At 63.8% G+C, this 56308-nt stretch carries 54 protein-coding genes (2 of these 54 cut by a window edge); 25 read left to right on the top strand and 29 right to left on the bottom strand.

The features are described 5' to 3' along the window. Positions 1-382, top strand: partial view of a hypothetical protein gene (locus GEV01_RS25870; protein WP_152808531.1) — the 3' portion only. It extends 263 nt beyond the left edge of the window; only the last 382 of its 645 coding nucleotides appear in the window; its start codon lies beyond the left edge, outside the window; the stop codon is at positions 380-382. A gap of 253 nt (positions 383-635) precedes the next feature. Here GEV01_RS25870 and rsmA read toward each other — a convergent pair whose 3' ends face one another. The 4 genes from rsmA to GEV01_RS25850 form a co-directional block, all read right to left on the bottom strand. Continuing rightward, entirely contained in the window at positions 636-1412 is a 777-nt protein-coding gene (rsmA, locus tag GEV01_RS25865; RefSeq protein WP_152808529.1) for a 16S rRNA (adenine(1518)-N(6)/adenine(1519)-N(6))-dimethyltransferase RsmA, read from the bottom strand. 11 nt (positions 1413-1423) lie between these two features. Further along, positions 1424-2542 carry a 4-hydroxythreonine-4-phosphate dehydrogenase PdxA gene (gene pdxA / locus GEV01_RS25860; RefSeq protein ID WP_328595623.1) on the bottom strand — a complete coding sequence of 373 codons (1119 nt, stop codon included), beginning with the start codon at positions 2540-2542 and terminating at the stop codon, positions 1424-1426. 18 nt (positions 2543-2560) lie between these two features. Continuing rightward, positions 2561-4030 (bottom strand): peptidylprolyl isomerase, encoded by a 1470-nt coding sequence (locus GEV01_RS25855; protein ID WP_152808527.1) that lies wholly within the window; start codon positions 4028-4030, stop codon positions 2561-2563. 87 nt (positions 4031-4117) lie between these two features. Beyond that, positions 4118-6379: an LPS-assembly protein LptD gene (locus tag GEV01_RS25850; RefSeq protein WP_175023224.1), complete on the bottom strand. Its 2262-nt coding sequence runs from the start codon at positions 6377-6379 to the stop codon at positions 4118-4120. A 107-nt stretch (positions 6380-6486) separates the two neighbouring features. On the opposite strand from GEV01_RS25850, the gene GEV01_RS25845 reads away from it, so the two are divergent. From GEV01_RS25845 to GEV01_RS25825, 5 genes are all read left to right on the top strand, one after another. After that, complete coding sequence (locus tag GEV01_RS25845; protein ID WP_152808523.1) at positions 6487-7554, top strand: aminoglycoside phosphotransferase family protein; 1068 nt, start codon at positions 6487-6489, stop codon at positions 7552-7554. Positions 7555-7564: 10 nt separating this feature from the next. Beyond that, entirely contained in the window at positions 7565-8299 is a 735-nt protein-coding gene (gene murU, locus GEV01_RS25840) for an N-acetylmuramate alpha-1-phosphate uridylyltransferase MurU (protein ID WP_152808521.1), read from the top strand. Then, positions 8299-9636 (top strand): aminopeptidase P N-terminal domain-containing protein, encoded by a 1338-nt coding sequence (locus tag GEV01_RS25835; RefSeq protein WP_152808519.1) that lies wholly within the window; start codon positions 8299-8301, stop codon positions 9634-9636. Before murU ends, GEV01_RS25835 begins: the two co-directional genes overlap by 1 nt. Next, complete coding sequence (locus GEV01_RS25830) at positions 9633-10763, top strand: UbiH/UbiF/VisC/COQ6 family ubiquinone biosynthesis hydroxylase (protein ID WP_152808517.1); 1131 nt, start codon at positions 9633-9635, stop codon at positions 10761-10763. Before GEV01_RS25835 ends, GEV01_RS25830 begins: the two co-directional genes overlap by 4 nt. A 179-nt stretch (positions 10764-10942) precedes the next feature. Beyond that, complete coding sequence (locus tag GEV01_RS25825; protein ID WP_235914585.1) at positions 10943-11533, top strand: hypothetical protein; 591 nt, start codon at positions 10943-10945, stop codon at positions 11531-11533. On the opposite strand, the gene GEV01_RS25820 is transcribed toward GEV01_RS25825, so the two are convergent. The 4 genes from GEV01_RS25820 to GEV01_RS25805 all read right to left on the bottom strand — a co-directional run bounded on the left by GEV01_RS25820 (position 11530) and on the right by GEV01_RS25805 (position 15315). Continuing rightward, positions 11530-12294, bottom strand: coding sequence for an SDR family oxidoreductase (locus tag GEV01_RS25820; RefSeq protein ID WP_152808515.1), 765 nt, complete (start codon positions 12292-12294; stop codon positions 11530-11532). The two genes, GEV01_RS25825 and GEV01_RS25820, sit on opposite strands and share 4 nt — an antisense overlap. 104 nt (positions 12295-12398) lie before the next feature. Further along, positions 12399-13877, bottom strand: a complete 1479-nt coding sequence (locus GEV01_RS25815; RefSeq protein WP_152808513.1) for an NAD(P)(+) transhydrogenase (Re/Si-specific) subunit beta — start codon at positions 13875-13877, stop codon at positions 12399-12401. Then, positions 13874-14188 (bottom strand): proton-translocating transhydrogenase family protein, encoded by a 315-nt coding sequence (locus tag GEV01_RS25810; protein ID WP_152808511.1) that lies wholly within the window; start codon positions 14186-14188, stop codon positions 13874-13876. The genes GEV01_RS25815 and GEV01_RS25810 overlap by 4 nt, the downstream gene beginning before the upstream one ends. A 14-nt stretch (positions 14189-14202) precedes the next feature. Next, complete coding sequence (locus GEV01_RS25805) at positions 14203-15315, bottom strand: Re/Si-specific NAD(P)(+) transhydrogenase subunit alpha (RefSeq protein WP_070272322.1); 1113 nt, start codon at positions 15313-15315, stop codon at positions 14203-14205. A gap of 305 nt (positions 15316-15620) precedes the next feature. Here GEV01_RS25805 and GEV01_RS25800 point away from each other — a divergent pair, with 305 nt between their 5' ends. Both GEV01_RS25800 and mnmA read left to right on the top strand, forming a co-directional pair. Beyond that, positions 15621-16118, top strand: a complete 498-nt coding sequence (locus GEV01_RS25800) for an NUDIX hydrolase (protein ID WP_008452862.1) — start codon at positions 15621-15623, stop codon at positions 16116-16118. Between the two features lie 14 nt (positions 16119-16132). Next, positions 16133-17239, top strand: coding sequence for a tRNA 2-thiouridine(34) synthase MnmA (mnmA, locus tag GEV01_RS25795; RefSeq protein WP_152808509.1), 1107 nt, complete (start codon positions 16133-16135; stop codon positions 17237-17239). A gap of 23 nt (positions 17240-17262) precedes the next feature. Here mnmA and GEV01_RS25790 read toward each other — a convergent pair whose 3' ends face one another. Continuing rightward, on the bottom strand, positions 17263-17706 hold the full coding sequence (locus tag GEV01_RS25790; RefSeq protein ID WP_152808507.1) for a response regulator: 444 nt from the start codon (positions 17704-17706) through the stop codon (positions 17263-17265). 30 nt (positions 17707-17736) lie between these two features. After that, positions 17737-18513, bottom strand: coding sequence for a 5'-3' exonuclease (locus tag GEV01_RS25785; RefSeq protein WP_152808505.1), 777 nt, complete (start codon positions 18511-18513; stop codon positions 17737-17739). Positions 18514-18663: 150 nt separating this feature from the next. Between GEV01_RS25785 and GEV01_RS25780 the strand changes: the two genes are divergently transcribed. Next, on the top strand, positions 18664-18888 hold the full coding sequence (locus GEV01_RS25780; RefSeq protein WP_152808503.1) for a hypothetical protein: 225 nt from the start codon (positions 18664-18666) through the stop codon (positions 18886-18888). Then, on the top strand, positions 18885-19280 hold the full coding sequence (locus tag GEV01_RS25775) for a type II toxin-antitoxin system VapC family toxin (protein ID WP_152808501.1): 396 nt from the start codon (positions 18885-18887) through the stop codon (positions 19278-19280). Before GEV01_RS25780 ends, GEV01_RS25775 begins: the two co-directional genes overlap by 4 nt. Positions 19281-19284: 4 nt before the next feature. On the opposite strand, the gene GEV01_RS25770 is transcribed toward GEV01_RS25775, so the two are convergent. Continuing rightward, a complete protein-coding gene (locus tag GEV01_RS25770; RefSeq protein WP_152808499.1) occupies positions 19285-19956 on the bottom strand; it encodes a glutathione S-transferase in 672 nt (223 codons plus the stop codon). A 116-nt stretch (positions 19957-20072) separates the two neighbouring features. On the opposite strand from GEV01_RS25770, the gene GEV01_RS25765 reads away from it, so the two are divergent. Both GEV01_RS25765 and GEV01_RS25760 read left to right on the top strand, forming a co-directional pair. Then, positions 20073-21683 (top strand): FMN-binding glutamate synthase family protein, encoded by a 1611-nt coding sequence (locus tag GEV01_RS25765; protein WP_152808497.1) that lies wholly within the window; start codon positions 20073-20075, stop codon positions 21681-21683. 6 nt (positions 21684-21689) lie between these two features. Next, entirely contained in the window at positions 21690-22097 is a 408-nt protein-coding gene (locus tag GEV01_RS25760) for a GNAT family N-acetyltransferase (RefSeq protein ID WP_152808495.1), read from the top strand. On the opposite strand, the gene GEV01_RS25755 is transcribed toward GEV01_RS25760, so the two are convergent. The 3 genes from GEV01_RS25755 to GEV01_RS25745 are packed head-to-tail and all read right to left on the bottom strand — an operon-like array spanning position 22098 to position 24547. Further along, positions 22098-22373 (bottom strand): DUF6587 family protein, encoded by a 276-nt coding sequence (locus GEV01_RS25755; protein ID WP_152808493.1) that lies wholly within the window; start codon positions 22371-22373, stop codon positions 22098-22100. 2 nt (positions 22374-22375) lie between these two features. Next, the gene (gene feoB, locus GEV01_RS25750; protein WP_152808492.1) at positions 22376-24277 is read right to left on the bottom strand and encodes a ferrous iron transporter B; all 1902 of its coding nucleotides are present in this window, start codon (positions 24275-24277) and stop codon (positions 22376-22378) included. Positions 24278-24280: 3 nt separating this feature from the next. Then, complete coding sequence (locus tag GEV01_RS25745) at positions 24281-24547, bottom strand: FeoA family protein (RefSeq protein ID WP_008452886.1); 267 nt, start codon at positions 24545-24547, stop codon at positions 24281-24283. 248 nt (positions 24548-24795) lie between these two features. On the opposite strand from GEV01_RS25745, the gene GEV01_RS25740 reads away from it, so the two are divergent. Both GEV01_RS25740 and GEV01_RS25735 read left to right on the top strand, forming a co-directional pair. Beyond that, a complete protein-coding gene (locus tag GEV01_RS25740; RefSeq protein ID WP_008452887.1) occupies positions 24796-25017 on the top strand; it encodes a (2Fe-2S)-binding protein in 222 nt (73 codons plus the stop codon). Positions 25018-25027: 10 nt separating this feature from the next. Then, the gene (locus GEV01_RS25735) at positions 25028-25744 is read left to right on the top strand and encodes an energy transducer TonB (protein WP_152808490.1); all 717 of its coding nucleotides are present in this window, start codon (positions 25028-25030) and stop codon (positions 25742-25744) included. Here the strand turns inward: GEV01_RS25735 and GEV01_RS25730 are convergent, their stop codons facing one another. Beyond that, complete coding sequence (locus GEV01_RS25730) at positions 25745-26281, bottom strand: pyridoxamine 5'-phosphate oxidase family protein (RefSeq protein WP_152808488.1); 537 nt, start codon at positions 26279-26281, stop codon at positions 25745-25747. A 69-nt stretch (positions 26282-26350) separates the two neighbouring features. Further along, on the bottom strand, positions 26351-27031 hold the full coding sequence (locus GEV01_RS25725) for a Fe2+-dependent dioxygenase (protein WP_152808487.1): 681 nt from the start codon (positions 27029-27031) through the stop codon (positions 26351-26353). Positions 27032-27193: 162 nt separating this feature from the next. Here GEV01_RS25725 and bfr point away from each other — a divergent pair, with 162 nt between their 5' ends. Beyond that, on the top strand, positions 27194-27667 hold the full coding sequence (gene bfr, locus GEV01_RS25720; protein WP_008452894.1) for a bacterioferritin: 474 nt from the start codon (positions 27194-27196) through the stop codon (positions 27665-27667). Position 27668: 1 nt separating this feature from the next. On the opposite strand, the gene GEV01_RS25715 is transcribed toward bfr, so the two are convergent. From GEV01_RS25715 to GEV01_RS25690, 6 genes are all read right to left on the bottom strand, one after another. Next, positions 27669-29003, bottom strand: coding sequence for an MFS transporter (locus GEV01_RS25715; protein WP_152808485.1), 1335 nt, complete (start codon positions 29001-29003; stop codon positions 27669-27671). Further along, positions 29000-29956, bottom strand: a complete 957-nt coding sequence (locus GEV01_RS25710; RefSeq protein WP_152808483.1) for a PfkB family carbohydrate kinase — start codon at positions 29954-29956, stop codon at positions 29000-29002. Before GEV01_RS25710 ends, GEV01_RS25715 begins: the two co-directional genes overlap by 4 nt. A gap of 34 nt (positions 29957-29990) precedes the next feature. After that, entirely contained in the window at positions 29991-31850 is a 1860-nt protein-coding gene (locus tag GEV01_RS25705; RefSeq protein ID WP_152808481.1) for an alpha-amylase family protein, read from the bottom strand. Then, a complete protein-coding gene (locus GEV01_RS25700) occupies positions 31840-34131 on the bottom strand; it encodes a TonB-dependent receptor (RefSeq protein ID WP_152808479.1) in 2292 nt (763 codons plus the stop codon). Before GEV01_RS25700 ends, GEV01_RS25705 begins: the two co-directional genes overlap by 11 nt. A gap of 153 nt (positions 34132-34284) precedes the next feature. Continuing rightward, positions 34285-35331: a LacI family DNA-binding transcriptional regulator gene (locus GEV01_RS25695; protein ID WP_152808477.1), complete on the bottom strand. Its 1047-nt coding sequence runs from the start codon at positions 35329-35331 to the stop codon at positions 34285-34287. A gap of 3 nt (positions 35332-35334) precedes the next feature. Then, positions 35335-35943, bottom strand: a complete 609-nt coding sequence (locus GEV01_RS25690; protein WP_152808475.1) for a glutathione S-transferase N-terminal domain-containing protein — start codon at positions 35941-35943, stop codon at positions 35335-35337. Positions 35944-36051: 108 nt separating this feature from the next. Between GEV01_RS25690 and purB the strand changes: the two genes are divergently transcribed. The 6 genes from purB (at position 36052) to GEV01_RS25660 (ending at position 42239) form a co-directional block, all read left to right on the top strand. Beyond that, positions 36052-37428, top strand: a complete 1377-nt coding sequence (gene purB, locus GEV01_RS25685) for an adenylosuccinate lyase (RefSeq protein ID WP_008452901.1) — start codon at positions 36052-36054, stop codon at positions 37426-37428. A 134-nt stretch (positions 37429-37562) separates the two neighbouring features. Continuing rightward, entirely contained in the window at positions 37563-38087 is a 525-nt protein-coding gene (locus GEV01_RS25680) for a cytochrome b (RefSeq protein WP_152808473.1), read from the top strand. Between the two features lie 24 nt (positions 38088-38111). Beyond that, entirely contained in the window at positions 38112-38666 is a 555-nt protein-coding gene (locus GEV01_RS25675) for a YceI family protein (RefSeq protein WP_152808471.1), read from the top strand. Between the two features lie 23 nt (positions 38667-38689). Further along, positions 38690-39256: a YceI family protein gene (locus tag GEV01_RS25670; RefSeq protein ID WP_152808469.1), complete on the top strand. Its 567-nt coding sequence runs from the start codon at positions 38690-38692 to the stop codon at positions 39254-39256. A 160-nt stretch (positions 39257-39416) separates the two neighbouring features. Continuing rightward, on the top strand, positions 39417-41570 hold the full coding sequence (locus GEV01_RS25665; RefSeq protein ID WP_152808467.1) for a S46 family peptidase: 2154 nt from the start codon (positions 39417-39419) through the stop codon (positions 41568-41570). Between the two features lie 102 nt (positions 41571-41672). Then, positions 41673-42239, top strand: coding sequence for an NADPH-dependent FMN reductase (locus GEV01_RS25660; protein ID WP_152808465.1), 567 nt, complete (start codon positions 41673-41675; stop codon positions 42237-42239). Here GEV01_RS25660 and GEV01_RS25655 read toward each other — a convergent pair whose 3' ends face one another. Beyond that, on the bottom strand, positions 42240-42998 hold the full coding sequence (locus tag GEV01_RS25655) for a hypothetical protein (RefSeq protein ID WP_152808463.1): 759 nt from the start codon (positions 42996-42998) through the stop codon (positions 42240-42242). It lies immediately after the preceding gene. Positions 42999-43206: 208 nt separating this feature from the next. Here GEV01_RS25655 and GEV01_RS25650 point away from each other — a divergent pair, with 208 nt between their 5' ends. The 3 genes from GEV01_RS25650 (at position 43207) to GEV01_RS25640 (ending at position 48120) form a co-directional block, all read left to right on the top strand. Continuing rightward, complete coding sequence (locus GEV01_RS25650) at positions 43207-44895, top strand: M14 family zinc carboxypeptidase (protein ID WP_152808461.1); 1689 nt, start codon at positions 43207-43209, stop codon at positions 44893-44895. An 86-nt stretch (positions 44896-44981) separates the two neighbouring features. Further along, entirely contained in the window at positions 44982-47138 is a 2157-nt protein-coding gene (locus GEV01_RS25645) for an FUSC family protein (protein WP_152808459.1), read from the top strand. A gap of 61 nt (positions 47139-47199) precedes the next feature. Further along, positions 47200-48120, top strand: coding sequence for an EamA family transporter (locus tag GEV01_RS25640; protein ID WP_152808457.1), 921 nt, complete (start codon positions 47200-47202; stop codon positions 48118-48120). Here GEV01_RS25640 and GEV01_RS25635 read toward each other — a convergent pair. After that, entirely contained in the window at positions 48117-49445 is a 1329-nt protein-coding gene (locus GEV01_RS25635; protein ID WP_152808456.1) for a diguanylate cyclase, read from the bottom strand. The two genes, GEV01_RS25640 and GEV01_RS25635, sit on opposite strands and share 4 nt — an antisense overlap. Before the next feature lie 225 nt (positions 49446-49670). Here GEV01_RS25635 and GEV01_RS25630 point away from each other — a divergent pair, with 225 nt between their 5' ends. After that, positions 49671-49925 (top strand): hypothetical protein, encoded by a 255-nt coding sequence (locus tag GEV01_RS25630; RefSeq protein ID WP_152808453.1) that lies wholly within the window; start codon positions 49671-49673, stop codon positions 49923-49925. Positions 49926-50125: 200 nt separating this feature from the next. On the opposite strand, the gene GEV01_RS25625 is transcribed toward GEV01_RS25630, so the two are convergent. The 5 genes from GEV01_RS25625 to GEV01_RS25605 form a co-directional block, all read right to left on the bottom strand. Further along, on the bottom strand, positions 50126-51592 hold the full coding sequence (locus GEV01_RS25625; protein WP_328595622.1) for an APC family permease: 1467 nt from the start codon (positions 51590-51592) through the stop codon (positions 50126-50128). 356 nt (positions 51593-51948) lie between these two features. Further along, entirely contained in the window at positions 51949-52455 is a 507-nt protein-coding gene (locus GEV01_RS25620) for a DUF1993 domain-containing protein (RefSeq protein WP_152808449.1), read from the bottom strand. Positions 52456-52517: 62 nt separating this feature from the next. Next, positions 52518-53060, bottom strand: coding sequence for an EF-hand domain-containing protein (locus tag GEV01_RS25615; RefSeq protein ID WP_152808447.1), 543 nt, complete (start codon positions 53058-53060; stop codon positions 52518-52520). 92 nt (positions 53061-53152) lie between these two features. Then, the gene (locus GEV01_RS25610) at positions 53153-54142 is read right to left on the bottom strand and encodes a succinylglutamate desuccinylase (protein ID WP_152808445.1); all 990 of its coding nucleotides are present in this window, start codon (positions 54140-54142) and stop codon (positions 53153-53155) included. A 4-nt stretch (positions 54143-54146) separates the two neighbouring features. Beyond that, a protein-coding gene (locus GEV01_RS25605) for an NAD-glutamate dehydrogenase domain-containing protein (RefSeq protein ID WP_152808443.1) crosses the window boundary here: on the bottom strand, positions 54147-56308 show its end. It continues 2551 nt past the right edge of the window; only the last 2162 of its 4713 coding nucleotides appear in the window; the start codon falls outside the window, past its right edge — the gene reads right to left on this strand; it ends in the stop codon at positions 54147-54149.

Below are 56308 nucleotides of genomic sequence, written 5' to 3'. Positions count from 1 at the left end.
GGGCGCCTCCGGCTCGGCCGGCCATACGATTTCGATCGCCGCGCAAGTGCTCTGCCAGCAGAAGACTTACAACGTCAGCGGCCAGTTCGTCGGCCTGTTCGCCAACAATGACGCCACCGCCACCACCGCCGCCACGCCGCGCATCGTGGTGCTGACCAATGGTTCGACCGGCGGCACGGTATCGGTGTCGAGCGCCAGCGCCCTCGACTTCACGCTGGGCAAGGGTAACTTCCAGTTCGCCAACCCGGTGCCGGACGGCATCGCCTACGGCGTGACCATCCTGTCGCAGCCGGCCGACCTGAATTGCAGCCTGACCGGCGGCACCGGCGTGATCAACGGCGCCGACGCCAGCAACCTGTTGCTGAGCTGCAAACCGAAGTAATCAGGAGCAAGGCGCCGCGCACCGTGCGCGGCGCGGCGGAAGTGGGGAGAGTTATGCGATATCGTGATGTTCGATATTCGAAAAATAAACTTGCGTTATATGCCGCGACGCAGCATACTTGACTTGTCTCCTCCACTTCTTGCAAAGGAATTGGATTCAGCCCGCTTTCACCAGCGGGCTTTTTTTTGCCCGCGAAAAAGCGCACCGCCGGGTTCGTGTCGGGGTCTGACCCCGACACGGGCTCGGCAGGCGCTTACTGCGGCTTGAGCAGGTTGGCCAGCGCGACGTACTCGGCCAGGCCCACCGCTTCCGGACGGTCGGTCGGCTTGATGCCGGCGGCGACGATCTGCTCTTCGGTGAACATGCCGGCCAGGCAGTTGCGGATCACCTTGCGGCGCTGCGAGAACGCCTTCAACACCACCGCCTCCAGCGTGGCGCCGTCGCACGGCAGCGGGTTGGCGACCGGGATCATGCGCACGATGGCCGACTCCACCTTCGGCGGCGGATCGAACGCTTCCGGCGGCACCACGAACAGCAGCTGCATGTCATAGCGCCACTGCAGCATCACCGACAGGCGGCCGTAGGTCTTGCTGCCCGGCTCGGCCACCATGCGCTCCACCACTTCCTTTTGCAGCATGAAATGCTGGTCCTGCACCTGCGGCGCAAAGTCCGCCAGGTGGAATAGCAGCGGGCTGGAGATGTTGTACGGCAGGTTGCCGACGATGCGCAGCTTCTGCCCGGCCGGCACCGGGATGCTGCCGAAGTCGAACTTCAGCGCGTCGCCGGCGTGGATGGTCAGCTTGGCCGGGTTGTAGGTCTTTTCCAGGCGCGCCACCAGGTCGCGGTCCAGCTCGACCACATGCATCATCTTCAGCGTGCGCATCAGCTGCTCGGTCATGGCGCCCAGGCCGGGGCCGATTTCGACCATGGCGTCGTCCGGCGCCGGGGAGATGGCTTCGGTGATGCTGGAGAGGACGTATTTATCGTGTAAAAAGTTTTGGCCGAAGCGTTTGCGGGCGACGTGTTTCATAGTGGTTCTTCTTATTGGGAGGATGAGGAGGAGGCGGCCACGGCGTCGGCCATGGCCACGGCGGTGGCGATCGCGGCTTCCATGCTGCCGCAGTCGGCCAGGCCCAGGCCTGGGCCTTGCGCCGCCAGGTCCAGCGCGGTGCCGTGGTCGACCGAGGTGCGTATCAGCGGCAGGCCCAGCGTGATGTTGACGCCCTCGCCGAAGGTGGCGTACTTCAGCACCGGCAAGCCCTGGTCGTGGTACATGGCCAGCACGCAGTCGGCGTCGCGCAGGTATTTGGGCTGGAACAGGGTGTCGGCCGGATACGGGCCGGAGGCGGCGATGCCGCGCGCCTGCGCCGCCGCGATGGCCGGCGCGATGACGTCGATATCCTCGCGCCCCAGGTAGCCGCCCTCGCCCGCGTGCGGGTTCAGGCCGCACAGCAGGATGCGCGGGGCGGCGATGCCGAACTTGGTTTTCAAGTCATGGTCGATGATGTCGAGCGTGCGCCCCAGGCCGTCACGGGTCAGCGCGGCGGCGACATCCTTCAGCGCCAGGTGGGTGGTGGCCAGCGCCACCCGCAGCGGCGGCGGCACCGGCTTGCCGGCCGGCGCCAGCGGCTGGCCGGCCAGCAGCATCACCACTTGCGCGGTGCCGGTGCGGTCGGCGAAATATTCGGTGTGGCCGGAGAACGGCACGCCGGCGTCGTTGATGGTGCTCTTCTGCAGCGGCGCCGTCACCACCGCCTCGAACCAGCCGGCCTGCACGCCCTCGATGGCGGCGTCCAGCGTGGCCAGCACGCTGCGGCCGTTTTCCTTGTCCAGCTGGCCCGGCACGACGTGGGCCGCCAGCGGGATGTCGATCACGCACAGGCGCTCCGGCCCGAACCGCGGCAGGCCGCCGTTGCGCAGCGCCTGCAGCGACAGCGCCGCCACCTTGATGTCCGGATCGATGGTGCTGGCCGTCATGGCCAGGAAGGCGGCGTCGCCCAGCAGCACGCAATTGACCTCGTGGCGGCGGGCCCAGGCGGCGCGCAGCGAAATCTCCGGGCCGATGCCGGCCGGCTCGCCGACGGTGACGGCGATGGCCGGGCGGCCGGCGCGGTGGACGGGACGCAGCGCGCTGCGCCCGGTGTGTAAAGTGGCGCTCACGCGTGGTCCCCTTGATGATTACTTGGCGGCGGCGGCGCCGTCTTCGGTGCGGAACTCGACGTAGGCGCGGTCGCGCACTTCGCGCTGCCAGCTTTCCGCCGCTTCCTCGACCTTGCGCTCGCGGATGGCCTGGCGCGCATTGGTGCGCTCACGCTCTTTCGAGACGTCGTCGCTCTTGCGCTCCAGCACTTCGATCAGGTGCAGGCCGAAGCTGGTTTCCACCGGCTGGCTCACTTCGCCGATCTTCAGGTTGTTCATCGCCGCCTCGAATTCCGGCGTGACGTCGCCCGGCGCCAGCCAGCCCAGGTCGCCGCCCTTGGCGGCCGAACCGTCATTGGAGACCAGCCGCGCCAGGTCTTCGAACTTGGCGGCGTTGTTGTCCAGGCGTTCCTTCAGTTCGGCCAGCTTGCGCTTGGCGTCGGCCGCGCTCATGGTCGGCGTCACCTTGATCAGGATGTGGCGGGCGTGGGTCTGCTGCACGGCGGCCACGGCTTGCGCCTCGGCCAGGCTGCGGCGGTCGACCGCCTTCAGGATGTGGAACGCGCCCACGCTCTTGATGATCGGCGTCACCTGGCCAGGCTTGAGCTTGGTCAGCGCTTCGGCGAACACCGGCGGCAGGCGCTCGGGCTGGCGCCAGCCGACCACGCCGCCCTGCAGGGCGTCGCTGGCGTCCGAATAGGTGGCGGCCATCTTGGCGAAGTCGGCGCCGGTGCGCAGCTGGCGCATCACTTCCTCGGCGCGCGCGCGGCGCTGGGCGATCACTTCGGCGGTGGCGTTGTCGGGGATGCGCACCATGATCTGCGAAATGTTGATCTCGAACTGCTCGGCGGCGGCGGCCTTCTCGGCGGCCAGGAAGCTGTCCACCTCGGCTTCGGAGATCTGGATCTTGGCGTCGACTTCATGCTCGCGCAGGCGCTGCATGATGATCTCTTCGCGGATATCTTCGCGGAAGGCGGCGTACGGCGTGCCATCCTTTTCCATCTGGTTGCGCAAGTCCTGCACCGACAGCTTCTGCGCTTCGGCGATGCGGCCGATGGCGCGGTCGAGCTGCTGGTCGTCGACCCGCACGCCCATTTCCTTGGCCATCTGCAGCTGGGCGCGTTCGACGATCATGCGCTCGAGCAGCTGGCGGCGCAGGTCGGCCGGGTCCGGCATCTGCACGTTCTGCGCCTTCATGCGGGCGGTCACGCTCTTGATGCGGTTGCTCAGCTCGCGCTGGGTGATGACGTCGTCGTTGACCACCACCACGATGGAATCGATCGCCACATTGCCCGATTCGCCAGGCGGCAGGAAACCCTTGCCGTCGGACTTGGCGCTGGCGGCGGTAGCCGGCGTGGTGTTCAGTGCGGCGCCGGCGGCCGGCGCCGGGGCGGCGGCAACGGCGGGCGCGGCGGCCGGGGCCGGAGCAGGCTTCTTCGAAAACAGGCTGCAGCCGCCGAGGGCGGTGGTGCACAGCAGGACGGCCAGAATTTTCATTTCGAACTTCATCTTAAGAACGCTCATGAGTCAGGTGTAAAAAATCAAAAAACGCCCGCTGCCCTGGTACGGCGGCGGCGGACGCCGGTGTGGCTGGCTTTAGCGGCCGTAGCCCTCGTTCAAACGCTGATAACCGGGGATGCTGTTCTTCATCGCCTCCAGCGGGCTGCCCACGCCCAGGTGCGACAGGCCGTTCAACTCCAGCTGGAAGAAGATCGGCGTCGACGCCTTGGTCGAGGTGGTCACGAAGCGCTGCGCGCCCATGCGGAACACCCAGCAGTCGGCGTTGTATTCCAGCCCGACCAGGCTTTCCAGGATCTTCTTGTCCTGCATCGAGTAGCTGACCCGGCCGACGCCGTACCAGCGCTGGAAGATCGGCCACTGGCTCGACACTTCCAAGTTCTTGAAGCTGCCGCGCAGGTAGCGGTAGCCCAGGTTGAGCACCTTCTTCTGGCCCGGCATCCATTGCGCGGTATAGCTTTCCGACACCACGCGGCGCTGGCTGGGGCTGTACTGCACGGCGCTGTCGAAGCCCCAGGTTTCGGAGATGCGGCCGGTCGCGGCCAGCAGCATGTCCGAGCGCGAGTCGACCACCGGCGTCGTCGAGGCCAGCTGCACGCGCTGGTCGCGGAAATAAAAGCGCTGGCCGAACGCCAGGCGCAGCGTCTCGGCGCCGGCCGCGTCCAGGAAGCGCGACACCAGCGCCGCCGTCAGCTGGTTGGCGTCGCCGATGCGGTCCGAGCCGACGAAGCGGTTTTCGCTGAAGATCTGGCTGAAGTTGAAGGTGGCGGCGTCGGTGTCGAAGGTCGGGAACTGGCTCTGGTCGCGGTACGGCGTGTTGACGTAGAACAGGCGCGGCTCCAGCGTCTGCGTCACGTCCTTGCCGCCGATCTTGGTGTCGCGCTCGAACACCAGGCCCGAGTCCAGCGAGAAGGTCGGCACCGCGCGCGACAGGTTGTCCGACTTTTGCGTGCCGAAGCTGTCGAGCTGGTAGCTGCCCAGGTTGACCATCACCTTGGGCGTGATGAAGTAGCTGGGGCCGACGATCGGGTAGCTCACCTGCGGGATCGCCACCAGGCGCGTGCCGTTGATCAGGGTCGGGTGGTAGAAGCGGGTCAGCTCGCTGTCGACGGCCCAGTCGAAGCCGCCGGCCACGTCGTACTGGGCGGCGTGGAAGTTGATCGCCGGCAGGCGGTCGTAGGGGCGCGACACGAACAGCGACTTGTCGACCACCGATTCCGGATCTTGCAGCACCTGGTATTTCTGCACGCGCGCGGTCAGCGTCCAGAAGTCGCCGTGGTAGTCGGTGCGCAGCTCGCGCAGCAGCTGGCGCTCGGTCGAGCTCGATACGGTCTTGGAGAAATCGTTAGGATAGTTGTTGTCCGAGGCGGCGCGGATGCTCCAGCCGTAGGACCAGTCCTTGGACAATTCCTGCGCGTGGGTGGACTTGATGGTCCAGCGGTCGGTCGAGCCGCCCGGCGTGGTCGGCACGTACTGCTTGTCGTGCGGCAGGTACTCGACATAGGTTTCGCCCTGGTACAGGCCGCCGTCGGTCTGGCCCAGGTAGCGGCCGTTGGCGCCCAGCTGGAAGCCGCGCCGCGGGATGATCTTCGGGTACACCGTCAAGTCGCGGTTGGGCGCGATGTTGAAGTAGTAGGGCACGGTCAGCTCGGCCGCGCCCTTGGAGCCGAAGCCCGGCATCGGCGACAGCCAGCCGGAGCGGCGCGCGCCCGACAGCGAGAACGACAGCGCCGGCGTGCCGAGAATGGGCACGTCCTTGAAATAAATGATGGTCTTGCCGGCCGTGCCGACGTCGCGGCCGGAATCGAGGTTCAAGGTGTTCGAGCGCAGGTACCAGTCCGGCGTCGGCCCTTGGCAGGTGCTGTAGGTGCCGTTGACCACGACAGCCTCGTCTTCGTTGATGAAGTTGATGCGCTCGGCCTTGCCCTGGGCGTGGTTGGCTTCCAGGCGGTAGGTCGGGTTCAGCATATAACCCTGGCCGCTGTCCATGTTCAGCTTGAGCTCGTCGCCGGTGAAATAGTCGCCGAAGCGCCAGATCTTGACGTTGCCCTTGGCCTCGACCTCGTCCTCGACCTGGCGGTAGCAGGCGGTATCGGCCTTGACGCGGGTCTTATCCTTGAGCAGCTCGGCATCCCGCTCCAGCGTGATTTCACGCTCGGGGCGGCCGCTGATGTCCTCGGCCTGGATGGTGGTGACGGCGTTCTTGTCCTCCACCCGCGGCGCGCGCGCCTTCGGCGGCAAGCTCTGGGCGTGGGTCGGCGCTGCCGTCACGGCGGCGATGGCAGTCAGGGCAAACGCCCAGCGTTGCGTGGTGGTGGGGGGGGCCGGAAGCCAGCGCATGCGACTCATGAAAAGAAGGGATGAAACACCATGACAGGCGATTTTTTGATTTGAATCCCTTATTATATGGGAATCTTCACCCAACACCGGTTTCCCGGGCCCGCTTAATGTCTTTATTACAGAATTTAACTTCCGATACATCTTCCGCGGCGCAGCCCGACCTGCGCCTGGAGCAGCTGACCGCCTGGCTGGCCACGCTGAACGTGGTCGACGTCGCCAGCGCGCGCCCGGCCTCGGCCGACGCCAGCTTCCGCCGCTATTTCCGCGTCGATGTATTGCCCGATCAACAAGCCGCGCTGGGCGCGACGCTGGTCGTCATGGACGCGCCGCCCGAGCGCGAGAACGTGCTGGCCTATGTCAAGCTAGACGAAATGCTCACACATGCCGGCGTCAGCGTGCCGCGCATCGTCGCCACCGACTACGAACGCGGCTTCCTGCTGATGTCCGACCTGGGCGTGACCACCTACCTGCAAGTGCTGGACCACGACAACGCCTCGACCATGTACGCCGAAGCGCTGGAAGCGCTGGTCAAGTTCCAGCTGACCAGCCAGCCCGATGTGCTGCCCGAGTACGACCGCGCCTTCATGCTGCGCGAAATGAACTTGTTCCCCGAGTGGTATATCGGCCAGCACCTGAAAGCCACGCTGACCGACAAGCAGAGCGCCGAGCTGCAAGCCGTGTTCGAGGCCATCCTGGCCAACGTCACGGCCCAGCAGCAAGTGTATGTGCACCGCGATTTCCATTCGCGCAACCTGATGTGGATGGACGCCGGCAACCCCGGCGTGCTGGACTTCCAGGATGCGCTGTACGGCCCGATGACCTACGACCTGGCCTCGCTGCTGCGCGACGCCTACGTGCAGTGGGACGAGGAACTGGTGCTGGACTGGGCGATCCGCTACTGGCAGCACGCCAAGTCGGTCGGCCTGCCGGTCAACCAGGACATCGACGGCTTCTACCAGGACTTCGAATACGCCGGCCTGCAGCGCCACCTGAAGATCCTCGGCCTGTTCTGCCGCCTGAACTACCGCGACGGCAAGGCCCAGTACCTGAACGACCTGCCGACCGTGATGGACTACGTGCGCAAGACCGCCGGCCGCTACAAGGACTTGCGTCCGCTGGTGCGCCTGCTCGACCAGCTGGAAGACAAGCAGCCGCAAGTCGGCTACACCTTCTGAGGCGGCGCGCATGAAAGCCATGATCTTCGCCGCCGGACGCGGCGAACGGATGCGCCCGCTGACCGACACCATCCCCAAGCCGCTGCTCAAAGTACGCGGCCGGCCGCTGATCGTCTGGCACATCCTCAACCTGGTCCGTGCCGGCATCACCGAGATCGTCATCAACCACGCCCATCTGGGCGAGCAGATCGAGGCGGCGCTGGGCGACGGCAGCCAGTTCGGCGCCAGGCTGATGTACTCGCGCGAGGAAAAAGCGCTGGAGACGGCCGGCGGCATCGCCACCGCCCGCCACCTGCTGGGCGAGGAACCGTTCGTGGCCGTGTCGGGCGACATCTACATGCCCTACTTCGACTTCGAGCAGGTCAAGGACGTGTTGCACGACAAGGATATGTGGGGCAATCCCTACCCGGCCGACAAGCGCGACATCTGCTGGCTCTACCTGGTGCCGAACCCGGACTTCCATCCCGAGGGCGACTTCGGCCTGACGATGTACTCGCTGACCAACGAAGGCTCGCCCAAATGGACCTTCGGCAACGTCGGCGTCTACCGTCCTGAAATGTTCGACGGCATCGCGCCCGGCGAATACGCCAAGCTCGGCCCGCTGATCCGCGCCTACGCCGACAAGCAGCAAGTCGGCGGCGAGGTCTACCAGGGCGAGTGGCACAACCTGGGCACCGTGCAACAGCTCGACCTGCTCAACGCGCCGCCGGCCTCGCGCCTGGCGGCCGCCAAGGGCGTGCAGTGATGCCGGCCGGGCCACAGTCCTACGCCGCCCGCCGCGCGCGCCTGCTGGCGCAGATGCCGCCCGGCGCCGTGGCCGTGCTGCCGACCGCGCCCGAAGTCACGCGCAACAGCGACAGCGAATACCTGTACCGCCACGACAGCTACTTCTACTACCTGACCGGCTTCGCCGAACCGGAAAGCACGCTGGTGCTGGTGGCGGCGCGCGGCGATGCGCCGGCGCGCGCCATCCTGTTCTGCCGGCAGAAGAACGTCGAGCGCGAAATCTGGGAAGGCTTCCGCCACGGCCCGGATGGCGCGCGCGCCGCCTTCGGCTTCGACGCCGCCTACGCCATCGAGGATCTCGACACCGAGATCGTCAAGCTGCTGGCCGACGCGCCGGCCCTGTACTACGCCCTGGGCAGCGCGCTGGACACGCAGGTCAAGCTGTGGCTGGCCAGCGTGCGGCGCATGGCGCGCACCGGCGTCAGCGCGCCGGCCAGCGCGGTCGACCTGCTGCCGCTGCTCGACGAAATGCGTCTGTTCAAGGACGACGCCGAACAGGCCACCATGCTGCGCGCCGCCACCATTTCATCGCAAGCGCATGCGCGGGCCATGCGGGCATCGAAGCCCGGCATGTACGAATACGAAATCGAAGCGGAGCTGCTGTACGAGTTCCGCCGCAACGGCGCGCAGGCGCCGGCCTACAACTCCATCGTCGCTGCGGGCGCCAATACCTGCGTGCTGCACTACAGCGCCAACAACGCGCAAAGCCGCGACGGCGAACTGATACTGATCGACGCCGGCTGCGAACTCGATGGCTACGCCTCCGACATCACGCGCACCTATCCGGTCAACGGCCGCTTCAGCGCGCCGCAAAAGCGCCTGTATGAACTGGTGCTGGCCGCGCAATCGGCGGCATTGAAGGCGATCGCGCCCGGCCTGCCGTATTCCGGCGCGCACGAGGCGGCGGTGCAGGTGCTGGCGCAAGGCATGCTGGACCTGGGCCTGCTGAACCAGAACGCGCATGGCAGCCTCGCCGACATCATCGCCGACAAGCGCTACCTGCAGTTCTACATGCACGGCACCGGCCACTGGATCGGCATGGACGTGCACGACGTCGGCCAGTACCGCGACACGGCGGCCGAAGGCAAACCTTCGCGCACGCTGCAGCCGGGCATGGCGCTGACGGTGGAGCCGGGCATCTACGTGCGCCCGGCCGACGGCGTGCCCGAGGAATACTGGAACACCGGCATCCGCATCGAGGACGATGTGCTGGTGACGCCGGACGGCCACACCATACTGAGCGCCGCCGCGCCGAAGACGGTCGCCGACATAGAACAACTGATGCAACAGCAATGACAGATTCCACTTTTGATGTCGCCATCTGCGGCGCAGGCCCCGCCGGCATGGCGCTGGCCGCGCTGCTGGCCAAACGCGGCATGCCCGCACCACGCATCGCCCTGATCGACGCCAAGACCTTGGAGCAGGCCAGCAAGGATCCGCGCTCGATCGCGCTGTCCTGGGGCAGCCGCCAGATACTGGAAGAAATCGGCGCATGGCCGGTGGCCGCCACCGCGATCCACCAGATACACGTATCGCGGCGCGGGCAGTTCGGCCGCAGCCTGATCGACCGCGATGAACACAAGCTGCCGGCGCTGGGCTACGTGCTGCGCTACGGCGACCTGGTGACGGCGCTGGGCGCGGTGTGCGCGCGCTCCCGCATCACCACGCTGCGCCCCGCCCGCGTGGAAGCAATCGACGAAGGCGCGGATGCGGCCGCGCTGACCATCGCCGGCGCGGATTCCGCCACGGCTGCCATCGTCGTGCAGGCCGAAGGCGGTTTGTTCAGCGATCAGGAAAGCAAGGCCCAGCACCGCGACTACCAGCAAACCGCGATCATCGCGCAGGTACGCAGCAGCCGCCCGCTGGCGCATCGCGCCTACGAACGCTTTACCGAACAAGGCCCGCTGGCCCTGCTGCCGCAAGGCGAAGAATACTCGCTGGTCTGGTGCGTGCGGCCCGATACCGCAGCGCGCCTGCAAGCGCTGGACGACGATGCCTTCCTCGCCGAACTGGGCGCCGCGTTTGGAGAGCGCGTCGGCAGCTTCACGCACGCCTCGCCGCGACTGGCCTTCCCATTGGGATTGAACGCCGATCCGCGCAGCACCGCGCGCACGGTCGCCATCGGCAACGCGGCGCAAACGCTGCATCCGGTGGCGGGGCAAGGCCTGAACCTCGGCCTGCGTGACGTCGCCGTACTGGCACGCCTGCTGGCGCAAGGCGCGACGCCGGCCATGCTGGCGCAATTCACCGAACTGCGCCGCCAGGACCGCAACACTACCGTGCGCCTGACCGACACCATGGCCCGCATCTTCGCCAACGACTCGCCGGCGCAAGCACTGCTGGGCCTGTCGCTGGCCGCCATCGACATGGTCGCCCCGGCCCGCAGCGTGCTGGCCGAGCTGATGATGTACGGCCGCCGTTGACTTGAGAACATTGACTTGAGAATACACACAGGGGGTACCCCACCTGCCTCCTTGTGGTAAACCTTCGCTTTCGACCTCTCTTTTCCTCTCATTTTTTCGCGGATCTTCGCTTTTTGAACTTCTCCCGAATTTCGCGCTCTAACGAGAGTAAAAGCGAAGAAATGAGAGGAGAAAATCGAATGTTTACCACAATGTCCGTGCAGCTCCCACCCCATACCCTGCTCCGGCTGGTCGAGCAACTACGCCGCGCCGGCGGTGTACAAGACATCTCGGAAGCGATCGCCACGGCGATTGAATTCTGGCTCGACGCCAAGACCGCGCTGCCACCCGGCGCCGATCCGGCAAACATCCGCGGGTATCAATGGAAATCGCTGTTTCTGCCTGAAGGCACAATCCTGCGATCATGGAGCTATGGAGAGCACAACTACGCACGCGTAGAAGGCGACAAGATCATGCACGAAGGGCACTCCGTCACGCCCAATGAGTTTGCCCGCTCTTTCGCGCGCACAGCTCGCAACGCATGGTTTGACTTGTCCGTCCGCCGTCCTGGCGACAAGCATTTCAAGATGGCAGACCTGCTGCGCAAAGAACAGGCAAAGCAACGTGCCGAGACGCCGCCGGTGTCGCCCCTCCCTACGTTGCCGACACCGGCGGCCGAACCGGCGCCAGTGCCAGCGCCGGCCCGGGCGCGAAACATCGACCCGGCGCCGGGCTGGGAGCTTCCAGAGCGGCGCAAGTTCCGCTACCGCCTGGAAGACGTGGCTTACTAGGTACGCGTGATCGAAGCGCCGCCATCGACCAGTGATGCGGTGCCGGTGACGAAGGACGAATCGTCCGAAGCCAGGTACAGCACCGAGCGCGCCAATTCCTCCGGCTGCGCCACGCGTTTCAGCGCATGCAGATTGGTGACGAAGGAAGCCGATTCCGGCGTGTTGTTCATATCGCGATACATCGCCGTATCGACCGCGCCCGGCAGCACCGAATTCACGCGCACGCCTTGCGGACCGTACTCCGAAGCCAGCGCCTGGGTCAGGCCGATCAGGCCCGCCTTGCTGGCCGCATAAGCCGCCACACCCGGGAAGGCAAAGCTGTAGCCGACGAAGGTCGAAGTGAAGATCACCGAGCCGCCGCCATGCTTGATCATTTCAGGGATTTGATGCTTGGCGCCGAGGAAGGCGCTGGTCAGGTTGGCGGCGATGGTCTCGTTCCAGCCCTGCTCCGACACCCCGGTAGTGTCGCCCATTTCGCCCAGCGTGCCGGCATTGTTGTAGGCGATATCCAAACGGCCAAACGCCTCGACAGCAGCGGCGACCAGTTGCGCATTGAACGACTCGGAAGTGACATCGCCAGCCAGGGCGATAGCCTTGCCGCCATCGGCAGCGATTTCCGCCACCAGCGTATCGAGCTCTGCCTGGCGGCGCGCCGCAACGACAACGCGCGCGCCTTCAGCGGCAAACAGTTTAGCGGTAGCACGGCCGATGCCGGAACTTGCGCCAGTAACGATAGCGACTTTGTTTTGTAAGCGGTTCATGGTGAGACTCCTTGAGGTGGGTTGATGTAGCCATCGTAGGCTTCATCAACCCCACCATCAATCGGCCAAAAGACCATGAACAATTCACAAATTGTGAATCAACTTTACTCTACAGCCTTGACCATATCCTCAATGACCTTCTTCGCATCGCCGAACACCATCATCGTGTTGGCCTGGTAGAACAGCTCATTGTCCAGGCCAGCATAGCCGGAAGCCATCGAACGCTTGTTGACGATGATGCTCTTGGCCTTGTACGCCTCCAGGATAGGCATGCCGGCGATCGGCGATTTCGGATCCTTGGCGGCCGGATTGACCACGTCGTTGGCGCCCAGGATCAGCACCACGTCGGTCTGGCCGAATTCGCCGTTGATATCCTCCATCTCGAACACCTGGTCGTACGGCACCTCGGCCTCCGCCAGCAGCACGTTCATGTGGCCCGGCATGCGGCCAGCCACCGGGTGGATCGCATACTTCACGGTCACGCCCTTGTGCGTCAGCTTCTCGACCAGCTCCTTCAGCGAGTGCTGCGCGCGCGCCACGGCCAGGCCGTAGCCCGGCACGATGATCACGCTCTCCGCATTGGCCATGATGAACGAAGCATCGTCGGCCGAACCGGATTTGACCGGACGCTGTTCCTTCGATCCGCCGGCACCCGCCTCCGCCGGTGCGCCGCCGAAGCCGCCCAGGATCACGTTGAAGAACGAGCGGTTCATCGCCTTGCACATGATGTAGGACAGGATCGCACCGGACGAACCGACCAGCGAACCGGCGATGATCAGCATCGAGTTATTCAGCGAGAAGCCGATGCCCGCCGCCGCCCAACCCGAATACGAGTTCAGCATCGATACCACCACCGGCATATCCGCGCCGCCGATAGGGATGATGATCAGCACGCCCAGCACGAAGGCAATCGCGGTCATGATGAGGAACGGCGTCCACGCCGGCTCGGTGCCGCCGGCGAAGCAGAACACCAGGCCCAGGCCCACCATGACGATGGCCAGGATCAGGTTCAGCATGTGCTGGCCGGCGAAGCTCACCGGTGCGCCCTGGAACAGGCGGAACTTGTACTTGCCCGACAGCTTGCCGAACGCGATCACCGAACCGGAGAACGTGATCGCGCCGACGAAGGTACCGATGAACAGCTCGATGCGATTACCGAACGGCAGCGCCTCGCCCGCAGCCGCGATGCCGAACGCATGCGGCTCCGACACCGCCGCCACCGCGATACACACGGCGGCCAGGCCGATCAGCGAGTGCATCGCCGCGACCAGCTCAGGCATCTTGGTCATCTCGACCTTCTTGGCCAGCACCGCGCCGATGCCGCCGCCGACGATCACGCCCAGCGCCACCAGGCCCAGGCCCATGCCGCCGGAAGTCCCCGCCACTGCCGCAGCCGTGGCTTCCGCCTTCAGCTTCAGGATCAGCGCGATGGTGGTCACGGCGGCAATCGCCATACCCGACATGCCGAACGCATTGCCCGTGCGTGCCGTGGACGGCGACGACAGGCCTTTCAACGCCTGGATAAAGCACACCGATGCGATCAGGTACATCATCGTCACCAGGTTCATGGAGATGAAATTCATGCGTGATCTCCCTTTTTCGCTTTAGGCTCTTTTTTCTTGAACATTTCCAGCATGCGCTGCGTCACCAGGAATCCGCCGAACACATTGACGGCGGCCAGCGCCACCGCGACGGTGCCGGCGATCTGGCCGATCAAACCCTCGGTCAGCGAGGCCGCCAGCATGGCGCCGACGATGATGATGGCCGAGACGGCGTTGGTGACGGCCATCAGCGGCGTATGCAGCGCAGGCGTCACGGTCCAGACCACGTGGTAGCCGACGTAGATGGCGAGCACAAAAATGATCAGATTGATGATGGTGTGGCTGACTTCCATTATTCGTTCCCCTGTTATTTTCTAAGCAGCTCGCCGCCGCTGCACAGCAGCGTGGCCTTGATGATTTCATCTTCGCGGTCGATCGCCAGCTGGTCTTCCTTGTCGATGATCAGCTTGAGGAAGTCCAGCACGTTGCGCGCATACAGCGCCGACGCATCGGCCGCCACCAGCGTCGCCAGATCGGGCTCGCCGACGATGTGCACGCCATGCCGCACCACGGTCTTGTTGAGCTCCGACAGCGGGCAGTTGCCGCCCTGCGACACGGCCAGGTCGACGATCACCGAACCCGGTTTCATCGCCTTCACCGTCTCTTCGGAAATCAGCACCGGCGCCGGACGGCCCGGGATCAGCGCGGTGGTGATGATGATGTCGGCCAGCTTGGCGCGTTCGTGCACCAGCTCCGCCTGGCGGCGCATCCAGTCCGCCGGCATCGGCCGCGCATAGCCGCCCACGCCCTTGGCGATTTCCTTCTCCTCGTCGGTCAGGAAAGGCACGTCGATGAACTTGGCGCCCAGCGACTCCACCTGCTCCTTGACGGGAGGGCGCACGTCGGACGCCTCGATCACCGCGCCCAGCCGCTTGGCGGTCGCAATCGCCTGCAGACCCGCCACGCCCACGCCCATGATCAGCACCCGCGCCGCCTTGACGGTGCCGGCCGCCGTCATCAGCATCGGCATGAAGCGCTGATAGGTATTGGCCGCCACCATCACCGCCTTGTAGCCGGCGATGTTGGCCTGCGACGACAGCACGTCCATCGACTGCGCGCGCGTGATGCGCGGCACCGCCTCCAGCGCGAAGGCTTGCAGCCCCGCCGCCGCCATCGCCGCGTTGTTGTCGGCATCGAAGGGGTTGAGCATGCCGATCACCACCGTGCCGGCCGGGATAAGCGCCCGCTCTTCCGCATTCGGCGCCCGCACCTTCAGCACCACCTGCGCCGCAAAGGCTTCCGCCGCGCCGACGATCTGCGCGCCGGCCGCGGCGTAAGCCTCGTCCGTCACCGATGCCGCCACTCCCGCGCCGGCCTGCACGATCACTTGATGCTTGGCTGCGAGCTTCTTGACTGTCTCGGGCGTTGCCGCTACCCGGGTTTCCCCCGGCCGCGTTTCGGCCGGTATGCCTATCCTCATGGTGCCTCCAAATGATTAATAAACTGACTAGAATCTAACACGGAATGCATGGGCAGCAACGCCCGTCGATCGCTTCATGATACTTAATATCTATTTATCAATAAATAGCGCTTTCATCACATCATTTATTACTATTTGTAATGAATTGCCGTTAAAACAGCTAATTTCGCACACGGCAGCCACTGCAACATGGATTAAGGAGACAAACCTTGCGATATTTCAATACGAACCCATATTTCCGTGCAGGCGGGTTCAAACCAAACGCCCGGAACAGGCTAAAATGTCGGCTCTTTCAAGGATGACTCATGCCGCGTATCTGGAAACCCTCTGTTACTGTTGCCGCCATTGTCGAAAAAGATGGCAAATTTTTGCTGATCGAAGAAGAAACCAGCGATGGCATCCGCATCAACCAGCCTGCCGGTCATCTCGACCCGCACGAATCGCTGGAGCAGGCCGTCATCCGCGAAACGCTGGAGGAAACCGCGTACGACTTCACGCCGACCGCGCTGGTGGGCATGTATATGTCGCGCTACACCTCCAACCGCACCGGCGAGGAAGTGACGTATCTGCGCTTCACCTTCTGCGGCGTGCCGGGCGCCCAGCATGACCGTCCGCTGGACGAAGGCATCCTGCGCACCATGTGGTTGACGCGCGACGAACTGGCCGCCTGCGCCGACCGTCACCGCAGCCCGACGGTGCTGCAATGCGTGGACGAATACCTGGCCGGGCGCCGCGCCCCGCTGGAACTGATACAAACCCACACCTCGGTGTACAAGGAAGCGGTGAGCACCGCGAATGGATAAGGCAGGAAAGTAAGATGAGCAAGAAAAAAGTCGTGATCGGTATGTCAGGCGGGGTCGATTCCTCGGTCGCGGCGTGGATGCTCAAGGAACAGGGCTACGACGTGGTCGGCCTGTTCATGAAGAACTGGGAAGACGACGACGATTCCGAATACTGCTCGACGCGCCAGGACTGGATCGACGCCGCCAGCGTGGCCGACGTCATCGGCGTCGACATCGAAGCCGTCAACTTCGCCAGCGAATACAAGGACCGCGTGTTCGCCGACTTCCTGCGCGAATACCAGGCCGGCCGCACGCCCAACCCGGACGTGCTGTGCAACGCCGAGATCAAGTTCAAGGCCTTCCTCGACCACGCCATGCACCTGGGCGCGGACCTGATCGCCACCGGCCACTACGCGCGCGTGCGCCAGAACGGCGACCGCCACGAGCTGCTCAAGGCCGTCGACCACACCAAGGACCAGAGCTACTTCCTGCACCGCCTGAACCAGGCGCAGTTGTCCAAGACCCTGTTCCCGCTGGGCGAGATCCCGAAAACCGAAGTGCGCAAGATCGCCGAGAAACTGGCGCTGCCCAACGCCGCCAAGAAGGATTCGACCGGCATCTGCTTCATCGGCGAGCGGCCGTTCCGCGAATTCCTCAACCGCTACCTGTCGTACAAGCCGGGCCCGATGAAGACGCCGGACGGCAAGGTGGTCGGCGAGCACGTCGGCCTGAGCTTCTACACGCTGGGCCAGCGCAAGGGCATAGGCGTGGGCGGCATGAAGGCGTACAAGAACCCGGACGGCAGCAGCGACGCCTGGTATGTGGCGCGCAAGGACGTGGCCGAGAACACGCTGTACATCGTGCAGGGCCACGACCATCCATGGCTGCTGTCGTCGACGCTGCGCGCCGACCAGGCCAGCTGGATCGCCGGCGAGGCGCCGTCGCCGCGCGCGATGTCGGCCAAGACCCGCTACCGCCAGGCCGACGTGGCGTGCGAGATCGCCCCGGAAGGCGATTCCGATTTCGCGTTGAAGTTCATGGATGCCCAGTGGGCGGTCACGCCGGGCCAGTCGGCCGTGCTGTACGACGGCGACGTCTGCCTGGGCGGCGGCATCATCGGCAGCTCGACCTTCGCCGTCTGATGTTCCCGGCCAGGCCGGCCTGACTACTCGGCGGCGGGTTCGCCGCCGTCGCCTTCCGGCGCATCCGCGCCGGCATCCTTGGCCAGCGCCGCGCGCTGGCGCTTGACCATGGCGATCACCGTATTGCGTATCGTATTGAGCACGGTGTCGGCCTTGAACGGCTTGACGATGAAGCCGTTCACGCCCATCGCATGCGCGGCCTGGATGGTGGCCGCATCGAATTCGCTGGAGACCATGAAGATCAGCGCCTTCGGCCAGTTGGTCTTAATCTCCCGCACCACATCCTCGCCGTTCTCGATCTGCTCGCGGGCGATGCAAACGATATGGGGATTGTGCTTGAGCAGCAGCGCCAGGCCGCTGGCGCAGGTGTGGGTCTGGCCCACCACGTCATAGCCGCCATCGAGCAGGACCGTGTTGAGCAGGCCGCGCGCGATCGCGCTGCCGTCGATAATGACCGCTTTTAACATCTTGCAAACCTTGTCTTAGTGGGCGTGCGCTTAGTTCTTATCCCAAGCCAGCATATTCCAGCTTACGCCGACCCGCACGTCCGTTTTTAATTGCACCAATTGTTTCGAAAGATACAGCATTTCGCGTTCTTTTCGTAGAGTTTCGCCCAGCGTATCCTTCAGAATGCCGGCCCCGGCCATGATCGCATCCAGAGTGCCGTAAGTACGCAACAGTTTGGCCGCCTTCTTGACGCCGACCTTGGACACGCCCGGGATGGAATCGGTGGCGTCGCCCATCAGCGCCAGCAGGTCCGGCAGCTGCTCCGGCGGCACGCCCCATTTCTGCTCGACCCAGGCGTGGTCGTGCCATTCGCCCTTGAAGTGGTCCCACACGCGGGCACCCTGCGCGATCAGGCCGTGCAAGTCCTTGTCGGTGGTGGCGATGGTGGCCTCGCCGCGGCCGTCGGCCAGCCAGCGCAGCACCACGGTGCCGATCACATCGTCCGCCTCCACCTGCGGCAGCGACACCACATGCAGGCCGACGCCGCGCAGCTTGTCGTAGAAGGCCGGCAGCGCATCGCGCAGCGGCGACGGCATCGGCGCGCGGGCCTCGCGGTAGCCGGCGTACAAATCGTGGCGCCAGGTGGGGCCGCCGAAGTCGAAGGCCGGCAGCACGTGGGTCGGCTCGTGTTCGTTGAGCAGTTTGCGGAACGAAGACAGCGCGTGGCGCAGCGCGATCTCGGCCTTTTCAGGACTATCGGGTTCGGGGCTGGCTTCGTAGACGCGGCGCACGATATTGAGGCCGTCGATGGCAAGGAGTCTACCCATGTTCAACATCTTCCGGGCTTGTTCAATCCATCATTTTACCCGAGCGGGCTGCCCTGTCAGCATGACACGACTCAAGGCCGTCGCGAACGCCGCTTGTAGCTGCCGGTGAGCGGCGTAAGCTTAGAACACGAATAGACCAAGGAGATAGCAATGTGGCCGACCATTCCTCTGGAAAAATTCCTGGAAAATCCGCTTGCCGCCATCCGTGAAATCACCTCGTCGGACAAGATATTCCTTATCACCGAAAACGGCAAACCGATCCTGGACCTGCGTCCATACCGATCCGTGCCGATTGAAAAGCTGCGCGGCAGCGTCATCTGCTCTGGCGACATCGTCTCGCCGTTAGACCCAGACGGCTACGCTCCGCTTCCATGATATTGCTGGATACACACGCATTCATTTGGTGGCACGAAGGCAACCCCAGGCTGTCAGCACGCGCCAAGCTCGTCATCGAGCACGAACAACAAGCCGGCCAGGTCATGGTCTCCTCGCTAACCTGCTGGGAAATCGCGCTGCTCGTCGAGCGGCGCAAGCTGTTCCTGTCGGAAGAAGTCCAGATATGGATCGGAACGATAGAAACCCAGCGCCACGTTCGCTTTATCCCCGTCGATAACCAGATCGCCATCACCTCGGTTCAACTGCCCGCCGGCCTGAGCAAAGACCCTGCAGACCGCATCATCGTCGCCACTGCAATGCTGCTCAACATTCCTGTAGTGACGGTCGACCGAACTATCCGCGCCTATCCGCACGTGCAAACCATCTGGTAGCGGCTTACTTCAGCAGCTCGTACGGGCCGCCGCGCTCCAGCGCGCGCTGGAAGGCCGGGCGGCTGTGGATGCGTTTGAGGAAGGCGCTCAGGTTCGGACGGCGCTCGTCCAGCCCGCCGCGCGCGGCGGCCGCCTCCAGCGGGAAGCTCATCTGGATATCGGCCGCGCTGAACTCGGCGCCGGCGAACCATGGCATCTTGTTCAGCTCCGCCTCCAGGTAATCGAGGTGCGCCTCGATCTGCGGCAGGATGTAGCTGCTCTTGACCTTCTGCGCGATGCCGCGCGCGATCGGCTTGACGAAGAACGGCGCCGGGCTGGTCTCGACCCGGTCGAAAATCAGCTTCATCAACAACGGCGCCATCGCCGAACCTTCCGCATAGTGCAGGAAGTAAGTCCAGCGCCGGCGCTCCGCCGTGCCTGTCGGCGGCACCAGCCTGCCCTGGCCGTAAGTCTCGACCAGATACTCGACGATCGCCCCCGACTCCGCCACCACGATGTCGCCATCGGAAATCACCGGCGACTTGCCCAGCGGGTGGATCGCCCGCAGCTCCGGCGGCGCCAGCATGGTCTTCTTGTCGCGCTGGTAGCGCACGATCTCGTATTCCAGGCCCAACTCCTCCAGCAGCCAGAGCACGCGCTGCGAGCGCGAATTATTCAGATGGTGGACTACGATCATGGTGAGCTTCCCGGAAAAGAACGGCCGTGCGCCGCAACGCCGCTAGCTTAGCATTGTTGGCAATCTTGCGTGTCGGCAGTACACTGCCCCATCAGCAGCCGCCAACCGGAGCCTTCATGAACCTGTTTTCCCCGCGCTACCTCGTCCTCAATGCCGCCATCGTCGCGCTGGCCGCGTCGCTGGCCCTGGGGGCGCCGTGGTGGATACCGCTGATCGCCGCCGCCCTGACCGTGGTCGGCATCACCGACCTGCTGCAGACCAAGCGCGCGCTGCGCCGCAACTATCCCATCCTGGCGCACTTCCGCTTCTTCTTCGAATCGATACGCCCCGAGATCCGCCAGTACTTCCTGGAAGACGACACGGTAGCCGAACCGTTCTCGCGCAACCAGCGCAGCATCGTCTACCAGCGCGCCAAGATGGACACCGACAAGCGCCCCTTCGGCACCCAGCTCGACGTCTACGCCCCCGGCTACGAATGGATCAACCACTCGATCAGCCCCGCGCCCGAGCAGCACCACGACTTCCGCATCGAGATCGGCAACCATCCGGATTGCCGGCGCGCCCAGCCCTACTCGGCCAGCGTGTTCAACATCTCGGCGATGAGCTTTGGCGCGCTGTCGTCGCACGCCATCCTGGCGCTGAACGGCGGCGCCAAGGCCGGCGGCTTCATGCACGACACCGGCGAAGGCAGCATCAGCCCCTACCACCGCCAGAACGGCGGCGACCTGGTGTGGGAGATCGGCTCCGGCTACTTCGGCTGCCGCAACGCCGACGGCACGTTCTCGGAAGCGAACTTCGTCGCCAACGCCACCACGCCGCAAGTGAAGATGATCGAGCTGAAGATGTCGCAGGGCGCCAAGCCCGGCCACGGCGGCGTGCTGCCCGGCGCCAAGGTGACGATAGAAATCGCCACCACGCGCGGCGTGCCGCAGGGCCAGGACTGCATCTCGCCATCGAAGCACTCGGCCTTCAGCACGCCGCTGGAAATGCTGGCCTTCATCGACCGCCTGCGCACGCTGTCCGGCGGCAAGCCGACCGGCTTCAAGCTGGCCATCGGCCACCCGTGGGAATTTTTCGGCATCGTCAAAGCCATGCTGGCCACCGGCATCACGCCCGACTTCATCGTGGTCGACGGCGGCGAGGGCGGCACGGGCGCCGCGCCGGTCGAGTTCACCGACCACGTCGGCACGCCGCTGCAGGAAGCGCTGCTGCTGGTGCATAACACGCTGGTGGGCGCCAACCTGCGCGACAAGATCAAGATCGGCGCCTCCGGCAAGATCATCACCGCCTTCGACATCGCCCGCACGCTGGCGCTGGGCGCGGACTGGTGCAACTCGGCGCGCGGCTTCATGTTCGCGCTGGGCTGCATCCAGTCGCAGAGCTGCCACACCGACCGCTGCCCGACCGGCGTCGCCACCCAGGACGCCACCCGCCAGCGCGCGCTGGTGGTGCCGGACAAGACCCGGCGCGTCGCCAACTTCCACGAGAACACCTTGAAGGCGCTGGCCCAGCTGATCGCCGCCGCCGGCTTGACGCACCCGTCGCAATTGAAGGCGCACCACCTGGTGCGGCGCATCTCGCCCAACCAGGTCAAGCTGGCGTCGGCGCTGCTGCCCTATCTGGAGCCGGGCGAGCTGCTCGACCCCAGCCAGCTGTCACGCCTGCCGCCGGTGTTCGGCCTGTACTGGCCGATGGCGCAGGCCGAATCGTTCAACCCACTTTGCTGAGAGACCATGGCCAACTACACCGTCGTCCATGCCACACCCTCGATCGCCACCTACCAGGCGCTGCGCGTCGGCTCCGGCCTCAGCCCCAAATCCACCGAAGCGGCCGCGCGCGGCCTGCCCGCCAGCCTATTTGCCGTGCAGGTGCTGTGCGACGGCGAGCCGGTCGGCATGGGCCGCGTGATCGGCGATGGCGGCTGTTTTTATCAGGTGGTGGATATCGGCGTGCTGAAGGCACACCAGGGGCAGGGACTGGGCAAGGCGATCATGAAGGAGATCAAGGCCTACCTCGACCGCGAGGTGCCGCCCGGCGGCTACGTCAGCCTGATCGCCGACGGCAGGGCCAACGAACTGTATGCGCAATACGGCTTTGCGCCGACCGCGCCAGCCTCGATAGGCATGGGCTACGTGGCCTGATCAGCGCTGCACGCGCAGCATGATGACGCGCTTGAGCGGCGCTGAGCTGGATGCGTCGGACGATGCAGCCGGCGTGGTCTCGCAGGAGCCGCAGCTGGCGCAGCCGTCGCCGCAGCTCGATTTCGTGTTAAACAGTTTAGCCAGTTTATTCTGGTCGAAGCCGCGCCGCGACAGCAGGTAGACGATCTGCTTGCGCAAGGCCGCCGGCAGATACTTGGTGCAGAAATGCACCAGGGCCGCCACCACGATCAACGCCACGATCACTTGCTGCCACATGCTCAGCCTCCGATAAGGAACAGGGAAATGCGATACGTCAGGAACGACGCCGTGTACGCCAGCGCGAACATATAACCAGCCATCATCAGCGGATAGCGGATGCTGTTAGTCTCGCGCCGCACCACGCTCAGCGTCGACATGCACTGCGGCGCAAACACATACCACGCCAGCAGCGACAAGGCCGTCGGCAAAGTCCACGAGCCGGCGATGATAGGCGTCAGCGACTGCGCCAGTTCCTCGCCGCTCTGCGACAGCGCATACACCGTACCCAGCGCACCCACCGCCACCTCGCGCGCGGCCAGGCCCGGCACCAGCGCGATGCAGATCTGCCAGTTGAAGCCAATCGGCGCGAACACATACTCCAGGCCGCGCCCCAGGATACCGGCCAGGCTGTAATAAATCGGCGGATGCGTCGCCCCCTCAGGCGCGCCCGGGAAGGAACTCAGGAACCACAGCAGCACCATCAAGGTCAGGATGATGGTACCCACGCGCGACAGGAAGATCTTGCAGCGTTCCCACAAGCCCAGCGCCAGGTTCTGCATGTGCGGCCAGTGATAGGCCGGCAGCTCCAGCATCAGCGGCTGCTTGCTGTTCGCCCCCATGGTGCGCTTCATGACGTAAGCCACCGCCATCGCCGACGCAATGCCCGCGAAATACAGCACGAACAGCACCAGGCCCTGCAAGCTCATGAAACCATACACTTCGCGCTCCGGAATGAAGGCCGCGATGATCAGCGCATACACCGGCAAGCGCGCCGAGCACGTCATCAGCGGCGCGATCATGATCGTCACCAGACGGTCGCGCGGATTCTGGATGGTGCGCGCCGCCATCACGCCGGGAATCGCGCAGGCAAAGCTCGACAGCAGCGGAATGAAGGCGCGGCCCGACAAGCCCACCCCGCCCATCAGGCGGTCCAGCAGGAAGGCCGCGCGCGGCAGATAGCCGCAATCCTCCAGGATCAGGATGAAGAAGAACAAAATCAGAATCTGCGGCAGGAACACCAGCACGCTGCCGGCCCCGCCCAGGATGCCTTCGACCAGCAGGCTGCGCAGCAAGCCATCGGCCATCGCCCCCTTGACCATGGTGCCGACGCCGTCGACGCCGGCCTTGATCATATCCATCGGCACATTGGCCCAGCTGAACACCGCCTGGAACACCAGGAACATCAGCACCGCCAGGATCACCGGTCCCAGCACCGGATGCAGCACCACGTTGTCGATCTTCTCGGTCAGGTTGCCGGTATCGCGCGCATCGCTGCTGACCAGCGCCAGGATGCGGCGCACCTCGCGCTGCGTCTCCTCGACGCCGACCGCATCGATCGCCGCCAGCGGCTGCGGCGCGCTCTCGTGCAGCGGCCACATCGCGTCCAGCGCGCGCAGCAGCGACTTCTCGCCGCCGGCCTGCACCGCCACGGTTTCCACCACCGGCATGCCCAGCTCCTGCGCCAGGCGGTCGGCGTCGATCTCGATGCCGCGCTTCTTGGCCACGTCGACCATGTTCAGCGCCAGTATCATCGGCAGGCCGAGACGCTTGATCTCCAGCACCAGCCGCAGGTTCAAGCGCAGATTGGTGGCGTTGACCACGCACACCACCACGTCCGGCGACTGCTCGCCCGCGCGCAGGCCGGCCACCACGTCGCGCGTGATGGCCTCGTCCGGCGTATGGGCCGACAAACTATAAGCACCCGGCAAGTCCAGCACGCGGAAGCCATGGCCCGCAGGCGAGCTGAACGAGCCCTCCTTGCGTTCGATGGTCACGCCGGCGTAGTTCGCCACCTTTTGGCGCGCGCCGGTCAGGCGGTTGAACAGCGCGGTCTTGCCGCAATTCGGATTGCCCAGCAACGCCACCATCGGCGTCCGGGAAAGCAGCGGCGCCTGCGGCACCGCGATATCGACTGCACCCATGGCTTATTCCGGTTGGATCGAGATCAACGCCGCCTCGAAGCGGCGCAGGGCGAACGTGGAGTTGCCGACTTTGATCGCCAGCGGCTCGCCACCCGGCATGCCGCGTTTGAGCATGCGGATTTTTTCGCCGGGCACAAAGCCCAGCTCCATCAGGCGGCGCACCAGCGTGGCGCCGTCGTCGGCCGAGTCGCCGGGGCGCACATGGGCCACGGTGGCGCTCTGGCCGACCTGCAAGGTATCGAGAGTGATCAAGGGAACAGCGTGCGTCATGGCTAAGTCCGTTCAAATCGCCGCCCGGCCTGCGCCGCTGCGGCTTGCCGGCGAACTGCAAGATCGCGTTCTCGCCGGAAATAAGATACTAGCATTATAAACGGTAATGCGAATTACTTCTATTTGCGCTTGCATCCCGCTCAAACTTGAGGCAGTATACGATTAATGATAATGATTCGCATTAAGTAGCTAACTAGCAATCATGTCAGTTCATTCTTTTAAGTAATGCCTAGCCAGAAGGTGTATCGATGATTGTATGTGTCTGCAACAACATATCTGATCGTGAAATCCGTCAAGCCATGGAATTGGGATTGACGTCGATGGAAGAACTGCGCCGCGATCTGGGTGTGGCGACGTGCTGCGGCCAATGCTTTTCCTGCGCAGAAGAAATCCTGAACGAGCACTTGGCCGCCACCGCCCGCGCCGAGATCCAGGAAACCGTACTGAAGCGCCCCGCCTTCAGCAACTAAGAATACTCTCATGAACACCATGACCTATGGCCGGACGGCGACGCCGCCGGCAGACGACAGCGGCCTGGCCGCGCAGCTGAAATTGCAATGGCAAGTGCGCGGCCGCAAGTTCGCGCCGCTGGCCGCCATCGTCATGGTCCATGCGTTCGGGTTTTATATGTTCCAGTCGGGGATGCTGCGTCAGGTGACGCACGCCATCCTGCCGCAAGTGGTCAACGTCACCTTCGTCGCCTCGCCGGAGCCGCTCAAGCCGGCCCCGCCGCCGCCGAAGACCGTGCCGGTCGTGCGCCAGGCGCCGGCCTTCATTCCGCCGATTCCAATGGTGAACGTGGTCCAGACCGAGCCGACCATCACCGTCGCCCCGCCGCAGCCGCGCACCAGCGAGCCGGCCGCAGTCGCTGCCCCGGCCGCGCCACCGGCGCCGCCGCATGTGGCCGCGCCAGCCCAGCCGAAAACCGTGTCGGGCGTCGAATACGTGCGCGCGCCGCAGCCGGTCTATCCCAACATCTCGCGCCGCATGGGCGAGAGCGGCACCGTGATCCTGCGCGTGCTGATCGGAGAAAAAGGCCAGGCCGAGCAAGTGGTGATCCACAAATCGTCCGGCTCCAGCAACCTCGACGAGGCCGGCCGCCAGGCCGTGATGCGCGCCCTGTACAAGCCGAACATGGAAGACGGCAAGCCGGTCCCCGTGTACGCGCTGGTGCCGATCAACTTCCAGCTGGGCTGATCACACGTCCAGCCGCCCCTCGATCGAATCGTCGAGGGTCTTGCCGATCACGGCGCCGATCAGCATCTTGACGCTGGCCACCGCCCTGCCGTGCTTGGTATCCCAATAGTAGCCGTAAGTCGGCGCGAACTTGATCAGCGTGATGCGCGGATCGTCTTCGCCGCCGGTGAACCACGTCTTCATCGTAAAGCTCCACAACTCCTTCAGCTTCACCGGATCGCGCAGCACCGTGGCGATGCCCTCCAGGTGCATGAACTCCGCGTGGGCCGAACCCTGGAAGTACAGCGTGGCCGACGGCTCCGCCGCCAGCTCCAGGTTCTTCAGGCTGTCGCTTGCGCTGATGAACCACAGGTTGCCCTGCGCATCGACCTGTAACGCCGTCATCGGCCGCGCATCGCCGGGGCCGCCCGCGGCATCGCTGGTGCAAAAGAAGCAGCCGGGCGTGCTGTCGACGAATTCGCGGATCTTCTTGACGGCGTCTTCGCCGATCAAGTCCTGGTGGTTGTTCTCTGGCTGATTGGCATTGATCGTATCCATGGCGGCGTGCTCCGGTAGAGGTAGTGGATCGATACTACCCCTGACAACATCAGCACTCCGTGGGTTGTCTCACACTTCCGCCCACATCCTCAGCAGGTTGTGATAGTGGCCGGCCAGTTCCACCGTGATCTCATTGTCGCCATGCGCGGCGCGCAGCTTCTGGATGTTCTGATCGAGCGCGAACAGCATGCCGCGCTTGGCATCGTCGCGCACCATGCTCTGGCTCCACAGGAATGAGCTGACCCGCTCCCCGCGCGTGACCGGCGCCACGCGATGCACACTGCTGGACGGATAGACGATCACATCCCCCGCCGCCAGTTTGACCTCGTGCGTGCCGTAGGCATCGCTGACGATCAGCTCGCCGCCGTCGTACTCCTCCGGTTCGCTGAGGAACAAGGTCGACGACACGTCGGCCCGCATCGCATTGGCCGTGCCGGGACGCGTGCGGATGGCGCTGTCGATATGCATGCCGTACTGCTCGCCGCTTGCGTAGCTGTTGAAGTAAGGCGGCAGTATGCGCAGCGGCAGCACCGCCGCGAAGAACAGCGGATGATTCGCCAGCGCCTGCGTGATCACGCCACCCAGCTCCTGCGCCAGCGGCGACAGCTCCGCCAGCTGGCGGTTGCGCTTGACCTGCGCGCCCTGCGGGCCGGCGGTGGCGCGGCCGTCGATCCACTCGGCCTGCGCCAGGCGGCGGCGGAACTCCTGCACCTGCGGCTTGGTCAGCACGGCGGGGATGTGCAGCATCATGGGCGGTCCTTTCGTATCGACAGTATGCGAATGTTAATTGTTTTCATTTGCTCCAACAATCTCAGTCCGGGGATATTGGTACACTTTCGCACGCGCCACTGTGGGAACCGCCTGGTTCGTGGCAAAATGTCAGTATTCCACCACCATTGTAGAAAGATTCCCATGAAGGGTGATCCAGAAGTTATTCGCCTGCTGAACGCTCAGCTGACCAACGAACTCACCGCAATCAACCAGTACTTCCTGCACTCGCGCATGTACCGTCACTGGGGTTTCGAGAAGATCGCGAAAAAGGAATACGAAGAATCGATCGGCGAAATGAAGCACGCCGACAAACTGATCGACCGCATCCTGATGCTGGACGGCCTGCCTAACCTGCAAGCCATGCACAAGATCATGATCGGCGAGAACACCGAAGAAATGATCGGCTGCGATCTGAAGCTGGAAAAGGGCGCACAGATCACCGTCAAGGAAGGCATCGCCGCCGCAGAGAAAGCCGCCGACTACGTGTCGCGCGACCTGCTGCTGATGATTTTGGAAGACACCGAAGAACACATCGACTGGCTCGAAACGCAGCTGGACCTGATCGGCAAGGTCGGCATCCAGAACTACCTGCAAAGCCAGATGAACGACGAGTGATCTAACTCGCTTCGTTCAACTCACCAAGCCGCAGCTTCGCCTGCGGCTTTTTTATTTTCACAGCCAGCACGGCCACTGCGCCGCACAGCATCAGGCCACCGGCCAGGCGGATCACATTCTCCGGGTTCCCGCCCAGCAGGCTGCGGTAGTACAGCGGCAGCGTGAAGATCTGGATAATCATCGGGATCACGATGAACATATTGAAGATGCCCATGTAGACGCCAGTACGCTCCGGCGGTATGCAGCCCGCCAGCATCACATACGGATTGCCCATGATGCTGGCCCACGCCAGGCCGATGCCCAGCATCGGCACGAACAGCAGCGCCGGCGAGTGGATCATCGGTATCGACAGCATGCCGATGCCGGCCAGTGCCAGGCAGGCGCTGTGCGTGAGCTTGGGCCCATAGCGCCGCGTGAACTGCACCAGCGCCAGCGCGCCGACAAACGCGATGAAGTTGTAGAACGCCCCCACCTGCCCCGCCAGCAGCCCCGCGTCGCGGAAGCCTTGCGAGGCCTGGTCGGTCGTGCCGTAGATGGTGGTCGACAGCGACAGCATGATGTACTGCCAATAGCAGAACATCGCATACCACTGGAACAGCTTGACCCAGGCCAGCTGCTTCATCGTCGGCGGCATCTCGCGGATCGCGCTGGCGACATCGCCCAGCGTATGCCGCCAGCCGGCAGGGCGCGCGCGGATCTGCGCCAGCTCCTCGCTGCTCAACGGGTATTCGGGTGTGGTCTTCAGCGTCCACAGCACCGAGGAAATCGAAAACACCGCGCCGATCAAAAAGGCGACGATGACGATGTGCGGAATATGGCTGCCATTGACGGCATCCTTGTTCATGCCCAGCCAGACCAGCAGCGACGGCGTCAGGTAGGCCAGCGTTTGTCCCAGGCCCGTAAAGGCGCTCTGCGTCAGGAAGCCTAGCGAATGCTGCTGCGGATCGAGCTTGTCGCTGACGAAAGCGCGGTACGGCTCCATCGTCACGTTGTTGGCCGCGTCCAGTATCCACAGCAGGCTGGCCGCCATCCACAGCGTGGGACTGAACGGCATCGCCAGCAGGCCAAGGCTGCACAGGATGGCGCCGATCAGGAAGTACGGCGTGCGCCGCCCCCAGCGCGTGACCGTGCGGTCGCTCATGGCGCCGATCAACGGCTGCACCAGCAGTCCGGTCATCGGCCCGGCCAGCCACAGGTAAGGCAGGCTCGCTTCATCCGCGCCCAGGTATTTGTAGATCGGGCTCATGCTGCTCTGCTGAAGACCGAAACTGAACTGGATGCCGAAGAAGCCGATGTTCATGTTCACGATCTGCCAGAACGACAGCCGCGGCTTCATGCGACGGCTCCCGGCATGACGGCGTCGCCGCGCCACGCATTGATCCACGGCTGGTAGAACGCGATATCGGCCGGCACCGCACCGGAGATGCCGCAGATGGCGCCGGCGAAGGCATTGGCCCGCGCCAGCGTGAGGCTGACCGGCCAGCCCTTCGCCTGCCCGAACAGGAACACGGCAGAGAAGGCATCGCCCGCACCCACCGTATCGACGATGCGCACCGGCGCATGACAATCCTGGTTGGCGATGACGCCGCCCTCGGCGCCGAAGTACAGCGCGCCACGCTCGCCCAGCGTGACGATCAGGCCTTGCAGCGAGAAGATACGCATCAAGGCCTGGCAGGCGTCCACCATCTCGGCGTCGTCGATGGCCTTGGTGCCCGGCTTGGTGTGGGTGTACCAGCTGAACAAATCCTTCAGCTCATCCTCGTTGACCTTGACGATGTCCGCCAGGTGCAGGGATTCGAAGGCGCAGCGCTCCGTCACCTGGCCGTCCCGGACGTTCAGGTCCAGGTAGCGCTGCGCACTGGAGGAGTCCAGCATCGCCCGCAGCGCCGCGCGCGATTGCTCGTGCCGCTGCGCCATGGTGCCGAAGTAGATCGTGCCTGGAGCCGCTTGCGACAGGGCCGCCAGCGCCGGCGCGGTTTCGACGTAATCGTAAGCCTGGTCGGGCAGGATGATGAAGCGGTGGCCGTCCGCATTGCGCTCGACCACCACACGGCCCGTGGCCTCCTGCGGATCGAGCTGCAAGCCCGCCTCGCTCATGCCGAAGCGGCCGAATTCACTGCGCACCAGTGTGCCGTTCTTGTCCGCACCGATGCGCGTGACCATCAGCGTCGCCATACCGAAAGCCGCCAGATTGCGCGCGACGTTGAACGGCGCACCGCCGACGACTTGCTCGGTGATGAAATCGTCAACCAGCGCTTCGCCGAATACGGCGATGGTTTGTTGGGTCATGCTCGTCTCCACGCCCTGCTCGGGCGATTCTATATTATTCGCGTTCCAGCCAGTACATTGCGTACGGTTCCAGCACCAGCGTTCCGCTCATCGCCTGCTCCGCCACGCAATCGCGCCAGACGCCCTGCAATGCATAGGTTTGCGCTTGGCCGGAGAAGTTCATCAACGTCAGGAAGCGTTCGCCGCGCGCCAGCGCCAGCATGCCGTCCGGCGCATCGGTCAGCAGCGCGCGCGGTGCGTTGGCGGCCAGCGCGTCGTGGCGGCTGCGGATGCGCACCAGCTTTGCCAGCGCCTGATGCATCGCGCCCGGCACCGTGGACACATCGTAGCGATGCTTCCAGCGCTGCTGATCGAACACCGGGCGTTGCAGCCAGCGGCTGTCCATCGCGTGCTGCGGGCGATGCAGATAGCTGTAGTCGTTTTCCATCGCCAGCTCGTCACCCATGTACAGCACCGGCAGCGCGCCGAAGCTCAAGGCCAGTCCGTGCAGCAGCAGCATGCGGCTCAGCGCCAGTGCGCGTTCCTCTTCGGTGACGGCGGATTGCAAGCCTGTCAGCGACGCGGCCATGCCGTTGCTGCCATGCGCCGCATTGGGATCGGTACTCTGGAAAGCGGCGCCGATGGCGTAGCTTCCCTCCGCACCGCTGAAGAAACGGGCCACGCGGGCCAGCCGCGCCGCGCTATCGCCACCGTCGGCAGAAGCCTCCGCCCGCAACACGTTCCAACCGATGTCGTCATGGCAGCGCACGTAGCTGAGCCACGTCGCAGCGGCAGGTAGCGCGGGTGTGTTGCGAATCACCTCGCGCAGCACGCCGGTATCCTGCTCCGCCAGCGCCACCCAACCAGCCGCCATCAGGCTGCTGTGATACGCGATGTGGCACTCCGGCGCGGCGGCGCTGCCCAGGTAAGCAGGCAGCTCACGCGTCGGCACGATGGCCTCGGCCTTCAACAGCACGCCCGGCGCGACGATATCGACAATCGCCCGCAAGGCTTGCAGCAGCTGGTGCGCTTCCGGCTGGTTCATGCTGTTCGTGCCTTCGCGCTTCCACAGGAAGGCCGTCGAATCGAGCCGGAACACTTCGATGCCACGATTGGCCAGGCGCAGCAGCGCGGCGGCCATCTCGGCGAACACCGCTGGATTGGCGTAGTTCAGATCCCACTGGTACGGATAAAACGTCGTCCACGCCCAGCCATCCAGCGCTTCGACAAAACTGAAATTCCCCGGCGCGACTTGCGGGAACACCTGGCCCAGCGTGCGCTCGTAACGGTCCGGCATGTCGCGGTCGGGGAACACGTGGAACATCGCCCGCGCCCCTGCATCGCCCGCCTTTGCCGCCAGCGCCCACGCATGATCGTCCGCCACATGGTTCAGGATAAAATCCGAACACAGGCTGATGCCCGCCACCCGCAACTGCGCCGTCAACGCATCCAGGTCGGCATTGGAGCCCAGCGCCGGATCGACTTCATCGAAGCTGGAGACGGCGAAGCCGCCATCATTCTCGCCCTCACGCGGGCGCAGGAACGGCAGCAGATGCAGATAGCTGACGCCCAACTCCCGCAGATACGGAATGCGCACCGCCACGCCGTTCAAATCGCCGCCGAAGTTCTGCACATAGGCGCAGTAGCCCAGCATGCGCTGGCTGAGGAACCACTCCGGCTGCGCCGCCCGCTGCGCGTCGAGCGCCCGTAGCTCCGCTGGGCGCGCCGCATACAGCGCGCCCAGCGATGCCATCAGGTCGCCCAGCCACGCATCGAAATCGGCACGCTCGCCATACAGGCCGGCCAGCAGCCGGCGCAGCACCGGCTCCGCCGCCGCCAGCCGCCGCGCAGCCTGCGGCCGCAGATCATCGGAAAGGACCGCCAGCAGACGGTCCGAAAAAACTTTAGAAGGCATAGGACAGGCTGACTTTCGCGGCACGGCCGGAGATCGAGCGCGCGGCATGGCCGTCGCCTTCGACTTCGGTGTAGCCGATTTTGTTAAGCAGGTTGTTCACGCTCAGCGACAAGGTAGCCTTCTCCGTCACGCGATAATTGACGAAGGCGTTCACCACCTGATACGCCGGCAGCACGATGGTATGCGCATCGTCGCCCCACGACTTGCCAGTGCCGATCACGCTGGCGCCGACGGTGGCCTGGCCGAAGGTATAAGTCGGTGCGATCTGGTACACCACCTTGGCCTGGCGGCGCGGCGTGTTGCCGATCACCGCCACGTCGCCGGGCGCGGTGCCGGTGATCTTGGCGTCCGTGTAGGTCATGCCGCCGGTGACGCGGAAATCGTTCAGCGCGTAGGCGCCTTCCAGCTCCACACCCTTGGCGTCGTACTTGTTGGAGGTGCTGCGCTGCGTGGTCGCCTCGTAGTTGCTCTCATCGGTCTTGGCCTGGAACAGCGTCACAAAGGTGCTGATGCCGCCACTGCGCCACTTCACGCCACCCTCGATCTGCTTGACGGTGTTGATGTTGATCGGTGCGCTGCCATCGAGCGGAGTGCCGAACAGGATACGGTCCGCATTGAAGGCCACGCCATCGCTGACGCGTGCGAACGCCGCCAGGTTGCTGGTGATGCGGTAGTTGCCGCCGATCGAATACGAGTTGTGGTTGATCTTGTAGTCCACCAGCTGCTGCGTGGCCGGATCGTAGCGCAACGCGCCGCCGCTCATGGTGGCGATGTTGGCCGTGCCGCTGGCGTGCTGGCGATCTTGGCGCACGCTCGCGTCCAGGTTCAGCGGGCCGGTTTCATAGCCCACGTTCAGATACGGCGACGTCAGTTTGTACTCCATGTCGACCGCGCGTGAGCAGCAGCCGCCGAAGGCCGGACCGACCAGGCCCGGCGTGGCGCTGGCCGTTTGCAGCAAGGCCGGCTTGTCGCCGCTGGCCTGCATCAGATACTCGTTGAAGTTCCAGGTCAGCGCCAGCTTCTGCGTCGACAGGTACAAGCCTGCGGTGGTGGTCAGCTTGGAGCCGTCGGCCAGCTTGAAGGTCTTGGCCAGCTTGGTGTCGTTGAGCGTATTGCCCGCATCGTCAATCGAGGTGTTGAACACCACGGCGGAGAAGGCGCGGCCGTTGTAAGCCTTGCCTTTGTTCGGCCCCGTCGCGAACACATAACTGCCGACCGTGCCGTTGTTCCCCGCGAAGACGCCGGTGAAGCGCCCGCTGTTGCTGGAGGTACGGAACTTGTCGCTCAGGTTCCAGCCGTCACCCAGGTCGAACGAACCTTCCAGGCCGACCGTATCGCTCTTCACTTCCAGGCCGTCGTTGACGTTGGTCGACACCGGCGTATTGTTCTTGCCCAGCGTGACATCGCGCACCCAGTACGGCGAATAGAACGTCACCTTGCGAGGATCGATGCCGGGGATTTCGGTGATCTGCTGGTTCACCACCTGCACAGGCACCGGCAGCACCGTCGGCGACTTGTCGTCCACATGCTTGAACGACAGGCGGATAAAGCCGTTGTCCAGATCATGCGTGATATTGCCGCGAATCTGGCCGCCGTCCTCGGTGCTCATGCCCGTGTTGCGCACGCCCTCGCCGGTGCGGTAGTTCCCGCCGATGAAGAAGCGCGTCTTGTCCGAGATCGGCGCGCCGTAGTCGAAGTCCAGCCGCGTCTCGTCGTAGCCCAGGCCGTGGCTGATGCCGATATGGCCGCCCTTTTCCTCGCCGGTCTTGGTGATGAAGTTGATGATGCCGCCCGGCGCGTTGGTCGCCAGCGTGGAGGCCGAACCGCCGCGCACCACTTCCAGGTGATCCAGCGTGCCGTCGATCTTGACGTAGCTGTCCGGCGTGATGAAGTTGAAGTCGCCCGATTGCAGCACCGGCAGGCCGTCTTCCTGGATCTGCACATAACGCGCGCCGCCGGCGGAAATCGGCACACCGCGCACCGTGATGTTGGCGTTGCCCTCGCCGCCCGACGATTCCGACCGCACGCCCGGCACCGAACGCAGCACCTCGGCGGCGCTCAGCGGCGCGCCGTTCTTGATGGTCTCGCCCTCAAGAGTGCTGATCGACACGCTGGATTTCATTTTGGTGGAACCGCCGGAGCTGCCGGTGACGACCACGCGCTCCATGTTCAGGCCATCGGCGGATGGCGCGGCTTCCTGCGCCGAGGCGCCGCCCATGTGCAGGACAGCCGTTGCAACAGCGGCAGCGATGCCGCCCAGTTTGAATGTGCGTTGTTCCATTGTCGTCTCCAGATATTGTCGTTTTGATCTGCTCTTTTATTGAGCAGGTACGCCATTATTCAACGGATTTCGATTTAATGCAATCGATTGCATAACTCTGCAAAAATATATTTACAGGCCTTACTATAGACTTTATGCAATCGGTTGCATAAATCAGACAGAACTGCTGCGGACGATCAATTGGGTAGGAATTTGCAGCGAAGGCGCCGGGCGGCCGTCGACCAGCTCCAGCAGCTGGGCCACCAGCGCCCGGCCGGCCTCGCGTATCGGTTGCTGCACGGTGGTCAGCGGCGGATGGAAGTAGCCGGCCAGTTCGATATCGTCGTAGCCGACCACGGCGATCTGCCCCGGCACATCGTAGCCGCGCTGGCGCAGCGTGTTTATCGAGGTCATGGCCATCAGGTCGCTGCCGGCGAACACGGCGTCGAACGGCAGGCCGCGGCGCAGCAGTTCCTGCACCGCCTCCTTGCCGCCGTCCGGCAGGAAGGACACCGACACCTGCAAAGCCGGATCGACCGCCATGCCGGCCTGCCGCAGTGCGCGGCACAGGCCTTCGTAGCGCTGGCCCACTTCGGGCAGGTTGATATCGCCGAAGAAGGCGATGTGCTTGCGGCCCTGCGCGATCAGGTGCGCGCCGGCCAGCTCGCCGCCGGCCACATTGTCGCCGCCGACGGTGCAGTACAGCTGCTGCGGCAATTGCGCGCCCCACACCACGATGGGCACATGGCGCGCAGCCAGCTGGTTCAGTTGTTCATGGTGGCGCCACTGGCCGATCAGGATGATGCCAATCACGCGGCCCGTATCGAAGGGCGCGGCGGCCGCGTCCAGCTCCTCGGCATCCACGCGCGACACCAGCATGTCGAAACCCAGCTCGGTGAGCGCGTCGGCCAGGCTGCCCAACATCGACAGGAAGAAGGGATCGGACAAATGCTGGCGCGTGGCCGAGTCGTAGGGGATCACCACGCCGACGGTGCGGTTCTGCTTCATGCGCAGGTTCTGCGCGCCGATGTTGATGGTGTACTTGAGCGAGCGGGCCAGCTCCATGATGCGCACCCGCGTCTCTTCACTGACCAGCTTGCTTCCCGCCAGCGCGCGCGACACCGTCGAGGTCGACACGCCGGCCAGCCGAGCGATGTCGGCCATTTGCAGGCGCCGCTGTTGGGCGGAACTGTCCGCGTCGGGCGGCGTGGTCTTGGGCATGGCTTACTGAGGAACCGTGTCCTTGAACGACTGGCGCTCGGACAATTTATCGAACAGGCGCGCCAGGTTGGGATGGTCGTCGCGCCAGGTGATTTCCGGGAAGCGGAACGACAGCCAGCCCAGCGTGCAACCCACGGCCACGTCGGCCAGCGAGTAATGGATGCCGGCGCAATAGGCCGACTCGCCCAGCTTCTCCGACAAGGAAGCCAGGCCCAGGTGCACCTTGCGCATCTGGCGCGCCATCCAGGCCTCGCTCTGCAATTCAGGCGGACGCTGGGTGCGCTCCAGGCGTACGATGATGGCGGCGTCCAGCATGCCGTCGGCCAGCGCTTCCCAGCACTTGATATCGGCGCGGTCGCGGCCGTTTGGCGGCAGCAGCTTGCATACCGGCGTCAGCGTATCGAGGTACTCGACCATGACGCGTGAATCGATCATGACGTTGCCGTCTTCCATGACCAGGCTAGGCACTTTGCCCAGCGGGTTCAGCTTGTCGATGGTGGTGTCCGGCGCCCACACATTTTCCAGTTCAAACTGGTAATCAAGCTTCTTTTCCGCCAGAACAACACGAACTTTGCGTACATAAGGACTGGCGAGGGAACCGATGAGTTTCATAGAGGCTTAGAGTGGAAGATCAGACAACAGTATAACATCGGAGGCCTCGCGCCCGGCCAATGGTAAAATCTACCTTTGCGCAATTTTAACCCTGCCTTCCTTCCCATCATGACCACTACTCCTTACTCCACGCTGTCGGCGCTGTCGCCGCTGGACGGCCGCTACGCCGGTAAAACCGACCTGCTGCGTCCTATCCTGTCCGAATCGGGCTTCATGCACCACCGCGTCAAAGTAGAAATCTCCTGGCTGCAAGCGCTGTCGCTGGCCGGTTTCGCTGAAATCAAGCCATTCTCGGCCGCCGGCACCGCCCTGCTGGACAAGATCGCCAACGAATTCACCGAGCAGGACGCCGCCCGCATCAAGGAAATCGAAGCCGTCACCAACCACGACGTCAAGGCCGTGGAGTACTGGCTCAAGGAGCAGGTCAAGGATGTGCCGGAACTGGTGGCCGCGTCGGAGTTCATCCACTTCGCCTGCACCTCGGAAGACATCAACAACACCTCGCACGGCATGATGCTGAAAGCGGCCCGCGACAGCGTCATGCTGCCGTCGCTGACCAAGGTCATCGCCCGCCTGAAGGAAATCGCCATCGACAACGCCGACGTGCCGATGCTGTCGCGCACCCACGGCCAGACCGCCAGCCCGACCACCCTGGGCAAGGAAATGGCCAACGTCGTCGCCCGTCTGCAGCGCGCCATCAAGCGCATCGAGCAGGTCGAGATCCTCGGCAAGATGAATGGCGCGGTCGGCAACTACAACGCCCACCTGTCGGCCTACCCGTCGTTTGACTGGGCCAACTTCTCCAAGAACGTGATCGAGCAGCGCCTGGGCCTGGTGTTCAACCCGTACACCATCCAGATCGAACCGCACGACTACATGGCCGAACTGTTCGACGCCTTCGCCCGCGTCAACACCATCCTGCTGGACCTGAACCGCGACATCTGGAGCTACGTCTCGCTGGGCTACTTCAAGCAGAAGACCAAGGCCGGCGAAATCGGTTCGTCGACCATGCCGCACAAGGTCAACCCGATCGACTTCGAAAACTCGGAAGGCAACCTGGGCCTGGCCAACGCCGTGCTCAAGCACCTGTCCGAAAAACTGCCAGTCTCGCGCATGCAGCGCGACCTGACCGATTCGACCGTGCTGCGCAACATCGGCGTCGGCCTGGGCTACACGCTGCTGGCCTACGACAGCTGCCTGCGCGGCCTGAACAAGCTGGAAGTGAACCACGCCCGCCTGGCAGCCGACCTGGACGCCAACTGGGAAGTGCTGGCCGAGCCGGTGCAGACCGTGATGCGCCGCTACGGCATCGAGAACCCGTATGAGCAGCTGAAAGAGCTGACCCGCGGCAAGGGCATCTCGAAAGACGCGCTGCGCGACTTCATCACCGGCCTGGCGATTCCGCAGGAAGCCAAAGACCTGCTGCTGGCCATGACCCCGGCCAACTATATCGGCATCGCGACGGATCTGGCTAAAGCCATCTAAGCAAACCCGCTAAACTGTTTTACACTAGCCCCCGCAGACATTTGTCGCGGGGGCTTTTTTATTCCCGTCCAGCACGCATTGCATTTCTTTGGTATATTAGTCCTAACACGTACTATTTTCTGGAGTTCAAGCTTATGCAACGCTATACCAAAACGGCAATGTTGCTGCACTGGCTGACCGCCCTGCTGATCATCGCCGCCTTCTTCCTCGGCCTGACCATGGTGGACATCCACGGCATCACGCCGACCAAGCTCAAATACTATTCCTGGCACAAATGGCTGGGCGTGACGGTGCTGGGCGTGGCCGCCATCCGCCTGCTGTGGCGCAAGGCCAATCAACCGCCACCGCCGCTGGCCAGCATTCCGGCCTGGCAGCACAAGGTGGCCGACGGCATGCACTACCTGCTGTACTTCTTCATCTTCGCGGTGCCGGTTTCCGGCTACTTGTACACGTATGCGGCCGGCGTGCCGGTGGTGTACCTGGGCCTGTTCCAGCTGCCGGCCATCATCGAGCCGAACGCCGAACTTAAGCCGATCTTAAAAACCGTTCACTATGTTCTGACCATGACGATGGCCGCCGCCGTAGTGGCCCACGCACTCGCCGCACTCAAGCATCACTTTGTCGACCGCGACGCCACGCTCAAACGCATGCTGCCGTAATCCCCTCACATCACCGGAGCCACTATGAAAACCATGAAAAAACTCGCCCTCGTCTCGTTGATGGGTGTTGCCCTGGCCGCCAGCGCCGCCGCCCTGAAGACCGATCCGGCCAAGTCCACCGTGTCCGCCGTGTTCAAGCAGATGAACGTGCCGGTCGAATCCAAGTTCAAGAAATACACCGTCGCCATCGACTACGACGCGGCCAAGCCGGACGCCTCCAAGGCCACGGTTGAAGTGGAAACCGCCAGCCTGGACGTCGGCGACGCCGACATGAACAAGGAAGTAGCGAAGAAGGAATGGTTCAACTCGGCCCAGTTCCCGAAAGCCACCTTCGTCTCGTCGTCGATCAAGAGCGCCAGCGCCGGCAAGCTCAACGTCACCGGCAAGCTGACCATCAAGGGCAAGACCGCCGACATCACCTTCCCGCTGACGGTCAAGGCCGACGGCGGCAAGCAAGTGTTTGAAGGCGCGCTGCCGATCAAACGCCTGGCCTACAACATCGGCGAAGGCGAGTGGAAAGACACCGGCATGGTCGCCGATGAAGTGACGATCAAGTTCCACGTCGTCGCAGGCCAATAATTCAACCAAGGAGACACAAGCGCATGAAATTCCAGATCCTGATCGCCACGCTGCTGGCCGCCTCGGCCTCGTCGGCCATCGCCGCCACCTACAACATCGACCCGACCCACACCTACCCGAGCTTCGAGGCCGACCACATGGGCCTGTCGGTATGGCGCGGCAAGTTCGACAAGACCAGCGGCACCGTGACCATGGACCGCAGCGCCAAGACCGGCGCGCTGGACATCGCCATCGCCGCCGACTCGATCGACTTCGGCATGGACAAGATGAACAGCCACGCCAAGACGGCCGACATGTTCAACGTCGAGAAATTCCCGACCATCACCTACAAGAGCAAGTCGTTCAAGTTCGAGGGCGACAAGCTGGTCGGCGTCGACGGCGAGCTGACCCTGCTGGGCGTGACCAAGCCGGTGGCGCTGAAGGTGGACAAGTTCAACTGCATCATGCACCCGCGCTACAAGCGTGAAGTGTGCGGCGCCAACGCCGTGGCCGAGTTCAAGCGCACCGATTTCGGCCTGAACTACGGCACCCCGGCCTTCGCGCCGGAAGTCAAACTGGCGATCCAGATCGAAGCCATCAAAGCCGACTGATCCCGTAGTCATTCCCGCGCAGGCGGGAATCCATGCTGAGCCACCACTCAGGCGTTGTATGGATTCCCGCTTTCGCGGGAACGACGTTGTTCGACTGTCCCCGGTTTTTCGTTATACTCCCGTCGTTGTTCCCTTTCCCACCACTTCAACAACGACAAAAATGCATAAGACACTGATCGCGCTCGCCATCCTGAGCACCGCAGCCCAAGCCGATGAAGGCATGTGGATGCCGCAACAGCTGCCACAAGTAGCCAAGCAACTGAAAGCCGCCGGCCTGAAGCTGGACCCAGCCAACCTGACCAAACTGACCGAGTTCCCGATGGGCGCCATCGTCAGCCTGGGCGGTTGCTCGGCATCGTTCGTCTCGCCGCAAGGCCTGGTCGCCACCAACCACCACTGCGTGTACGGCAGCGTGGCGCACAACTCCACGCCGGAACGCGACCTGCTGGCCAACGGCTTCCTGGCCCATAACTTCGGCGAAGAACTGCCGGCCGCCCCGGGCAGCCGCATCTTCGTGACCAAGGCCGTCACCAACGTCAGCAAGCAAGTCGTCACCGCCGATGTCGCCAAACTGAGCGGCAAGAAACGCAGCGACGCCATCGAGAAGAACCAGAAATCCATCCAGGCCGAGTGCGAAAAAGACGAAGGCCACCGCTGCACCGTGTCATCCTACTACGGCGGCCTGGAGTACTACCTGATCAAGCAACTGGAAATCCGCGACGTGCGCCTGGTGCACGCGCCACCGGCCGGCGTCGGCAAATTCGGCGGCGACACCGACAACTGGATGTGGCCGCGCCACACCGGCGACTACGGCTTCTACCGCGCCTACGTCAGCAAGGACGGCAAGGCCGCCGACTTCAGCAAGGACAACGTCCCTTACCTGCCGCAGCACTTCCTGAAACTGGCCAAGGAAGGCAGCAAGGAAGGCGACTTCGTCATGGTACTGGGCTACCCAGGCCGCACCAACCGCCACCGCCTGCCGTCGGAAGTGTCGTACACCTTCGACTGGAGCTACCCAACGTTCGTGAAGACCTCGGCCGAGAGCCTGGCGACCATCGCCGACACCACCAAGGACAACAAGGACACCGCGCTGAAATACGCGTCGCAAGTGGCCAGCATCAACAACTACTACAAGAACCGCCAGGGCATGCTGGACTCCTACGCCGGCAGCGACATGCTCAAGCGTAAAACCGCCGAGCACGAAGCGCTGAAGACCTGGATCAACGCCACCCCGGCCCGCAAGGCCGAGTACGCAGCCGACATCGAACTGGTGGAAAAACTGATCGCCCAGCGCGACGCCGAAACCAAGCGCGACTACTTCCTGTCCTCGTCCAAGCCACGCCTGCTGAACACCGCGCGCACCTTGTACCGCCTGGCCATCGAAAACACCAAGCCTGACGCCGAACGCAAGGCCGGCTTCCAGGTCCGCGACGTGCCGCGCATCAAATCGTCGGTCGCCGCCCTGGTGCGCAACTACGATGAAAAGGTCGACAAGGCGCTGGTGATGAACAGCCTGACCAAGTACGCCGCCCTGCCGGCAGCCCAGCGCAACGCCGAGTTCGACGCCGTCATCGGCATCAAGGACGGCATGAACAAGGCCGACCTGCAAGCCGCGCTGGACGTGATGTACGCCGGCAGCAAGCTGGGCGACGCCGCCGAGCGCAGCAGCTGGATCGGCAAGACCCCGGCCGAGTTCAAGGCCAGCAACGACGCCTTCATCAAGGCGGCCGTGGCCCTGTACGAGCCGGGCATGAAGGAAGAAGCGGAAGAGGAAGAGCTGGGCGGCAAGCTGCAACAGGCTTACGCCAACTACATGAAAGCCAAGATCGCCTTCATGCAGAGCAAAGGCCAGGCCGTCTACCCTGACGCCAACGGCACGCTGCGCGTGACCTTCGGCCAGATCGCCGGCCGCGACCACGGCGCCGACGGCACCACCTGGAAAGCCTTCACCACCGTGGAAGGCGTGGTTGCCAAAGCCACCGGCGAAGGCGAGTTCAACGCACCGAAAGCCCAGCTGGCAGCGATCAAGGCCAAGGACTTCGGCAAGTACTTCGATCCGAAACTGAAATCGGTGCCGCTGGCCTACCTGGCCACGCTGGACATCACCGGCGGCAACTCCGGCTCGGCCGCGCTGAACGCCAAGGGCGAGTGGATCGGCCTGGCCTTCGACGGCACGCTCGATTCGATCATCTCGGACTGGGACTTCAACAAAGCCAACACCCGCGACATCCAGGTCGACCTGCGCTACATCCTGTGGAACATGAAACACGTGGACCACGCCGACAACCTGCTGAAAGAAATGAACGCGGAATAAGCCGTCTCCACCTCACCCTCGAAACCACGCCCCGGCAACGCGGCGTGGTTTTTTTATGGATCGGTTACATTAAGGGTTCCTCAACCTTCTTCAGGAGATGTCATGGCCGCGAAAAAAGTCGCTGTAGTGATCGGCAGTCTGCGCAAGGATTCGCTGAACCGCAAGTTCGCCCACGAGTTGATCGCGCTGGCGCCGCCGTCTTTGCAGCTGGAGATCGTCGAGATCGGCGAACTGCCGCTGTACAACCAGGACCTGGAAGAGAACGGCGCCACCGCGCCGCAAACCTGGACCCACTTCCGCCAGCGCATGCAGGATGCGCAAGCCGTGCTGTTCGTCACGCCGGAATACAACCGCTCGGTGCCGGCGCCGCTGAAGAACGCCATCGACGTCGGCTCCCGCCCTTACGGCAGCAGCATCTGGAGCGGCAAGCCGGCCGCCATCGTCAGCGTGTCGCCGGGCGCCACCGGCGGCTTCGGCTCCAACCACCATCTGCGCCAGTCGATGGTGTTCCTCGACATGCCGCTGCTGCAGCAACCGGAAGCCTATATCGGCGGCGCCGCCAAGCTGCTCGGCGACGACCGCAAACTGAACAACGACAGCACCCGCGAATTCCTGCAAAAGTTCATGAACACCTTCGGCGCCTGGGTCGAGACCAACGCCAAAAACTAATCAGCGCTTGAGCGCCTTGAAGGCGTGACCGGCCTCGGTCAAGGCGGCAGGCTTGGCGGCTAGATTGCCGGCCGCCGGCCGCGCCGCGCGTTGCAGCGCCAGCAGCAGCGGCGCCTTGCGCTCCGGGTCCGGCAGCAGCGCCAGGTCGGCGCCCGGCAGGCGCTGGGCCAGCGCGCCCGCCTCGTCCGCCCCCAGCTGCTCGCAGCTGACATACAGCCGGTACGACGCCCAGCTGTTGCCCACCTCCAGCATGAAGCCCGCCACATTCGCCGTGCCCGGCTGGCCCGGCAGCGCCGTCACGCGCAGCCTGGTCTTGCCCTTGCGCAGATGCAGCGTATCCCAGGTCTGCATCGGATAGAAGCGCGGCGCATCGGCACCCTCCATCTGCGACGATGCGGCGGCCGGCTCCGCCACGATCACCGGCAGCTTGCCCAGCGACGCCAGCGGCGCCACCCCGCCGTAGCGGCCGCTGCCGGCCGGCGTCACCAGCAGCAAATCGGCCGCCGGCCACTGGCGCACAGCTTCGGCGCTGTAGGCATCGGCATCGGCTCCCACGGTGAGAATGCTCAAGCCCTGGAAGTGAATCAGCGCCAGCCCCTTGCCCACCAGTTGCACCCGCCCCGGCGCCGCCGGAGCCACCGGCGCGGCTCCCTCCAGTTCGATCACATAACGCGGCCCGATCTGCGCCAGCCCCACCTTGCAGCCCAGCGCCAGCAAGGCCACCACGATCAACGCCCGCCATCCATAGCTGTTGCCCATCGCATTCTCCCGCTCATGCCCGACGTCCTCCAGTAGAGCACCGGCGGCGCGGGGTTTTCTTGAAGCAACTCAAAAGGCGGCCCCGCTTCGGCTGGCGGCGCTCAAAAATCGGGCACGAATGATACAATTCCGCCCTCGGCAGCGCGTTGCAACGCTTACCCAGCGCGGCGTGCCTTTCCATCCAACTCCCTCTGAGATCCAGACTGCCATGCACCCAGACATGCCTACGCCTTACGAAAAAGGTAATCAAAACCAGACCACCCTGTGGACCGAATGCATTGCGTTCTACCAGGAACTGGCGCAGCGCTTCCCGCAAGTGCTGCGTTTTGAACAGATCGGCACCTCCGACGGCGGCATCCCGGTGCATGCGGGCGTAGTCAGCGCGGACGGCGTGTTCGACCGCGCGCAAATCAAGGCTGAAGGCCGCACCGTCTTCTTCAACAACAACGGCATCCACCCCGGCGAACCCGAAGGCGTGGACGCCTGCATGGCCATCGTGCGCGACCTGTGCTTCGATCCGGCCCGCCTGGCTGCGCTGGGCAAGACCGTGCTGCTGTTCGTCCCGCTGTACAACGTCGACGGCGCGCTCAACCGCGCCAACACTTCTCGCGTCAACCAGGACGGCCCGGAGCAGTTCGGCTTCCGCGGCAACAGCCGCCACCTGGACCTGAACCGCGACTTCATCAAGTGCGACACGCTCAACGCGCAGCTGTTCAACCAGCTCGTCACCAGCTGGGACCCGGATGTGATGGTGGACACCCACACCTCCAACGGCGCCGACTATCCGTACACGATGACCCTGATCCACACACAGGCGGACAAGCTGGGCTACGGCCTCGGCCCCTTCCTGCGCGAGACCATGCTGCCGCACATCTACGCCGAGATGGAAGCCAAGGGCTGGCCGACCTGCCCGTACGTCAACCCGGTGCAGGACACGCCGGACGACGGCATCGCCGAATTCCTGGAAGTGCCGCGCTTCTCGACCGGCTTCGCAGCGCTGCACCACGTCATCGGCTTCATGCCGGAGACGCATATGCTCAAGCCCTTCAAGGACCGCTACGATTCCATGCGCGCACTGCTGGACGTGACCATGGCCTTCACCGTCACCCACGGCGAACAAATCCAGAAGCTGCGCGCCGACGCGCGCGAGCAGGCCGCCAACGCTAAGGAGTGGACCGTCAGCTGGCAGATGGATGAAGCCAATCCGTCGACCTTCCGCTTCAAGGGCTACGCCGCCAAGCGCAGCCCCAGCCTGCTCGGCAACTACACCCGCCTGTCCTACGACCGCAGCCAGCCGTGGGAAAAGGACATCGCCTACTACAACAGCTTCGTGCCGTCGGCCACCGTGCGCGCGCCGAAAGGCTATGTGATCCCGCAAGCCTGGCGCGAAGCGATCGAGCGCCTGCAATGGAACGGCGTGGAGATGGCGCGCTTCGACGAAGCCTCCACCATCGAAGCGCAGTACTACCACATCGCCTCCGTCACCTCGCGTCCGAACGCCTACGAAGGCCATATGTACCACGACGTGGTGGAACTGGAAGCGCGCACCGGCAGCTTCACCGTGCAGCCGGGCGACTACTTCATTCCGCTCAAGCAGGCCAACGCCCGCTACGCCGTCGAAACGCTGGAGCCACAAGGCCACGACTCCTTCTTCCGCTGGGGTTTCTTCAACAGCGTGCTGGAGAAAAAAGAAGCGTTCTCCGACTACGTGTTCGAAGACCTGGCAATGGAGATGCTGGAAACCGAGCCTGAGCTGAAAGCCAAATTCGAACAATGGAAGGCCGCAAATCCGGCGCTGCTGTCCGACCAGGAGAAGGTACTGGGCTTCATCTTCGAAAACGGCAAACGCCACGCCGAGCCGGAATGGCGCCGTTACCCGGTGCTGTCCGTCTTCTAAGTCCCCGCAAGTATCAACTAGCGTTACCCCATGCGCGCAGCGGCGATCCCGCGGCGCGCATGCAAGCTGCCCACAAGGCCATAGCCATGCATTACGCACTCAACCTGCGCACGTTTTTTTACAGCCATTACTTTTACCTGGGGCTGCGCTTCGCCGCAGGCCTGGTCGGCGTCACACTGATCACCCTCCAATTCGCCGACATGGCCACCGCCATGACGGTGTGCATCGGCGCGCTCTGCACCGCGCTGATGGACATGCCCAGCCCCCTGCGCCATAAGTTCAACGAGATGAGCGCCTCGGTGCTGCTGTGCAGCGCCGTCACGCTGTTGATCAGCCTATGCGCGCCGGTGCACTGGCTGCTGATGTCCATGCTGGTGGCGATCAGCTTCCTGGCCTGCATGATGGTCGTCTACGGCAAGAAGTCGATGCCGCTGCAACTGGCCACACTGTTCATCATGACCATGTCGATGGAACACGACATGACGGTGCGCGAGTCCTTCATTCATACCGGCCTGTTCACGCTGGGCGCCGTGGCCTACCTGGCCTACGCGATGGGCATCTCGTGGATACTGCGCCACCGTATCAAGCAGCAGGTGCTGGCCGAGGCGCTGTTCGAACTGGCCGCCTACATCGACATCAAGGCCGACTTCTACGACACCCGCTACAACCTCACCGAACAATTCAACAAACTGGTGCGCCACCAAAGCCTGCTGGCCGACCGCCAGCAAGCCTCGCGCGACCTGATACTGCGCAGCCACCAGAACAGCAAGGACGCCATCGTCGTGCAGACCCACGTCTGCATGCTGGACCTGTATGAGCTGATCCTGTCGACCCACACCGACTACGCCCAGCTGCGCGTGCACCTGGCCGATTCGCCGGTGCTGAAAACGCTGCACGACCTGGCCTACAAGGCGGCGCGCGACATCGAATCGGTGGCCTACGACGTCACCCGCAAGAAGGCGTCCTACCCCGAGATCAGCTACGAGTCGGAACTGGACGCCATCGAGGCGGAGCTGGCATCCCTGCAGCGCCGCGTGGACGAAGGCAAGCCGGCGCAGGAAGCGCTGGCCGTGCTGCGCGCGCAGCGCAACAAGGTACGCGCCATCATCAAGATGATCGTCGAGCTGCACCGCGCCAGCCAGAAGGTCTACGACAGCACGCCGTTCTGGGTCGACGCCGACATGGGCCCCTTCCTGTCGCAGCAGAAGTACGAGCTGCGCATGATCCTGTCGCACCTGCGCCTGGACTCGCCGATCTTCCGCTTCTCGCTGCGGGTGGCGATGGCGATCTCGGTCGGCCTGGCGGTGGCCGCGTGGTTGCCGTATGCGGCGCACAGCTACTGGATCGTGCTAACCATCGTCATCATCCTCAAGCCCAGCTTCAGCATGACCAAGCAGCGCCGCAGCGACCGCATCGTCGGTACCATCGTCGGCTGCGTGATCACGGCGCTGATCATCAAGTACCTGAACTATCCTGCGGCGATACTGGGCTTCCTGATTCTGTCGACGGTGGCCACGCCCACCTTCATCTACCTGCGCTACCGCTACGCGGCGATCGCGGTCAGCATCATGATCCTGCTGCAGATGCACCTGATCGCGCCGGGTAACCATGACCTGATCATGGAGCGCCTGATCGACACCTTCATCGGCGCGGCCGTGGCGACGGCCTTCAGCTTCGTGCTGGCCAGCTGGGAGTATCAGAGCCTGCCGCGCCTGATCCGCGAAGTGCTGGGCGTGAACCTGCGCTACATGCAGGCCAGCTTCGATCTGCTGCAAGGCAAAGGCAAGGACGATTTCGCCTACCGCATCGAGCGCAAACGCCTGATGGACAGCCTGGCCGCACTCAGCTCCGCGCTGGTGCGCATGCTCGACGAGCCGGCCCGCAAGCAGCGCGCGGTGGAGGACATCAACCTGTTCATCGTGCAGAACTACCTGCTGGTGGCGCATGTGGCCGCGCTGCGCTCCATCCTGCGCCGCCACCAGAAGGAGCTGCCGACCGCCCCCGTCAACGCCATGCTGAACGAGAGCCACGAGCAGGTCGTACGCACGCTGGCGCAGGCGCTGGCGCCGCAATCGGCGTCGCCAGCGAGCGAGCCTGCAACTGCGCCTGCGATGGCCGCCGTGGACACCGCCAGCGTGCCTTGGTCCGGCTGGCCACTGGTGCAGCGCCGCATCCGCCTGCTGCAGGCGGACGCGGTCAAGATCATCGTCCACAGCGAAGCCATCGTCCGCAACGTCGCCTGATCCGGCGCCGGACTAGGGCCTGGCGCCTGCGCCGCCGTCGCAGGCCTGCTACTATGGCTGGATGAGCGCTTCCTCCTCCCCATCCGCCTTCAGCACCCGCGACCTGGTATCCGCGTTATTCGTGGTCCTGATCTGGGGCACCAACTTCGTCGCGATGAAGGTCGGCCTGCGCGACCTGACGCCGTTCCAGATGGGCGCCGCGCGCTACATCTTCGCCGTGCTGCCGTTGATCCTGTTCATCCGCCCGCCCAAGCTGCCGGTCAAATGGATCGTGGCTTACGGCTTGTGCCAGGGCGTCGGCCAATTCGGCCTGCTGTTCCTGTCGCTGAAGGTCGGCATGTCGGCCGCGCTGGCGTCCGTGATCCTGCAAACGCAAGTCTTCTTCACCGCCTTCTTCGGTTTCGCGCTGCTGCACGAACGCGCCAGCCGCGCACTGCAAGCGGGCCTGCTGCTGGCCGCCGTGGGCCTGGTCTGCTTCGGCATGAACTACGTGCAGCCCGGCCACGCGGGCGGCACCACCGCCGGCGGCTTTGTACTGTGCCTGGCCGCCGCCGCGATGTGGGCGGCATCGAACATCGTCGTGCGCCGCGCGCAGCAGGCCACGCCGCAATTCGATGTGGTGGGTTTCATGGTCTGGTGCAGCCTGGTGCCGATAGTGCCGTTCATCGGCCTGTCGCTGGCCTTCGACGATCCGACCACGCGCTGGAGCTGGACCAGCGCGCCGCTGGCCACCTGGATCTCTGCCGCCTATCTGGGCTGGATGGCGACCATCCTCGGCTACGCCATGTGGACGCGTTTATTGAAGCGCCACCCGGTCAACCGCGTGGCGCCATTCAGCCTTGGCGTGCCGGTGGTCGGCATCAGCGCCGGCATGATCGCGCTGGGCGATGTCATCACCGGCTGGCAGTGGGCTGGCATCGCGCTGATCGTCGCCTCGCTGATCTGCACCATGTTCGGCGGGCGCTGGCTGGGCCAGCGTTAAGCGAAACAGACTCGGTTGCGGCCCGTCTGCTTGGCGCGGTACAGCAGCGCGTCGGCCTTTTGCAGCATCGCCTCGGCGGTGCCTGCGGCCAGGTCGGCGTAGACGCCCATGCTCATCGTCACCTTCAGGTCCGGGTGCACCTCGTGCCACGGGAAGCCTTCGATCATGTTGCGCAGCTTGTCGCACAGGGCGGCGGCTTGCGGCAGCTCGGTCTCCGGGAAGGCGATGACGAATTCCTCGCCGCCGTAGCGCGCCACCAGATCGCTCAGGCGCATATGGCTGCGCAGGATCTCGCCCACCTGGCGCAGCACGGCGTCGCCGGTAGCATGCGAGAACTGGTCGTTGATACGCTTGAAGAAATCAATATCCCCTATCACCACGCTCAATGGCCGCTTGTGGCGCACCGCGTGGCTGAACAGGGTGGTCGCCTGTTCGTCGAAATGGCGGCGGTTGTGCAGCTTGGTCAGGGCGTCGCGCACACTGAGCTCGCGCATCTGCTCGGCCTGCGCCAGGATGGTCTGGTGCGACTCCTTCAGTTCCTCGTGCGAGCGCGCCAGCTGCTCGCTCATATCGTTGAAGGCGCTGGCCAGCGCCGCCACTTCATCCTTGCCCTCCACCGGCACCCGCTGCAACAGCGAGCCGCCATGCATGGCGCGCACCGCGCCGGTCAGGTGACTGAGCTTGCGGCTCAGGCCACGGCTCAGCAGAACGCCCAGCACCAGCGCCAGCGCGGCCGCACCGGTCACGCCAGCCACCAGCGCCTCGCGCATGGCGTCGATATATTGCTGTTCCTGTTTGCTGGGCGTGAACACGCCCTCCGGTGAAATATAGGCTTCCACGCGCTCGCCCACCTTGATGGCGCGCGCATCCTTGCGTGCCGACTCGGGCAGCACCTCGCCGGGCCGGTACACGCCGGCGCCCAGCAGCACGCGGTACTGGCCGTCGGCCACGATGAAGTGGAACGGCGGCTCGCCGTTTCCACGCGGCGGCGGCGGACGCCCGCCCTCGTGGCGCGGCGGTCCCTCGCCCGGCGGCGGCCCGCGACGCTCATCGCCCTCCTCATCCGGAGGCGGTGGTGGCCGGTTGCCCTGTCCATCCTGGCCGTGCATGAAATTGTCGAAGGGCTCGGCGGCGGTGGCGGCCTGCCAGCTGCCGTACTTTTGCAGATAGCCGTTCATCCCCTCGTAGAAATGATCGGCGGCCCGCTGGCGGCGGATCACGTCGACCTTCTTGGTCATGCCCACGTAGGCCAGGCCGCCCACCATCGCCACGGCCGCCAATCCGGTCAGCAGCAAGGCAAGCATGAATTTCGTGCGCAGGGACATCGGAGCTCCGTCAAATTATTGCCAATTGGACAGTAATCATACCCGATGGCAGTCTGTCCGTAAAAAAATCCGGCCTTAAAAAATTACTCTTGAGAACGCTTTTCTCATAGGGGAAATCGCCAGTTATATTGATTGCTTATGGCGAGTATCACAAATCAAAAGTTTATTTATTACTGAAAGGCGCGCATACTGCACTGCAACAAACGAACATTTAAGGAGCTTCTGATGAGCGCAACTAACAACCTGATCTACATCGACCTGACCTCGACCCGCTATGCAAGCAACGTTGCCGCCGCAGCGCGCCAGCTGATTGCCGCACTGTTCGCAGTCAAGCCACGTCCAGCTGTCGTCGCTGAAGAAGTTGTTACGCCGCGCCAGCAAGAGTCCGCCGCATCGTGGCTGAACAGCATGGCCAATGACTGCGAACGTCATTCGCCCAACCTGTCTGCCGAACTGCGCTACATGGCGTCGCGCGGTTAATTGAACCGAATTTAACTTCCTGGAGATCACCATGCTGACCATCATCGAAAACCTGCCTGCCGCCATCGCCCTGTCGGGCCTCGTACTGCGCCTCTACCTGGGCGCCAAGCCTGGCAAAGACGAAGCGTAAGCCGTCTGTCGCACACAGCAAAAAGCCCCGGTAACGCGCAAGCGGCCGGGGCTTTTTTACGTCCAGGTTTTTACTTGGCCGTATTCAGTCGCGAGTTGCGCATGCCGTACAGGAAGTACGTCAAAATCGCCGCGCTCATCCAGATGATGAAGATGGTGTAGGTCGTCAGCGACAGGCCGAACATCAGATACAGGCAGGCGGCGATGCTCAGGCCCGGCACCACATACGGGCCGAACGGCACGCGGAAGCCCTTGGTGCCCTTGCCGTTTTCCTTGCGGCGCATCACCGGCACCGCCAGCGACACCACGATGAAGGCCGTCAGCGTACCCATGCTGACCATATCCCACAGGAAGGTCGCGTCAACGAAACCCGCCACCAGGCCGACCACGATGCAGACGATCAGCGTGTTCTGCACCGGCGAGGCCGTGCGCGCATTGACCTTCTGGAACGACTTGGAAATCAGGCCATCCTTCGAGATCGCGTACAGGATGCGGGTCTGGCCGTAGATCGTCACCAGCGTCACGCTGAACACCGAGATCACGGCGCCGGCCGACAGCACCAGCGCAGGCCAGGTCTTGCCCGTCACGTTCTGCAGGATCACGGCCAGGCCGGCTTCCTGCCCGGCGAACTTGTACGCAGGCTGCGCGCCCATCGCGGCCACGGCCACCAGCAGGTAGAACAGCGTGACGATGCCCAGCGCAGCCAGGATGCCGATCGGCACGTTGCGCTTGGGATCGCGCACTTCTTCGCCGGCCGTGGCGACGGTGTCCAGCCCGATGAACGAGAAGAACACCGTGGCCGCAGCGGCCGTCACGCCGGTCATGCCGGTGATGTGGACGCCGTTGTCCGGGCTGAAGAATGGGTGGAAATTGTTTATATCAAAGCCGGAGAAGGCGATCACCACGAAGAAGATCAGGATCGCCAGCTTGATCATCACCATGATGGCGTTGGTCGTGGCCGATTCCTTGGTGCCGCGTATCAGCAGCAGGCAGCACAGGCCGACCAGCAGGATAGGCGGCAGGTTGATATGGCCGCCGTGGAACTCGATGCCCTTGGGCGTGGACACAATCATCGGCGAGCGCAACATCTCGGGGATGTGCACGCCGAAAGCATTGTTCAGGAAGTTGTTCAGGTAATCGGACCAGCCGATCGCCGTGGCACTGGCCGCCAACCCATATTCGAGCAGCAGGCAGGCCGCCATGATAAAGGCCAGGAACTCGCCGACGGTGGCGTAAGCAAACGAGTACGACGAGCCGGACGCCGGAATGCGGAACGACAGTTCGGCGTAGCACAGCGCGGTCAGGCCGGCGGTGATGGCGGCGAACAGGAAGGACAGGATCACGGAAGGGCCGGCTTTCGGCACCGCCTCCACCATCGTGAAGAAGATCCCGGTGCCGATCGTGGCGCCGACACCGATCATTGTCAGGGGAAACAAGCCTATGGAGCGGTGCAGGCCGTTGCTACTGGAGGGAGCAGTTTCTACAGTGTTATTGACCGGCTTGGTACGGGTCAGTTTCTGGACCAGCGTTTGGTTCACAGGCAATCCTTGTGGGAGATATGTACGGGCAAAAAAACTAAGCGATTATAGGGCCTTCCGGCCCATCGCAATACAGTAATTTTGTGTTAGAAAAACAACTCAGACCCCAAGCGGGGCAAGGGCTCCGTTACAGTTGCTTACTTTTGATACAGCGGGATGTATAGATTGGAAATTATTGTCAAGTTACTCTAGGGACAAGTGTTACAACTAGCCTAGCCCAAGCCCAAGAGAGCCTGCCATGCCTATCCAAAAAATCCCCACTGTATCCCGGCGTTTTCATCCTGTCGTGACTGGCGCCGCCGTTGCCCTGTTGGGTTTGGCGGGCACGCTGGCTGCGTGGCTGGCGCGCGGCTGATTCAGAACGGCCCGAGATAATCGCGCTTGCCGACCGGGACGCCCCGGTTGCGCAGGATATCGTGGGCGGTGACGATGTGGAAGAAGAAGTTCGGCAACGCGAACGTCAGCAAGTAGTCGTCCCCTTTGAACTCCGGTTGGAACGAACCAAAATTAAGTGCGATCGTGCGCGCTTCGCTGTCGGCGAACGCGTCTTCGTCGATGCTTTCCAGGTAGGCGATGGTATCGGCGATCCGCTGCTGCAACTGATCGAACGACGTTTCGTTGTCTTCAAATTTGGGCGCGGGCACGCCGCTCAAACGCTCCACCGACAATTTCGACGTATCGCTGGCGCGCTGCACCTGCGCCGACAGCGGCATCATGTCATCGGCCAAGCGCGCCGAGATCATCGCATCCGGCACCGAGCCATGCTGCTCGACATAAGCCTCGGCCTTCCCCAGCAAATCCGACAAGACCTTCAAGCCCCGCACAAACACAGGCACCGAAACCTGATACATCGATAGCGACATCGCGAACTCCAGACGTGAGATAGAGAACTGCGAGTGTAGCGCAATCGACGCAATCGAGACGCTCAGGCCAACTGGTCGACGTTGCTGCCGATTTTGCTGGCGTCGGTGGTTTTGTCGGGATGGGCGATGCTGTAGACCAGTTGTTCCTGTGCGGAGACCGTGCCGTCCTTGTTGGTATCGGCTGCTTCGTAGGTCGTGGTTGAGCTACTGGTGCTGCTTGTGCTGCTGACGCCACCTGCGCCACCACCACCCGCACCGTGCGCGCCCTTCGCACCCTGGCCACCTTGAGCGCCGCCGGCGCCACCCGCACCACCACTCGGGCGCGGCGGCGCAAAGGTGCCGCTCTTGATCGCAGTCTCCAGGTCTGACTGCGTGATCGAACCAGACTTCTGCGTATCGATCGCATCGAACTGCTTGGTGGCGTCGTCTGCCGACACGCCTTTCTTTTCCAGGCCCGATACGAATTCGTCTTTATTGACCTTGCCATCCTTGTCGGCATCCAGATCGCCGAATACCTTGGCTGCAAAGCGCGCCGCCCCCTTCGCAGGATCGAAGGAGGTAGGCTGGGTACTGCCGCTTGAAACGCCGCTGATTGCTGTCGTCATGATGATTACTCCGTGGTTAAGGACACTGTTGTTCCTGTTAACGAACTAATCGATGTAACTATGACCCCGCAGAGTGTAAAGCGACGTAAAGATCAGGCGACCCGCACCACCATCAAGCCCGCACGCAGACCGATGCGAACATCAGGATTAGGGAACACCACCAGCTCCTCAGGATGCTGAACGGTATAAATAGTATCGCCGTCACGGGCGATTTCCTCGCCCTGCTTGAGCGCCGTGAAGTTGTGCGTCTCTTTACCGAACGCCATCTGGAACTTGTCGCTCAACTTGATGATCTGACGCGCAGTGTTGAACACGTGCGGCTGCTGCCTGGCCTCACGCTTGGCCGCACCCCGCAGCAAATCATCCAGCGCCTGCGACGCATCGACAAACTGCGACAGATCATTCTGCCCCAGCGTACCGATACGCCCCAGCTCCACCGTCGTGCCGGCCGCCGCATGATGCTCGGCCGAGTAATAGCTGTAAGTCCCGACCGAAGCCGGATTCATGATGACTGCACCGATGCCGGCCAATCCCAGCCACTCGATCAACTCGCGGCGCGGCTGCTCCGCGATCAGCTCCGGCACGATAGCGAAAGTCGGATACACCGACGGCCGTATCGCCGTATGCAAATCCAGATGCCAGCGCACCGGCCCCGCGCCATCGAAGAAGTCCGTGGTCGCGGCGATCATCACATCCGCACGCGCCGCTTCCGCAGTACCTTCCAGCGTCCCGCGCTCCTTGCGGAACATACGGTTCAAGTCAGCATCGATGAAGCGCTTGCCGGCGCGGATGGCGCCGATATTGCCAACGCAAAGCATCAGGTTGACCGCCAGCGACGGCGCCTGCTGCGACAAGGCTTCCAGCAGATACGCCACCACCTCGATAGGACCGGTTTCGTCGCCATGCACGCCGACCGACACCAGCACACTCGGACGTTCGCCTTCGGCCTTGATCGTCAGGATACCGTCGGCCGGCTGCGTCACCGCAAAACCAGCCGCCGAAAAACGCTGCGCGACAGCGCTGAAATCCGCTTCAGCAAGCGCGCGTACCGATTCCGGCAAAGCCTTAGGCAAATCAGTCATCTACTTACACCACCAGCATCGTGTTACCGGAATTGGTCGCTTCGGACAAAGCCCAAACGTCCAGCATCGCCTGTTCCAGATCGGTCGCCGCCGCGTAGCCAGACAAGCCCAGCGTATTGGCCACGACTTCCACCGCTTCCGCCGCCGTATGGCCGCCGGTCGCATGCTGCAGCACCTGCGACAGCAGGCGTTGCTGCGTGCGGCGCAGCGCGTTCTGCGCGTAGCTGCGCAGCTGCTCTTGCGAGCGGCTGGTAGCCGGCAGTTTCAGACCACGTTCCAGCGTATCGATGCCGACCTGCGCGCGCAGCGCCAGGCCAACTTGCAGGAACGCCGGCAAGTCCATGCCCACCGGACGCGATACCGACAGCGCCGCGAACACAAACGCCGCCACCGCCTCGATAGCCTCGACAGCCTTCCAGGCCTGCACGAATTCGGCACGCAGGCCGGAGGTGATGTCCGCATCCGACTGGCCGTCGGCCGGCGTCAGCTGCGCCAGCGTTGCAGGCTTGGCGAACAGTTTGGTCAGCTCGGCGACACCGGCGCGCAACTGATCGGCAGGCACCGTCAGCACGCCTTCGATGACGGACTTCTGCAACACGCGAGTGCGGCCATCGACCTTGATCGACACGGCACGCGGCACCTTCAACGCATCCGCATCCAGCGTCGTGAAGATAGGCGCCAGGTTCAGCGCGGACCATGCTTGGCCCCACGCCAGGATCACATCCGATTCATCCACACCATGTTCGCCGGCCAGTTGACGCAGCATCAGCGGACCGCAACGGTTGACCGATTCATTGGCCAGCACGGTCGCCAGGATGGCGTTGGCCAGCGGGTGCGCCAGCGCAGGACGAGTCGCCACCAGCAGATCCGGGAAGTACGGCTTCAGCACCGACTCGGCCCAGCTCAAATCCGTCAGCGGCAGCGCCGACAGGATGCGCTTGTAGCGGTTCTTCACGTTGGCGATCACCACCGCCAGTTCCGGCGTGGTCAGGCCACGGCCGTCGGCCTTGCGGCGCGCCAGTTCAGCCACCGATGGCAGCTGCTCCAGTTCGCGCGACAGCGCGCCCTCTTCTTCCAGCGACGCGATCAGCGCGGCATAACCATCCTGCACGGAGGCGTCGACCTGCGCTTGCGCTTCGCGCACCAGCAGCTGCGTTTGCAGCGTGTTGTCGCGCAGGACCAGGCGTTCGATGTCGGCGGTCATTTCGTTCAGCACGCGGTTGCGGTCTGCTTCGCTCAGCTGGCCGGCGTTCATTTCCACGTCCAGCCACATCTTCGCGTTCACTTCATGGTCCGAGCAATCCACGCCGGCCGAGTTGTCGATCGCATCGGTGAAGATGCGGCCGCCCGACAACGCGAACTCGATACGGCCTGCCTGGGTCGCGCCCAGGTTGCCGCCTTCGGAGACGACCTTGCAGCGCAGCTGGTTGCCGTCCACGCGGATGTTGTCGTTGGCGCGGTCCTTCACTTGCGCGTGCGATTCGGTCGACGCCTTGATGTAGGTACCGATACCGCCGTTGTAGAACAGGTCCACAGGCGCCAGCAGGATGCGGTGCATCAGCTCTTCAGGCGACAGCGCGGTTTCCTCGATATCCAGCGCGGCGCGGATCTGCGGCGACAGCTCGATCGAACGGGCGGTACGCGGGTACACGCCGCCGCCGGCCGAGATCAGTTCCTTGTTGTAGTCGTCCCACGAGGAGCGCGGCAGCGCGAACATGCGCTCGCGTTCGACGAAGGATTTTTCCATGTCCGGATTCGGATCGAGGAAGATGTGGCGGTGATCGAAGGCCGCCACGATTTTCAGTTTGCGCGACAGCAGCGCGCCGTTGCCGAACACGTCGCCCGACATGTCGCCCACGCCGACCATCGTCACTTGCGTGGCGTGGATGTCGTGGTCCATTTCGTAGAAGTGGCGCTTGACGGCTTCAAATGCGCCCTTGGCGGTGATGCCCATTTTCTTGTGGTCGTAACCGTTCGAGCCGCCCGACGCAAACGCGTCGCCCAGCCAGAAGCCGCGCTGCACGGCGATGCCGTTGGCGATGTCGGAGAAGGTCGCGGTGCCCTTGTCGGCAGCCACTACCAGGTACGGATCGTTGCCGTCGTAGCACACGGTGTCCGCTGGCGAAACGATATTACCCAGCACGCGGTTGTCGGTCATTTCCAGCA

It is taken from the genome of Rugamonas rivuli, from assembly GCF_009380165.1.
GTDB lineage: Bacteria > Pseudomonadota > Gammaproteobacteria > Burkholderiales > Burkholderiaceae_D > Rugamonas > Rugamonas rivuli.
This window is presented reverse-complemented; position numbering and strand designations above follow the sequence as displayed.

Coding starts and splice junctions, on each gene's coding strand:
- GEV01_RS25775 (WP_152808501.1), top strand. CDS start 18,885: ATGATATTGCTGGATACACACGCATTCATTTGGTGGCACGAAGGCAAC.
- feoB (WP_152808492.1), bottom strand. CDS start 24,277: ATGGGTGCAGTCGATATCGCGGTGCCGCAGGCGCCGCTGCTTTCCCGG.
- GEV01_RS25785 (WP_152808505.1), bottom strand. CDS start 18,513: ATGGGTAGACTCCTTGCCATCGACGGCCTCAATATCGTGCGCCGCGTC.
- GEV01_RS25715 (WP_152808485.1), bottom strand. CDS start 29,003: ATGAAGCCGCGGCTGTCGTTCTGGCAGATCGTGAACATGAACATCGGC.
- GEV01_RS25760 (WP_152808495.1), top strand. CDS start 21,690: ATGGCCAACTACACCGTCGTCCATGCCACACCCTCGATCGCCACCTAC.
- GEV01_RS25700 (WP_152808479.1), bottom strand. CDS start 34,131: ATGGAACAACGCACATTCAAACTGGGCGGCATCGCTGCCGCTGTTGCA.
- GEV01_RS25725 (WP_152808487.1), bottom strand. CDS start 27,031: ATGATGCTGCACATCCCCGCCGTGCTGACCAAGCCGCAGGTGCAGGAG.
- GEV01_RS25665 (WP_152808467.1), top strand. CDS start 39,417: ATGCATAAGACACTGATCGCGCTCGCCATCCTGAGCACCGCAGCCCAA.
- GEV01_RS25805 (WP_070272322.1), bottom strand. CDS start 15,315: ATGAGGATAGGCATACCGGCCGAAACGCGGCCGGGGGAAACCCGGGTA.
- GEV01_RS25680 (WP_152808473.1), top strand. CDS start 37,563: ATGCAACGCTATACCAAAACGGCAATGTTGCTGCACTGGCTGACCGCC.
- GEV01_RS25705 (WP_152808481.1), bottom strand. CDS start 31,850: ATGCCTTCTAAAGTTTTTTCGGACCGTCTGCTGGCGGTCCTTTCCGAT.
- GEV01_RS25640 (WP_152808457.1), top strand. CDS start 47,200: ATGAGCGCTTCCTCCTCCCCATCCGCCTTCAGCACCCGCGACCTGGTA.
- GEV01_RS25790 (WP_152808507.1), bottom strand. CDS start 17,706: ATGTTAAAAGCGGTCATTATCGACGGCAGCGCGATCGCGCGCGGCCTG.
- GEV01_RS25850 (WP_175023224.1), bottom strand. CDS start 6,379: ATGCGCTGGCTTCCGGCCCCCCCCACCACCACGCAACGCTGGGCGTTT.
- GEV01_RS25845 (WP_152808523.1), top strand. CDS start 6,487: ATGTCTTTATTACAGAATTTAACTTCCGATACATCTTCCGCGGCGCAG.
- GEV01_RS25645 (WP_152808459.1), top strand. CDS start 44,982: ATGCATTACGCACTCAACCTGCGCACGTTTTTTTACAGCCATTACTTT.
- GEV01_RS25620 (WP_152808449.1), bottom strand. CDS start 52,455: ATGTCGCTATCGATGTATCAGGTTTCGGTGCCTGTGTTTGTGCGGGGC.
- mnmA (WP_152808509.1), top strand. CDS start 16,133: ATGAGCAAGAAAAAAGTCGTGATCGGTATGTCAGGCGGGGTCGATTCC.
- GEV01_RS25695 (WP_152808477.1), bottom strand. CDS start 35,331: ATGCCCAAGACCACGCCGCCCGACGCGGACAGTTCCGCCCAACAGCGG.
- GEV01_RS25610 (WP_152808445.1), bottom strand. CDS start 54,142: ATGACTGATTTGCCTAAGGCTTTGCCGGAATCGGTACGCGCGCTTGCT.
- GEV01_RS25825 (WP_235914585.1), top strand. CDS start 10,943: ATGTTTACCACAATGTCCGTGCAGCTCCCACCCCATACCCTGCTCCGG.
- GEV01_RS25765 (WP_152808497.1), top strand. CDS start 20,073: ATGAACCTGTTTTCCCCGCGCTACCTCGTCCTCAATGCCGCCATCGTC.
- GEV01_RS25615 (WP_152808447.1), bottom strand. CDS start 53,060: ATGACGACAGCAATCAGCGGCGTTTCAAGCGGCAGTACCCAGCCTACC.
- GEV01_RS25655 (WP_152808463.1), bottom strand. CDS start 42,998: ATGGGCAACAGCTATGGATGGCGGGCGTTGATCGTGGTGGCCTTGCTG.
- GEV01_RS25855 (WP_152808527.1), bottom strand. CDS start 4,030: ATGAAGTTCGAAATGAAAATTCTGGCCGTCCTGCTGTGCACCACCGCC.
- GEV01_RS25835 (WP_152808519.1), top strand. CDS start 8,299: ATGCCGGCCGGGCCACAGTCCTACGCCGCCCGCCGCGCGCGCCTGCTG.
- GEV01_RS25830 (WP_152808517.1), top strand. CDS start 9,633: ATGACAGATTCCACTTTTGATGTCGCCATCTGCGGCGCAGGCCCCGCC.
- GEV01_RS25770 (WP_152808499.1), bottom strand. CDS start 19,956: ATGATCGTAGTCCACCATCTGAATAATTCGCGCTCGCAGCGCGTGCTC.
- GEV01_RS25635 (WP_152808456.1), bottom strand. CDS start 49,445: ATGTCCCTGCGCACGAAATTCATGCTTGCCTTGCTGCTGACCGGATTG.
- GEV01_RS25650 (WP_152808461.1), top strand. CDS start 43,207: ATGCACCCAGACATGCCTACGCCTTACGAAAAAGGTAATCAAAACCAG.
- GEV01_RS25815 (WP_152808513.1), bottom strand. CDS start 13,877: ATGAATTTCATCTCCATGAACCTGGTGACGATGATGTACCTGATCGCA.
- purB (WP_008452901.1), top strand. CDS start 36,052: ATGACCACTACTCCTTACTCCACGCTGTCGGCGCTGTCGCCGCTGGAC.
- GEV01_RS25780 (WP_152808503.1), top strand. CDS start 18,664: ATGTGGCCGACCATTCCTCTGGAAAAATTCCTGGAAAATCCGCTTGCC.
- GEV01_RS25810 (WP_152808511.1), bottom strand. CDS start 14,188: ATGGAAGTCAGCCACACCATCATCAATCTGATCATTTTTGTGCTCGCC.
- GEV01_RS25675 (WP_152808471.1), top strand. CDS start 38,112: ATGAAAACCATGAAAAAACTCGCCCTCGTCTCGTTGATGGGTGTTGCC.
- GEV01_RS25740 (WP_008452887.1), top strand. CDS start 24,796: ATGATTGTATGTGTCTGCAACAACATATCTGATCGTGAAATCCGTCAA.
- GEV01_RS25800 (WP_008452862.1), top strand. CDS start 15,621: ATGCCGCGTATCTGGAAACCCTCTGTTACTGTTGCCGCCATTGTCGAA.
- GEV01_RS25755 (WP_152808493.1), bottom strand. CDS start 22,373: ATGTGGCAGCAAGTGATCGTGGCGTTGATCGTGGTGGCGGCCCTGGTG.
- GEV01_RS25670 (WP_152808469.1), top strand. CDS start 38,690: ATGAAATTCCAGATCCTGATCGCCACGCTGCTGGCCGCCTCGGCCTCG.
- bfr (WP_008452894.1), top strand. CDS start 27,194: ATGAAGGGTGATCCAGAAGTTATTCGCCTGCTGAACGCTCAGCTGACC.
- rsmA (WP_152808529.1), bottom strand. CDS start 1,412: ATGAAACACGTCGCCCGCAAACGCTTCGGCCAAAACTTTTTACACGAT.
- GEV01_RS25660 (WP_152808465.1), top strand. CDS start 41,673: ATGGCCGCGAAAAAAGTCGCTGTAGTGATCGGCAGTCTGCGCAAGGAT.
- GEV01_RS25820 (WP_152808515.1), bottom strand. CDS start 12,294: ATGAACCGCTTACAAAACAAAGTCGCTATCGTTACTGGCGCAAGTTCC.
- murU (WP_152808521.1), top strand. CDS start 7,565: ATGAAAGCCATGATCTTCGCCGCCGGACGCGGCGAACGGATGCGCCCG.
- GEV01_RS25730 (WP_152808488.1), bottom strand. CDS start 26,281: ATGGATACGATCAATGCCAATCAGCCAGAGAACAACCACCAGGACTTG.
- GEV01_RS25710 (WP_152808483.1), bottom strand. CDS start 29,956: ATGACCCAACAAACCATCGCCGTATTCGGCGAAGCGCTGGTTGACGAT.
- GEV01_RS25745 (WP_008452886.1), bottom strand. CDS start 24,547: ATGACGCACGCTGTTCCCTTGATCACTCTCGATACCTTGCAGGTCGGC.
- GEV01_RS25630 (WP_152808453.1), top strand. CDS start 49,671: ATGAGCGCAACTAACAACCTGATCTACATCGACCTGACCTCGACCCGC.
- GEV01_RS25690 (WP_152808475.1), bottom strand. CDS start 35,943: ATGAAACTCATCGGTTCCCTCGCCAGTCCTTATGTACGCAAAGTTCGT.
- GEV01_RS25735 (WP_152808490.1), top strand. CDS start 25,028: ATGAACACCATGACCTATGGCCGGACGGCGACGCCGCCGGCAGACGAC.